The organism is Hydrogenophaga sp. A37, assembly GCF_002001205.1.
Taxonomy (GTDB): Bacteria; Pseudomonadota; Gammaproteobacteria; order Burkholderiales; family Burkholderiaceae_C; genus Hydrogenophaga.
On the sequence record NZ_MUNZ01000097.1, the window covers coordinates 1 to 46,155 of the forward strand.

Below are 46,155 nucleotides of genomic sequence, written 5' to 3' on the forward strand. Positions count from 1 at the left end.
ACGCATCGACCACTTCGTCACCGCTCACAACGAAAACTGCCAGCCGTGCAGGTGGACCGCCACTGCCGATTCCATCCTTGAAAAGCTGCATCGACTTTGTTCACGTATCAGCGGGACAGGACACTAGGGCAATGGCAGGGCCTGCATCAGGCTCGTGGCCGTCACATCTGCAGGGTGCTCTCCAGCTTCGATGGACTGGGTGATATCCGGTGCTAGCAAGGCCAGATGCAGCAAGTGGGTGACGTAACCCGGGCTGACGTTCTCCTCCTTGGCGATGTCTCCAATGCCTTGGCCCAGTCGAGTCAGGCGCTCCAGCCAGTCGCGTGACTTGTTGATCAACTGGATCAATGTCTGATCGGGTTCTGGCGCACGGACCGCACCCGCTCCTCTGATGATCAGCCGAACGGCCATCCCGCAGCGTTTGCGTTGTGCGGCCACTTCAAACTGTGCTGTCTCGGGACCAGTTCCTGCCTTGACCATGGCACAGCCGACCAGGTCGACTGTGACCCGGACTGCACTGGAGCCGACTTCCACCGAGTCGATGCAGCGCCCCAGGTGTCTGTTCCTGGTCGCTCTTGGCCAGAGCTTGGGCCACCTTCTGCCCCGCCGCAATGACCTCTTCGGCGGCTTTGGCGTTGCTCCAGCCCATCGCATCCACCACCTGCTTGGGGTCAAATGCCCAGTTCATCACCGCCTTGATCACCAGCTGTTCAATTTCGTGGGCCGGCAACCGGAGTGGGTCACAAGGAGAGTCTGCCGGCGTGACGTAGTAGCGGTAGCGCTTGTTCCCCTTGCGCGCATGAGAAGGGATCAGCCGCCGGCCCGTTTCATCAAAGAGCTTGCCACTGAGCTGACTCGGATTCGCCGCATGGGACTGGCTCTTGTGACCGCTGCGTTGGGCCTCCAGCTTCGCTTGCACGGCATCCCACAAAACGCCAACTCGGAACTTGGGCGCCCTGGCGTTTTATTTTCAGGCGATGGTCAGTCGCATGCGTGCTCGCCAAGTTCAGATCTTTCATTCAAATAAGAGCGCCTATCGAATTCGAGTGCTCCGTTTTGCGCTCTGTGGACTTTCAGAGAAGAAGCATGCGGGAGTTCACTCCGAGCCGTCGTGACGCTCAATATCAGCAGCCATGACGAAACAAGTTTCCCCGTCCTCCGCGCGCGCGCTCAAGCGCCTGGGCTTCCACATTTCACTGTCCAGGCGCCGACGACGCTGGAGCCAGAAAGACATGGCGGAACAGATCGGCGCTTCGGTGAGCACCGTGCGACGCCTGGAGGCGGGGGACCCGGGTATCGCCTTGCAGCATCTGGTCAGCGTGTTGTCCGCGTTTGGCGAGCTGGATCAGCTCAATACCTTGCTCGACACCCGTCGAGACGCCGTATGCCTACTGCTGCAAGACGGGGAACTGCCTGGGCGCATCCGGGCCCGTTCATCAAATGTGCGCTGAAGCTATGAACGCATCGACCAGCGCCCAACAGAACTCGGCACGATCCGTCTCATCCGTCGCCTTCGGTCCGCGAACGGAGCATCTCCTGGACATCATGTTGGGAAATGCCGAGCTGCCCGTGGGCGTGCTGCACCATTTCAGAGATGGGCCCACCGAGTGCTCGCAGTTCACCTTGGATCGCCGCTGGCTGAACCATGCTCGACATTTCAAACTGTCCCCAGATCTGCGCCAACACGGCCTGGGCCAGTGGCGCAAGGCCCTGGGTGGAGGGGGAACCCCGTTCTTTGCGGCACTGGCGGACACACAACCCGATGGGTTCGCACGGTCGGTCCTTGATCCGGCACTGGGCGATTTATTCATCCCAAGCCATCAGATGGCGGAACTTGAGTCCAGCGCGCTGATGTCCCTGTGCGCGGTTCACGACCTCTGCCGGCTCGGTGCGCTGCGCATCCGTCCCAGGAATGCTGAATGGATGTCCTCCAGGAAGCTCATCGATCTGCCGACCCATGTGGATCTGAATGCGATGCTCGAAGCCACCTCAGCCTTTGAACGAGGCCATGCCGATCAGCGGCAGCGCCAACTCCTGCTCAGCAGCGCCACCGCACTGGGGGGATCCCGGCCCAAAATTTGTTTTGTGCAAGAAGACAAAACACTGGCCGTGGCCAGGTTCCCCAGCGTGTTCGATGAGTATCCCGTCACCAAAGCCGAAGCGCTCGGATCCATGCTGGCCAAGGCAGCAGGCATCGACGTGGTGGAAGTGCAGCTCATAACCCACCGCCATGGTTCGGCGCTGATCGTCCAGCGATTGGATCGAGGGGAGGAGGGTGGTCGTTTGGCTTACCTGTCCGCCAGGAGCCTGTTGCTCGCGGAAGAGGGCGATGAGGTGAGCTGCCTGGAACTGCTGAACGGCATGCGCAAATGCTGCAAAGATTTCGACGCAGATGCGCGCCAGCTCTGGCGCCGCTTGATGTTCAGACTCTTGATCAACAACGTTGATGCAAGGCTCCACAAGATCGGATTTCTGTACAGCAGCCAGGATCGCTGGCGATTGGCGCCGGCGATCAACCTGACACCGTCGCTGAAACCCAGGCGACCTTCAACCGCACCCCAGATCACAGAACTGGGTCCCAAGTGCGACGTGGACACCTTGCTCGGGCTGTCTGCCGCGTTTGCACTTCCCCGTACCGAGGCGCTCGGCGTCCTGGCCACCCTGGTCGACGAGATCGGTCGCTGGAGGACGGTGGCATCACAGTTCGCCGTGGGCATGAAGCCAGCTGAAATGGATTTGCTGGAAGGTGCCATGAACAACCAGCACATGCAGCAGGCCCTGGCGATGGTGAGTACCTTCCGTGCAAAGCCCTGAACAGGGCGAGGTGGACCGCAGCTCTGTATAAGTTATGGACGAACCATCGCGGGGCCATGCGTTCGCATCTGACGCGTTGACGAACTTGAACGTTCAGATCTGAGCCATCCACCGCGTCCGCCATCTACAGTGGATCTGTTGGAAGGGGCGATGAACAACCCGTATGTTCGGCAGCCTCGTGAGAGGAGGGGGCTGTCGGGCATGACCGCTGAACCGGGAAGCCCTGCATGGGTATACCCATAACCATAATGTGAATCCCACTCAGGGCCATCGTTGGACCATCCGGTGTCTTGCTGATGTGCATGACACGCAGTTTTCTTTGAGCGCGGCTTTTGCACAGCTGAGCCGTGGGGGCCTTGAGGGAGCGGCATGGCAACCGGAAGGGCGCGGAAGGGCGGGATCGAACACCCCGGTGCTCAAGCGACCTTGTTAATCCGCATGAACCCCTCGCCAAGGCCCCTGTTCGGGGCTTGGGGCGATCATCACGGCAGCGTCAGGGGTCGCGCCGGCCTGGGGCGCATCAGGGCGCCCAAAAGGCCCGGTTCCCGCCTGTCCTTGGCCTTCCGCATGGCTGATGCATCTGTGCCGGGGGCTTGAGGGATGCTCCGTATAACCATTGCCGCAAAAATGTTGAGGCGAGCGGGCCAGCCAAGAGATTCACCAAGCAGGCCAAGTGCCCCCGCAGCGTGTGCCCGTTCACCATGACCACCAAGGGGCGTGTGGCAGGGGAGAGCGCCGATCAGACAGGGGGGCTTGCAGGGTCAGAGGCCCGAAACCCCCTTTTTTTGCGCCGGCGGGCGCGCGTTCTTTCTTTTAATGCTGTAACGCACTCACGCCGTGCAGTGTGCGGAATTTTCCGGAGCGCGAAAAGCCCAGAAAACGGACCTTCGGTAGACGGGTTTTGAGGTAATACAGGTTTGCAGCGGACTGCGTCCACCGCCAGTAAGACAAGGCTCCCACGCAAGTGGGAGCCTTTTGTCTTTCTGGGTCCAGTGTTTTCGCGGGTTGGCGGGCGGTGGCCGATGCTCTGTGGATTCTCTCAAGGCGCCGTTTATGGCCGATGCAGCGGGCCATTCTCTAAAGCCGGTTTTTGGCAGTGAGGCTTTTGGCCAAGCTTCAGGCCAATTCAATCAGCGCGGGCCTTTGATCAGCATGCTGCCTTGTGATCTCACCAGACCCATGGCAGGTAAGGGTGACCAGACGTTGTTGAGGTGGGGTAGGGCAGTGCGGTTCGCAGCGGGAGCGTGATTCCGCCGGCGAGCTCCGAAGCGGCCTGTCAGCGCGGTTTTGTGGCCTCGCCACTCATACATGACAAGTGACGGCGATTTCGCGGTTCGAGAGCGCATCCTGTAGTGCCCTGAACTCGATGGGAGACTATCTTGGGTGTCCCGTGTCTGGATGCAGCACATCGATGCGACAACCGGAGAAAGGCCGCCGCGTCCGGTGTTCCTGATCAAGAAGGTGCCGTATGAAATGATGCTGCATGCCATTGAGTTCCGAAGACCTCCAACAAATCGCCGCGCGCACCCTGGCGCACTACGAACAGCACGCCCAAAGCTACTGGGAGGGCACACGCGATCACGACGTCAGCCAGAACATCGCGGCGCTGCTGAAACACATACCCGGACCACCGCCCTTTGACCTGCTGGATTTCGGCTGTGGTCCCGGGCGCGACCTGCATACCTTCAAAGCGCTGGGCCACCGCGCCGTGGGCCTGGAGGGTGCGCCCAGCGCGGCGGCGCTCGCGCGCGTCCACAGCGGCTGCGAGGTGCTGGAGCAGAGCTTCCTGCAGCTCGAACTGCCGGAGCAGCGCTACGACGGTGTTTTTGCAAATGCCGTGCTGTTCCATGTGCCCTCTCAGGTGCTGTCGCAGGTGCTGCAACAACTGCGGGCCTGTCTTCGGCCGGGCGGCGTGCTGTTCAGCTCCAACCCGCGCGGCGATGGCCAAGAAGGCTGGAACGGTGAGCGCTACGGCGCATTTCACGACTGGCCAACCTGGCGTGCCTTGATGACCGCCGCCGGCTTCGATGAGTTGGAGCACTTCTACCGTCCGACAGGTCTACCGATCGAGCAACAGCCATGGCTGGCGAGCGTGTGGCGCAAGCGCTGAGCCCTGGCTCCAAGGCACTGCGCATCTGCTGGTCTGCGCATGTGCAGCCTATGACTGTTCTACGCTTGATTGGGCTCGGCAGTCGGATGCCCGGGGTGAGTCGGCACGCGATAGTTGTGGTCCACGATACTGGATCCTTCGATCCGGTGAATGACCAGTGACCGCTGCCGGGCTTGACAGCGCTAGCAGACTCGGCCAGAAACTGAATGGCCGCAGTCGAGGTCAGCTCCGAAGCGTGTGCAGTCGGTGGGTACTGCCAGGCGTGCTCACGCTGACTGCCACGAAGCGGCTGTTGGGTTCGACGACCGGCGCTGACCCGAATGGCGGCTATACGATGTGCTGCGGTCAATAGGGCTACAGCGACCAGGCTGGCGCCAGGCCACCGACCGCGGCCGCTGCGCCGTCGGCCACCGGTATCGACGCGCGCATGCTCCTCCGCGCAGTTGAAGGCGCGCATCGTATCGAACGCCGCTTCTTTCTTCTCTGCGGACAGGTCGTCTATACCCTCGGCCTGCCGGCCGCCGCGCCAGTTGGCCAACGGTTTGCCGGTGGCGTCCAGCGCCACGATCTGCCCACGCAGACCCAGGCGCTGATCAGAGGCCTCCAGCAAGGCCAATGCGGTGCGGCGGTATGCGTTCCAAGCAAGGTAGAGGGTCGGACCGCTGCGCTTGAGGCCATAACGCGTCAATTCCTGCAGCAGCAATTCGGTATGGCTGCCGGGCTTCAGGACTCCGCCTTAGAGCAGGCGCCTGTCACACACGTAGGCCACGCGGGCAATCTCGGCCAGCGCCAGTTGCAAGGGCGTCTGAAGCAGACCCAGCGCGCCCAGGTCCTCACTGTCCAAGACCGACAGCGCGATGGCGCAACCGGACGAGGCGCCGTCAGGCATCTTGGGGGCACCTCCTGAATGTGGCGGTCATTCTCGGGTGCCGGTGGGTCCGCCGTCTACCGTGGCGGCGCGGCCTGAGACAGGGCGGCTAGCGCTGCCACCCGCTGCGCTGCCGGCAGAAAGGCGTGCTGCGCCGCCTGCTGTGCCATGGCCATCAGATCGGCGGCAGTCAGGGGTGTGTGGCGCAGCAGCTGCGCCGCTTCCTGGCTGTGGCCGATGCGGCTGATCAGTCGGTTGTCCGTGTGGTAACTCAGCGAGAGGCCGGCGCGCCAGAGGTCGGTGATCGGGTGGGTGGCGATGCTGCGGGCCGCGCCGGTGTGCACATTGCTGGTGGCGCACACCTCCAGGTGCAGACCACGCTCGATGGCTTCGTCCAGCAAGTGGCGGCGCCCAGTATCGCGCAGCGCGTCCACCAGGTGGATGCCGTGACCGATGCGCGTGGCGCCCAAGCGCGCGGCTTCCAGCACCCTTTCCGCCCCATCGGCCTCCCCCGCGTGCAGGGTGATGCCCAGGCCGGCATCGCGCACCAGCGCCAGCGCCTGGGCATGCTCGCCGGGGGGGTGCCCGCGTTCGGCGCCGGCCAGGTCGAAGCCGACCACACCCTGGCCTTGGTAGCGCACCGCCAGTCGGGCGGCGCGCAGGGTTTCCGAAGGCGACAGGTGCCGCATCGCGCAGACGATCAGGCCCGAGCGCTGGTTCAGGGGCAGGGCAGGGCTGTCGGCCAGGCCTTGCAGCAGCGCTTCCACGGCGGCTTCGCCGTTGATGCCATGGGCTTCAAACAACAGCGGCGCGATGCGGAACTCGGCCAGCACGGCGCCATCTGCCGCAGCGTCTTCGGCGGCTTCAAATGCCACGCGACGCATCGCCCGGGTGCTGGCCATGGCCGCCACGGTGAGGGCAAAACCCTCCAGGTACTTCTCCAGGCTACCGGCGTGCGCGTTGTCGTCGAACCAGCGGGCCAGCGCGGCCTCACCTTCCGCAGGGGGCTGCAGACCGCGGTCCTGCAGCAGCTCGCGCAGCGTGTTCAGGCGCAAGCCGCCGTCCAGATGTTCGTGCAGCAGCACCTTGGGCAGGGCGTGGGCTGTGGCCTCTGGGGCGTCGTCGTGCGGCTTCATGACGCCATCGTACGGTTTCAGGCAGGTGTTCCAAACGAGGGCGACTGCGGATAGGTGTCTGGCGCAAGTCTTGCTATTCTCTCTCGCACCCAACAGCGATCTTGCTGGGCAACTCACCGGAGGTTCACCATGCCATTGTTCCGCTCGTTCGTTTCCGCCCTTTCGCCAGCCCGCTCGATCGCCCTTTCCCCGGCGCTGCTGGTCGCCACCTTGACCCTGGCCGCGGCCGGAGTGACCCGTGCCGAACCCGCTGTCATCTTCGACATGGGCGGCAAGTTCGACAAGAGCTTCAACCAGGCCGGCTACGACGGCGCCGAGCGCTGGAAGAAAGAGAGCGGCAAGGCCTACCTGGAGTTTGAAATCTCCAACCCCGCACAGCGCGAGCAGGCCATGCGCCGCATGGCCGAGCGCGGGGCCGACCCGATCGTGGGCATTGGCTTCAGCCAGGGCGGTGCGGTCGAGAAGACGGCCAAGGAGTTTCCCAAGCTGAAGTTCGCCATCATCGACAGCGTGGTCAGCCTGCCCAACGTGCAGAGCATCGTGTTCGCGGAACACGAAGGCAGCTTTCTGGTGGGCATGATGGCCGCCATGGTCAGCAAAAGCGGCAAGGTCGGCTTCATCGGCGGCATGGACATTCCGCTGATCCGCAAGTTCCAGTGCGGCTATGAGCAGGGCGCCAAGTACGCCAACCCCAAGGTCCAGTTCATCGGCAACATGACCGGCACCACCCCCGCCGCCTGGGGCGACCCGGCGCGCGGCGCCGAACTGGCCAAGGCGCAGTTCGCCAGCGGTGTGGACGTGGTGTTTGCCGCTGCCGGCGGCACCGGCACCGGGGTCTACCAGGCCGCCAAGGACGCCGGCAAGCTGGCCATCGGCGTGGACAGCAACCAGAACCACCTGCACCCCGGCACCATGCTCACCAGTATGGTCAAGCGGGTCGATGTGGCGGTCTACAGCGCGTTCAAGGGCATCACCCCCGGCGTCACAGCGCTGGGCCTCAAGGATGGCGGCGTGGACTACGCCATGGACGAGCACAACGCCAAGCTGGTGACGGCCGACATGAAGAAAAAGGTGGACGCCGCCAAGGCCGACATCATCAGCGGCAAGATCAAGGTGGTCGATTACATGACCGCCAACAAGTGCCTCTGAGGCGTTGACTTCTGTCCGCAACGCTGATTCGTGCATGAGCGCCGCACGGCCGTCCCGAAGGCGCTCAGCCCTGCAGTGCGCAGCACGGAGGGTCTTCCAGTGACCACAGCCCCGGCCGTGGCCATGCACCACATTGAAAAGCGCTTCGGCGCGGTGCACGCCAACCGTGACGTGGCGCTGACCGTGGCGGCGGGCACGGTGCACGGCATCGTGGGCGAAAACGGGGCCGGCAAGAGCACGCTCATGTCCATCCTGTACGGCTTTTATGAAGCCGACAGTGGGCAGATAGAGATCGAAGGACAACCGGCCCGCATCCAGGGCTCAGCGCAGGCGATTGCGCTGGGCATCGGCATGGTCCACCAGCACTTCATGCTGGTGGACACCCTCTCGGCGCTGGACAACGTGATGCTGGGCGCCGAGCCCGGCTGGCGGCTCAACCAGGCGCGCGCCCAGGCGCGTCAGCGACTGCAGACGCTCATGCAGGACGCCGGCCTGCAGGTGCAGCTGGACGCACTGGTGCAGGACCTGCCGGTTGGCGAACGCCAGCGGCTGGAGATATTGAAGGCGCTGTACCGGGGCGCACGCATCCTGATCCTGGACGAGCCTACCGCCGTGCTCACCCCGCAGGAGACCGAGCAGCTGTTCGTCACCCTGCGCGGGCTGCGCGAACGGGGCACCACCATTCTGCTGATCACGCACAAGCTCAAGGAAATCATGGCGCTGTGCGATGCCGTCACCGTGATGCGCGCGGGCCAGGTGGTGCTGGACACGCCGATTGCAGAGACCAGCCTGGACGGGCTGGCCATGGCCATGGTGGGCCGCCGCGTGAACCTGGGGCGCGCGGCTGGGGCCGGGTCGGCGCAGGCCGGGCCGGGGCCGGTGCTGATGAGTGCGCGCGGGCTGTGCGCCACCGACAGCCTGGGCGTGCAGCGCCTGCAAGACGTGAGCCTGGAGTTGCGGGCCGGCGAGATCGTGGGCATCGCCGGTGTGTCGGGTAACGGGCAGAGCGAGCTGCTGGATGTGCTCTCGGGCCTGCTCGCGCCCGCGCAGGGTGAACTGCAGGTGGGCCAGCGGCGCTTCACACCGGCACGTTGGATGTCCACCCGGCAGGCGCGCAAACTGGGCGTGGCCCATGTGCCCGAAGACCGGCACCGGTGCGGCCTGGTGCTGCCCTTTGGCGCTTGGGAATCGGCCGTGCTGGGCTACCAGGACCGGCCCCGCTACAACATCCTGGGCTGGATGCGCCAGGCCCACATGCGCCAGGACACCGCCAGCATGATGGAGCGCTACGACGTTCGCCCCCGCAACCCGGCGCTGCGCAGCAGCAAGTTCAGCGGCGGCAACCAGCAGAAGCTGGTGCTGGCGCGCGAGGCGGCCCCGGCGCCTAAGGTGCTGCTGGTGGGTCAGCCCACGCGCGGCGTGGACATCGGCGCCATCGAGTTCATCCACGGCCGCCTGCGCGCCATGCGCGACGCGGGCGGCGCCATTCTGCTGGTGTCGTCCGAGCTGGACGAAATCCTGGCGCTGGCCGACCGCGTGGTGGTGATGAACGCCGGCCGCGTCGCGGGCGAGCTGGCCATTGAAGATTGTTCCGAGCAGGCGTTGGGTCGCCTCATGGGAGGTGCCCATTGAGCCACCCGACCGAACTGCCGCGCTGGATGGACGTGGCCCTGCTGCCCGCGGTCAACCTGGCCATTGCGCTGCTGGTGGCGGGCGGGGTGGTGATGCTGGTGGGCTTCGAGCCGGGGCAGGTCATGTCGCTGCTGGTCAAGGGCGCGTTCGGCTCGAAGATCGGCATCAGCTACACGCTGTACTACGCCACCACCTTTGTCTTCACCGGCCTGGCAGTGGCGGTGGCGTTTCACGGCGGGCTGTTCAACATCGGAGGCGAAGGCCAGGCCATGATGGGCGGGCTGGGCGCGGGCCTGGTGGCGCTGGCATTCGGGCCGCACCTGCCGGCCTGGCTGATGCTGCCGCTGGTGGTGCTGGGCGCGGCGCTGTTCGGCATGGTCTGGGGTGCCATTCCGGGCGCGCTGCAGGCCTGGCGCGGCAGCCACACTGTCATTACCACCATCATGTTCAACTTCATCGCCGCAGCGCTGCTGAGCTACCTGCTGGTCAACCCGCTGCGCGAGCCGGGCAACATGTCGCCCGAAACCGCCCTGTTTGCCGACAGCGCGCGCGTGCCGCGCATGCACGAGGCGCTGGCCTGGCTGGGCATCGAATGGCCGAACACGCCGCTGAACCTGAGCCTGCTGCTGGCCGCCGCTGCCGTGCTTTGCGCCTGGCTGGCGCTGTGGAAAACGCGCGGCGGCTACGCGCTGCGGGCAGTGGGCTTTGCGCCCGACGCGGCGCAGTACGCCGGCATCCGGCCGCGCTGGCTGATTTTCGCTTCCATGGCGGCTTCGGGCGCGCTGGCCGGGCTGGTGGGCGTGAACGAGATCGCCGGTGTGCACGGCCGATTGCTGTTCGACTTTGTCGCCGGCGCCGGCTTTGCCGGCATCGCCGTCAGCCTGATCGGGCGCAACCACCCGCTGGGCATCGTGCTGGCGGCGCTGCTGTTCGGCGCGCTGTACCAGGGCGGCTCTGAAATCTCGTTTGAAGTGTCCGGCTTCAGCCGCGACACGGTGTTCATGCTGCAGGGCCTGATCGTTCTGTTCTCGGGCGCCATGGCGCAGTTGGCGGCGCCCGCGCTGCTGCGGCTGTGGCGTGCCGCAGGGGGTGGCCGGTCCCTTGACGCGAAAGCGGGGCCGTGATGGACGAGCTGATGGTGGGCAGCATTGTGGCCAGCACCTTGCGCGTGAGCGTGCCGTTGATCCTGTGCGCCCTGGCCGGTGTGCTGTGCGAGCGCTCGGGCGTGATCGACCTGGGCCTGGAAGGCAAGATGCTCGCCACCGCCTTTGCCACCGCCGCGGTGGGAGTGACCTCCGGTTCCCTGCCGCTGGCGCTGCTGGCTGCGCTGGCCGTGGGGCTGGCGCTGTCCATGCTGCACGGCTACGCCTGCGTCAGCCAGCGCGGCGACCACGTGGTGCTGGGCATGGCCATCACCATGACCGCCGCTGGCATGACCGTGGTGCTGGGCATCGCCTGGTTCGGCCAGGGTGGCCACACACCGCCCGTGCCCGCTGGCGTGCGGCTCGACCCTTGGTTCACCGGCGCGGGCGAGGCGGTGGCGCAACTGCCCTGGGTGGGCAAGGCACTGTCGCTGGCCCTGTTCGGCCACAACGCCATGGTCTACCTCACGCTGCTGCTGGTGGTGGCCGTGTGGTGGCTGCTGTTTCGCACGCGCTTTGGCCTGCGCTTGCGCGCCACCGGCGAGAACCCCGCCATGGTGGACGCCGCCGGGGTGTCGGTGAAGGTGTTGCGCTACCAGGCGCTGGCCCTCAACGGTGTGCTGGCGTCGCTGGCCGGCGCCTACCTGGTGCTGGCGATGAGCCCCAGCTTCATTCCGAACATGACGGCCGGGCGCGGCTACATGGCGCTGGCGGCCATGATCTTTGGCAAGTGGCGCCCGGTGGGGGCGCTGTGGGCCTGCCTGCTGTTCGGCTTTCTCGATGCGGTGGGCATCCGGCTGCAGGGCGTGGCGCTGGCTGATGCGCTGGGTGGCGGCGCGGTGCCGGTGCAGGCCATCCAGGCGCTGCCGTACGTGATGACCGTGGTGCTGCTGGCGGGATTCATCGGCAAGGCGGTGGCACCGCAGGCTTTGGGGAGGCCCTATGTCAAGGAACGTTGAAGACCCGCGCGACGCACTGATCGCGGCGGCGCGCGCGGTGCGCGAACGCGCCCACGCGCCGTACTCGCGGTTTGCCGTGGGCGCTGCGGTGCTGGACGAACAGGGCCGCATCCACGCGGGCTGCAACGTCGAGAATGCGGCCTACCCGCAGGGGTGGTGCGCCGAGGCCTCGGCCCTGGCCGTCATGGTGGCCGCAGGCGGCCAGCGCGTGCGGGCGGTGGCCGTGGTTGGCGTGGCCGAGCAGCCGGTCACGCCCTGCGGCGGCTGCCGGCAGAAGCTGCGCGAATTCGCGGCCGGCGACTGCACGATCTGGGTGGCCGATCTGTCGGTGCTGCGCGCCACCTTCACGCTGGATGAACTGCTGCCGCAGAGCTTCGGCCCCGAGCACTTGAGGCTGCCATGAGCGCAGCGCAGGGCCGCTCCCAAGCCAGCTCGCACCGGAGCCCGCAGGGTGAGGGTGCTTCAGATAGCCCCCACGCTCCACCGCTGCGCGGGTCGTTGCCCCCCGGGGGACCTGATCCGGCTTGGGGCGGCCCGGCGCCGGATCCAGTGAACGATGCGGTCGCCGCCAGCGCTACCACGCTGCGCCAGCGCCTGGATGGGCGAGCGCCCAAAGTGGCGGTGCTGCTGGGCTCGGGCTGGGGGCCGCTGGCGCAGCAGGTGCAGGACGCGGTGGATGTGCCCTATGCGGACTTGCCGGCCTTCCCGTCGCTGGGCCAGGGCGTGGGTGGCCACGTCGGCCTGCTTAGGGCCGGCCGCCTGGGCGCGGTCGACGTGGTGGTGCTCGCCGGTCGCCAGCATGCCTATGAAACGGGCCAGCCCGACGGCATGAAGGGCGCCATCCGCACGCTGGCGGCCGTTGGCGTACAGGTGCTGGTGCAGACCAACGCCGCCGGCAGTCTGGCGCCCGAGCTGCGGCCGGGCGAGCTGATGCTGATGAGCGACCACCTCAACGTGGTGCAGCGCTCGCCGCTGGTGGGCGAAACCGGCGATCACCGCTTCGTGGACATGTCCAATGCTTACTGCCTGCGCCTGCGCGCGCAGGCGCAGGCCGCCGCGCAGGCCGCCGGCACACCGCTGTGCGAAGGCGTGTACGCCTGGGTGCTGGGCCCGCAGTTCGAGACCCCGGCCGAAATCCGCATGCTGCGCGCCCTGGGCGCGCAGGCCGTGGGCATGAGCACCGTGCCCGAGACCATCGTGGCGCGCCACGCCGGTCTGCGCGTGCTGGCGCTGAGCCTCATCACCAACATGGCCGCCGGCCTGTCCACCGAAACCCTCAGCCATGCGCACACCCTGGCCACCGCCCATGCGGCCAGCGAACGCGCGGTCCGCACCCTGGCCGCCGTGCTGCAGGCGCTGGAGATCTGACCCATGAACCCGACCACGCCCACCCCCGACCACTTGAACACGGCGCGCCAGGCCCTGGCCTGTCTGGACCTCACCAGCCTCGCTGACGGTCACGACCAGGCCGGCGGCGAGCGCGACGTCGAACAGCTGTGTGCGCGCGCCGACGGGCGCTTTGGCCGCACCGCCGCCGTCTGCGTCTGGCCACGCCTGGCGGGCCTGGCGCGCTCCCTGCTGCCGCCGGCCATCCGCGTGGCCGCCGTGGCCAACTTCCCCGACGGCAGCAGCGACATCGCACGCGCCGTGCGCGAGGCCGCCGCCATCGCCAGCGCCGGGGCGCAGGAGGTGGATGTGGTCATTCCCTACCACGACCTGGGGGCGGCGCCCGCGCTGCTGGCGGCGGTGCGGCGCGAGTGCGAGGGCCTCACGCTCAAGGTGATCCTGGAAACCGGCGAGCTGGCCGACAACGCGCTCATCAACCGGGCCGCGCAGATCGCGCTCGACGCCGGCGCCGACTTCCTGAAAACCAGCACCGGCAAACGCCCGGTCAGCGCCACGCCGGCGTCGGCCCGGCTGCTGCTGCAGACCATTGCTGCCGCCAGCCCGGCGCAGCGCGCGCACGTGGGCTTCAAGCCGGCCGGGGGCATCCGCACCGTGACCGATGCAGCCGTCTACTTGGCGCTCACGGCCGAGTGGCTGGGGCCTGATGCCGTGACGCCAGCGCGCTTTCGCATCGGCGCCAGCGGCCTGCTCGACGACATTGAGGCCGTGCTCGCGGGCGCGCCGCGCCCGGCGGCCGGCAGCGCCTACTGAACCCGTCCACACCCCCCACAGGAAGGAGCCCAGCCATGCGCAACCCTCATCGCTTGCTGCAACGTGCCCTGATGCTCGCCGGCGCCGCCGCGCTGCTGGCCGCTTGCGCAGGGCCGGGCAGCACATCCGCGCCCACCGGCGAGCCGGTCCTGCTGCGGCTGATTGCCTTCAACGACCTGCACGGCAACCTCGAATCCACCGGCCTCACATTGCCCTGGCCCGATCCGGCTCAGCCCGGCAAGGCCATCCGGCTGGCGGCTGGCGGCGCGGCCCACCTCTCGGGGACGATCCAGGCGTTGCGCGCGGGCGCGCCGCACAGCCTGGTCATCAGCAGCGGTGACGCCATCGGCGCCACGCCGCTGATCTCCGCGCTGTTCCTGCACGAGAGCACGGTCGACGTGATGAACCGCATCGGCGTGGACCTGGCGATTCCCGGCAACCACGAATTCGACGCTGGCAAAGACGAGCTGCTGCGCGTCATGGGCGGTGGCTGCCGCCCCAACAAGCCCGACGCGTTGACGCAGTCCTGCCCGCTGGGCGAGTCGGGCGATTCCCGGCACCCGGGCGCCCGCTTCCCGCACTTTGTGGCCAACGTGGTCATGGCGGATGGCAAGACGCTGTTCCCGCCCTCGGTGGTCAAAACGGTGGCGGGCGTGCGCGTCGGCTTCATCGGTGCGGTCACTCGGGTCACACCCAGCATCGTGGTGCCCTCGGGCGTGGCGGGTTTGACGTTCACCGACGAGGCCGACGCCATCAACGCCGAAGCCGCGCGCCTGAAAGCGCAGGGCATCCAGGCGCTGGTGGCCGTCATTCACGAAGGCGGCGACACCGGCACGCCTGGCCTGCCGCTGGAATGGAACGACGCCGCCTGCCCCAACCCGCGCGGCGCCATCTTCGACATCGCCAAGCGCCTCTCGCCCGACATCGACGTCATCTTCTCGGCCCACACCCACCAGGGCTACCGCTGCGTGGTGGACGGTCGCCCCATCATGCAGGCCACCGCGCTGGGCCGCGGCGTCAGCGTGGCCGACCTGGTGATCGACCCGCGCAGCGGCGACGTCGACCGCGCCCGCACCACGCACCGCAACCTGCCGGTGTTCAACGAGCGCAGCGATGCGCCGCTGCGTGCCGCCATCACCGCAGCCGAACCCGAGCCTTTTGCCAGCACGCTGCGCGCGGCCAAGCCCGACGCCGCCGTGGCCGAGCGCGTGGCCGCCTACGCACAGGTCGCTGCGCCACGCGCTGCGCGACCGGTGGGTGTCATCGGCGGCGCCTTCGAGCGCGTGGCCAAGAGCGACGCCAGCGCCGGGCGGCTGGTGGCCGACGCGCAATGGCGCGCCACCCGCGACCCCGCCCTGGGCGGCGCGCAGTTTGCGCTCATGAACCCCGGTGGCGTGCGCACCGACCTGCGTTGTGCCCGAGACGCCGCGCCGCCCTGTGCCGTCACTTTTGGCGAGGTGTTCACCATGCAGCCCTTTGGCAACAGCCTGGTGGTGATGACCCTCACCGGCGCCCAGCTCAGGCAGATGCTCGAAGACCAGCAGCGCCCCGGGCGCCCAGCGCCGGTGCTGCTCATTCCCTCGTCCTCCCTCACCTACCGCTGGGTGGCCAGGGCCGACCACGGCCAGCGCGTGCAAGACCTGCGGCTGGCCGGTGCGCCCATTGACCCGGCCGCGGAGGTCCGCTTCACCGTCAACAGCTTCCTGGCCGACGGCGGCGACGGCTTCGTGATGCTGCGCGAAGGCCGCCAGCGGCTGGGCGGCGAGCTCGACATCGACGCCCTGATCGCGCACTTGAAAAGCAGCCCCAGCCCCGACCCGGTGCCGCGCATCACCTGGGTCGATTGAGGCAGGGACCTATGGACATCAGCGCCGCCACCGTCATCGCCGCCAAACGCGACGGCGCGGCGCTGTCGGCGGCTCAGTTGCAGCACTTCGCGCAGGGGCTGGTCGACGGCAGCTGGGCCGACAGCCAGGTCGCGGCGCTGGCCATGGCCATCGTGCTGCGCGGCATGAACACCGACGAAACCGTGGTCCTGACCTCGGCCATGACGCATTCGGGCGAGGTGCTGCAATGGGGCGGCGCGGGCCTGCACGGCCCGGTGCTCGACAAACACTCCACCGGCGGCGTGGGCGACAAAGTCAGCCTCATGCTCGCGCCCACCGTGGCCGCCTGCGGCGGTGTGGTGCCCATGATCAGCGGGCGCGGCCTGGGCCACACCGGCGGCACGCTCGACAAGCTCGAAGCCCTGCCCGGCTACCGCTGCAACGTCGACCACGCCAGCTTGCTGGCCGCGCTGCGCAGCGCGGGCTGCGCCATCGTCGGCGCCAGTGCCCAGGTGGCCCCGGCGGACCGCCGCCTCTATGCGATTCGCGATGTGACTGCCACGGTCGAAAGCGTGCCCCTGATCACCGCCAGCATCCTCAGCAAGAAACTCGCGGCCGGCCTGCAGGGCCTGGTGTTGGACGTGAAGGTCGGCAGCGGCGCCTTCATGGCCAGCTTGCCAGAGGCGCAGACGCTGGCGCAAAGCCTGGTCGCCGTGGCCAACGGCGCCGGCCTGTCCGCGCGCGCCCTTATCACCGACATGAACCAGGTGCTGGGCCACAGCACCGGCAACGCGCTGGAGGTGCAGGAAGCGCTGGACTTCCTCACCGGCCGACGGCAGGAGCCCCGGCTGCTTTCGCTCACGCTGGACCTCGCTGCCCAGCTGCTGCACATGGGCGGCCTCGTGCCCACGCCTGCGCAGGGCCGGCAGCTGGCGCAGCGCGCGCTGGACACTGGCGCCGCAGCCGAACGCTTCGCCCGCATGGTCACCGCGCTCGGCGGCCCGCCCGACGTGTTGCGCGATGCGCAGCTGCCCACCGCGCCGGTGCAGCGGCCCGTGCCCGCGCCGCGCGATGGTGTGCTCAGCCGCACGAACGTGCGCGCGCTCGGCCAGTGCGTGGTGCAACTCGGCGGCGGCCGCAGCCGCCCCGGCGATGCGGTGGACTCGCGCGTGGGCCTGAGCGCCGTGCTGCCACTGCACACGCCGGTGCAGGCCGGTCAGCCGGTGGCCATCGTGCACGCGGCCAGCGAGGCGTCCGCGGAACAGGCCTGCCGCGACGTGCTGGCGGCCTGCGGCTGGGTGGAGCTTGGGGGCGAAGACGCCGCTGCGATCTCGGCCAACCCGGTGCTGCAGCGTCTGGGCGACTGACCGGGCGCAGAGCGCATGAACACCCCGGCCACCCGCACCCGCCACCTGCGCATCACCGGCCGCATGCAAGCGCAGCGCTGCGCGGGAAGCTCGAGGTGCAAGAAGTCCTGCTCCAGAACCTCGCAGCTGCTATGAATGTGCGCCAGCGCCGCCGCGCTGGGCGCGCCCTCCAAGCCCACGGCGTGGTGGCCCAGCGCCTTGAAGGTGTGCAGGGCGCGCCCGGGCCCGCAGCCGACATCCAGCAGGTCAAAGGGCAGCTCGGGCTTACGGCGCTTGCCGTAGCGGGTCCGGTTGAACGAGGTGTTAGGCATCGCTCGCGACTGACCGCTCGCCGCCTTGCGCTGCAAAGTGGTCGCGGACCCACTGCTCACAGACAGTCCATAGAGTTGGCGATCCATGCGCGATGGTTGGGCCATAGCGCTGAAGAACCTGTTCGAGCGTGACCCCGCTTTCAGTCCAGGTGCCGCCGGATGTACTGATATTGGCGAGAAGGGGCTGCACCCTATCAAGGGCTTTGGCGAACCTTGCGTCGTCAGACTCTCCAAGTTCGAACTCTCGCCAAAGTGCCAACAAGTCGGTGCCCGGTTCGCCTGGAATCATGCCAAAGAGGCGCGCTGCAGCACTTGCTTCTAGGGCGGACTGTGCTGCGCTTGAAGAGACGGAATGGATTGGCGTGTCTCCCACGTCGACTTCAACAATGTCGTGTATCAGGAGCATCTTGATCACGCGTGTCAGGTTGACTGGTCTAGCAGCATGCTCGTGAAGGAGCAGGGCGTACATGGCTAGGTGCCAGGAGTGCTCCGCGCTGTTCTCCTTGCGACTACGGTCAAGGAGCGGCGACTGGCGAATCACGGACTTTAGTCGGTCGATCTCGCGAAGAAATGCGAACTGCTGATTCAGGGCATTGTGAGACATGAGAGGAAGCAGCGTGGATTGCGATGCCTAACGAGGTTCTAAAAAGACGTCCGAGGCCACGCTTTTACTCCGATTCGAGGTGTCCTGCCCCTTTGCCGAGACCGCAATCGTTCAATACAGCGCGTACTGAGAGGTCGATTTTCCAGAGCAGTCATGGCAGCAGTCACGCTTTCAGTTCTTTTACAGCCCACACCTGGGGGAATTGGGATGGCCCTCGCCAGCGGCATGACCTGCGAGATCATGGATTTCCCGTCGCTGCTCCGCCACAGTGAAACCATCGCAACAGAAAGGAGCTTCACATGGCAGACCTCAGCAGCCTTCCCCTCGCCGTCGGTCACATGATCGGCCTCGGCGCCCTCGGTTCCTGCATCGGCATCGGCATCATGGCCAGCAAGTACCTGGAGGCCTCGGCGCGGCAGCCCGAAATGATGGAAGCCATGCAACCCAAGGTCTTCCTGCTCGCGGGCCTGCTGGACGGGGCCTTCATCATCTCGGTGGCGCTGGGCGTGTGGTTCGCCCTGGCCGCGCCGTTCGCCGGATGAAGACCCTGCCGGGCACACCGACACGGCGCGTTCTGGTGGCAGGCGCGGGCGGCGCCCTGTTGCATGCGCTGCGCACCTGCGAACCGCATGCCGAGTTCACGGTACTCACGACGCGCCGTTTCGGGGGGATGCCACGCCAGGCGCGCTGGGCCTTGGTGGCGCCGGGCAACGCATGGACCGCTTCGCTGCCGCTCGCAGACCACGCGGTGGTCCAGCTCGGGGCGCTGCGGCGCGCACGCGAAGCGGTGTTCTGGCGCCCGTCGCGCGCCGAGCTCGTGCCCCTGGCAGCGGCCTTGCGCGAGCGGGGTGTGCGCACGCTGGAGGTGTTGCTGGCCGATGGCTCGGCGCTGAGCGCGGTCGAGCACCAGCGGCTTCACACCCTCGGATTCGACCAGGTGACGGAACGTCGACCGGGGACCGCGCCCAGCCGCTCGGCCGGCCCCTGGCCCGAGCGGTTGGCCGCCTGGATGATCGGCACCGTGCTCGCCACGATGCGGCAGGTGGTGGGCTCCAGGCAGTACCGCCCGACATCACAGGTCCCCCGGCGCTGATCGTCAGTCATCGGTGCGCCCGCCACGAGGACGGCGTCGGCACCGCTGCCGGGACGTATCTTGAACGGTACCCGGCAAGCCGCGTCAACGCGCTAACTGGGGGTGTCGCGCCAGCAGCTCCTCCCATTGCTGCGGACTGCGTCCACCGCCAGTAAGACAAGGCTCCCACGCAAGTGGGGCCCTTTTGTCTTTCGGAATCCCGTGTTTTCGCGGGTTGGCGGCCGGTTGCGCTTGATCAACTTAAATTGCTGCGCCTCGGCCCGGATTCAGCCACCTAAGAATTTGTACCTTGAACTCGCAAGGCAGGCAGTCCAATCGTCTCTCAAGTTGTTTCAATGGGAGGGCTGTTCCATCGCGATCCGTGTCGTGATGGCCGATGCGGCATCGGTGATCAGTCTGACCAGGTAGTCCTGTGTGAAAGCGCTGAAGCGCTCGTTGCTGCCCACCAGCGTGACCGCACCCAGGATGCGTGACTTCTCATCAAAGATGGGCGCGGCCAGGCCGGTCTTGCCCGGATCCAGTTCACCCGCGCTGACGCAATAGCCCTGTTTCCGGATGGTCAGCATGGCCTTGGAAAAATCCTTCCAGGTCGGCCCCAGCCGCTGCAGGTCCGGCTCAGCAGCGTTGGTCTCGTAGACGCGTTTGAGCTGTCTGGGCAACAGATACGCCAGGATCACCTTGGACGTGGCGCTGCGGAACAGGGCCATGGGGCGACCCCGGCCGAAGTTCAGGGCTTCGGTTTCGCTGCCGTGCTTCTGCAGGATGTTGATCACGGTGGAGCTGTACAGCTCGCTGATGAGCGCGTGCATGCCGGTTTGCGCGACCAGGTCGTCCACCAGATCGCGGCTGCAGGTGATCAATGGGTCGTACTCGGTCATGTGGCGGTCGAGTTCGATCACCCGCGGACCCACCGCATAGCCCCTGGGCAGTCGAACCAGCAGGCCCACGTCGCTCAGCTCTCGCACGTACCGATAGGCACTGGCCTGCGCATAGCCCAGTTGCGAGCAGATGGTCTCGATGTCGATCACGGGCTGCCCGGGTTTGAACAGATTCAGGATGTCGAGCATGCGGCGGAGGCTGTTCATGGTGGGCGGGTCTGGGGCTGAGAGGGCACGACATCGAAGGCCTCGTGCAACAGCGGATGGAAGGGATGCGGGTGGTGCAAAGGTTACCCGACCCGCGTCGGCATTCTCGCGGGAAGCGGGTCGCCCGGCGACCGTCCGGGGTTTTGTGTCCCCGTCCTGCGCGTATACATCATTACATCTAAAAGATAAATGGGCATCACATAGACATCTGATCGTTGTCAACATTTGCTTATTTATCGTAATTTGATAAAGTAGCAACATGACAAATGACAAAGACATGACCGGTGCGGATGCACTACTCGCCGCCCTCGCCGACGAAGGCGTGCTCGTCTGCTTCGCCAACCCCGGCACCACGGAGCTGGATCTGGTGCGCTCGCTGGAGCGAGAAAACCGGATGCGCTGCGTGGTGGGGTTGCAAGAAAACGTGTGCACCGGCGGCGCCGATGGCTACGGCCGCATGACGGGCCGGCCCGCCGCGACCCTGCTGCACCTGGGCCCCGGTTTTGCCAACGGCATCGCCAACCTGCACAACGCCCGGCGTGCCCACACGCCCATCGTCAACCTCATTGGCGACCACACCAGCTGGCACCTGCCCTTTGATGCGCCGCTGACCTCCGACATCGAATCGCTGGCGCGTCCGGTGTCGGGATGGGTGCACCGCATCGCCGCCGTGGAGCAGAGCGATGCCGCGGGCCGCGAAGCGGTGAAGCAGAGCCTGGCCCGCGGTGGCCAGGGCGCCACCCTGATCTTTCCCGCCGACCACCAGGCCCACACGGGCGGCGAGCAGGTGGCCCTGGTGCAGCCGGCCGCCGTGGCCGCCGCCAGCACCCCGGTCGCGTTCGACACCGCTGCCGCCGTGCAGCGGTTGAAGGCCGCGCACAAGATCGTCTTCCTGATGGGCGGTGGTGGCGAGCAAAGCGGCCTGGGCGTGCGTGCGCAAAAGGCCGTGCAGCGCCTCTGCGCCGCCCTGGGTGCCACGGCCTACGCCGAGACCTTCCCGTCGCGCTCGGAGCGCGGCCAGGGGCTGCCCGCGTTTGACCGCCTGCCTTACTTCCCGGAGCCCGCCCGCGAGGTGCTGGACCCGTCCGATCTGGTGGTGCTGGTGGGCGCCTTGCCGCCGGTGACCTACTTCGGCTACGAAGGCCATCCCAGCCTGCTGGTGCCGGCCGAGCGTTTGCTGACGCTGGCGGCGGTGGGCGACGACGCCGCCACACGCCTGGAGACCATCGCTGAGATGCTGGGCGCGGCCGAGGTGGCGCCACCCCCGGCGGTGCTGAACCCACCCGAAGAAGGGCCGCTCACGCCCGCGCGCATCGCGCTGGCCCTGGCCAATCAGCTGCCCGAGCGCGCCATCGTCTCGGTGGAAGGCGGCACCTGCGGCTACCCGTTCTATGCGGTGTCGGCGGCCGCACGTCCCCACACCACGCTCACCAACACCGGCGGTGCCATCGGCCAGGGCCTGCCCGTGGCCATGGGCGCGGCCATTGCCTGCCCGGACCGCAAGGTGGTGGCGCTGCTGTCGGACGGCAGCACGCAATACACGATCCAGACCCTGTGGTCGCTGGCGCACGAAGAGCTGGACGTGGTGGTGCTGATCGCCGCGAACCACCAGTACGCGATCTTGCGCAACGAGCTGCGCCGCGGTGGCGCCGAGCTGGGCCAGCGTGCTGCCCAGATCACCAGCCTCGACAAACCCCGCATCGACTGGGTGACCCTGGCCCAGTCCTACGGCGTGGCCGGTGGGCGCGCCAGCACCAGCAGCGAACTCACGGCCTTGCTGCAGCAGGCGTTTTCGAAGCGCGGCCCGATGTTGATCGAGATGGCGTTGTAGCGCGGCCGATCACTTGAAGCACTCGAGGTCGGCCAGAAGCCGGCCTTTCCCAAACCCCTGAAGGAGACGCTGTGGATCTGAATCTCAAAGGCAAGGTCGCTGTGGTGACCGGTGGCAGTCTCGGCATCGGCCGGGCTGTGACAGAAGCGCTGGCCCGCGAAGGCGTGCGTGTGGCCATCGTGGCCCGCAGCAAAGGCCCGCTGGAAGAAGCGGCGCGCGAAATCTCGGCCGCCACCGGCGTCGAGATCCTGGCCGCCCCGGCCGACGTGAGCCAGACCGACCAGGTGCAGGCCATGATGGACATGGTGGCCAGCCACTTCGGCCGCATCGACATCCTGGTCAACGGCGCTGCGCACCCGGGCGGTCTGGTGCGCTCGGAGATCGAGAACGCCGACCCCGAGGGCCTGCTCGAAGACATCAACATCAAGGTGGTGGGCTACATGCGCTGCGCCAAGGCGGCCGCCGCCCACATGAAGAAGAACGGCTTCGGCCGGATCATCAACATCGGTGGCCTCACCGGCCGCGGCAGCAAACAGCTCTCGGGCATGCGCAATGTGGCGATCTGCCACCTGACCAAGACCCTCTCTGACCAGTTGGGCCCGTCGGGCATCACCGTCAACGTCGTGCACCCCGGTGTCGTCGAGACCCCGCACATCCATGAGCTTTATGCCAAGGAAGCCAAGCTGCAAGGCCTGACCGCCGAGCAGGTGGAAGCCAACTACGCCAAGGTCACGCCGATCCGCCGCGTGCTGCAACCCAACGAGATCGCCGACGCGATCCTCTTCCTCGCCTCCGAGCGCGCGGCCGCCATCACCGGCGAGTCCATCGCGGTGGATGGCGGCATCACGCGCGGCATCTTCATCTGACACCAACACACAGGAACTGCAACATGAACGGAACCATTCTGGTGGGCACGGCTGGCCAGGGCATTCTGCGCAGCGTGGACGACGGCGCCACCTGGCACCGCCTGGGCTTGAAAGAGGCGATTGAATTTGACGGTGTGGTGCGCAGCCTGGCGGTGGACCCTTCCGATCCTTCGCGCGTGCTGGCAGGGGCCGACGCCGGCATGTGCCTCAGTCTGAACGGTGGCGCGCACTTCAAGCGGGTCGATTCCCCCATGAACCAGCAGACGGTCTGGGCCATCGCGTTCGACCCGAGCAATCCCAAGATGGTCTACGCCGGCACCGGTGCGCCGTCGCGGGCCCGCATGTACCGCTCGAAGGATGGCGGTCTGTCGTGGGACCAGTTGGCCATTGAACTGCCCGAGTTCTGCCAGGGCGTGAACCGCCCGCGCATCCTGACCATCTGCGTCAACCCGGTGCGCAGCGGCGAGGTGTGGTTCGGTGTGGAAGAGGGCGGTGCATGGCGCAGCCCGGACAGTGGCGACACCTGGCAGCGTGTCGACAGCCCCGACAGCACCATCAATAACTCCGACATCCACGCCATCGCGGTGCTGCCGCCGGTGGACGGCCAGCCACAGAAGAACCTGGTGCTGACGGTGAACTCGGTCTACACCAGCACCGACGACGGCCAGACCTGGTCGGGCCAGGCCTCGAAGGAGCGCTTTGACGGCATGTACTACACGCGCACCGTGCAGGTGGTGGACGCCGCCGGCAGCACCCTGCTGCTGGCCATCGGCGACGGCACGCCCGGCATGCGCACCCGCATCTACCGCTCCGAAGACCGCGGCGAGACATGGGCGCCTACGCTGCTGCACACCGCGCCGAACTCGACCGTGTGGGCCTTCGGCGCCCACGCGTCCGACCCCGCGCTGCTGTTCGCCGGCACCAAATACGGCCACCTGCTGCGCTCAATGGACGGCGGCAAGAGCTGGTTCAAGGAGTGGCGCGACTTCAGCGAGATCACCTCGGTCGCCTGGACGCCGTTTGTGGCGCCGGTGAAAGCCCACCCCCAATCCATCAACTGAGGGGCCGGTCATGAGCACGTCATCGATCAACGTCAAGCCGCGCATCCTGCGCACCCATTTGGCGCTCTACGTCAAGGACCCACACGCCAGCGCCAGCTGGTACGAAGACATTCTGGACATGGAGATCACGGCGAGCGAGCCGCGCTGGGTCTTCCTGTCGTTCGGGAAAAAGCACCACGACATCGCCCTCATCAAGGCCGACCCGGCCATGCTGCGCGCCATGCAGATCGGCGACATCAACATGCAGCACTACGGTCTGGAGATCGACGGCGGCTTGGACGACCTGCGCCGCCTGTACGGCATGTTGCTGGCCAAGAACGTGCCCGTGGTCAAGCTCACCGACCACAAGGTGGGCTACGGCCTGTACTTCACCGACCCCGACGGCCACCGCTTCGAGTTCTTCCTCGAAACCGTGCACGACGACGAAGAAGGCAAGCGGGTGCTGGGCCACTACAACGCGCCCAGCGACCCGTTCGACCTGCAGCCCCTCTGATCCCTTTCCTCCCCAGAAGACCCCATCATGAAGTCCCCCAATTTCGGCATCTTTCACATCCGCAAGTGGTTCCTGCAGGTCGAGGACAACCTGGCGGGTGAGACCGGCGCGCCCGCGGACGGCGAGCCGCTGCGAAAGATCGTCATCGCCGCCTGCATCCACAACCCCTGCGCCGGCCGCTACGAGCAAGACCTGAGCGCCTGGATCGAAGGCTCGCCCGAGTTGGGCCGCGAGTTCGGCCGCCGCATTCAGGAAGCCGCTGGCAACCAGAAGATCGAAAGCTACGGCAAGGCCATCCTGGTCGGCATGGACGGTGAGTACGAACACGGCAACGCGCTGCTCACCAACCCGGCGGCCGATCCCATCCGCGCGACGCTCGGCGGCGGCAAATCGTGGGTGCCGTCCACGGGCAAGCGCGGCGTTCCGGGAACCATTCTCGACATCCCGCTGGCCCACAAGGACGCCCTCTACGTGCGCTCCCACTACGACTCGGTGAGCGTCAGCTTCAACGACGCCCCCAACCGCGACGAGGTGCTGGTGTGCTGGGCCTTCGCCACGCGCGGGCGCCTCAATGCGCGCCTGGGCGGCCTCAAGGCCGCCGACGTCAAAGGCCTGGACGGTCTGGTCTGAGCGCCACGATGGAACGCAGCGACCACCATGTGACCAGCGCCGGCCTGCGCCTGCACGTGACGCAGTGGGGCGCACCAACGGCCCGCCCGGTGGTGATGCTGCACGGCATCCGCGGCTACGCCGAAACCTTCGCCGGCATCGCGGCGGCCCTGCAGCCCGACTGCCGGGTCATCGCCTTCGACCAGCGCGGGCGTGGCACGTCGGACTGGGACCCGCAGCAGGGCTACTACACCGGCGCCTACGTGAACGATCTGGCGGCGGTGGTGGATGCCCTGGACCTGGACCGTTTTGATCTGCTGGGCCATTCCATGGGCGGCATCAACGCCATCGTCTACGCCGCGCGTTTCCCCGAGCGGGTGAACCGCCTGCTGGTGGAAGACGCGGGGCCAGGTGCCTTCGAGGCCAGCCCGGGCGCCATCCGCATCCGCCGCGAACTGGCCACCACACCCAGCCACTTCGCCACCTGGGACGACGCCCGCGCCTTCATGCGGGTGCTGCGCCCCAGCGTGACGGAAGAAGCGCGGGAGCAGCGCCTGCAGAGCATGCTGCGCCCGGCCGATGGCGGTGGCTTCACCTGGCGGTACGACCACGTGGGCATCGCCGCCACTCGCCTGAACCCCGACCCGGCCCGGGTGGTGGACCTGCGGCCGCACGTGGCAGCGCTGGCCTGCGAGACCCTGGTGGTGCGGGGTGGAAAGTCCGACTACCTGCAGCCCGAGATGGTCGAGGACATGCAGCGCCTGAACCCCCGCATCCGCAGCACCGTGGTGCCCGATGCCGGTCACTACATCCACGACGACCAACCCGCGCTGTTCCACCAGCTGGTGCGCGACTTCCTGGTCCCCATTCACTGACACCATGCTCCACGAACTCAGAACCTACACCCTGGTGCCCGGCGGCGTGCGCGAGTACCTGCGCCTCTACAACGAAGCCGGCCGCGCCGTGCAGACCGAGCTGCTGGGCCGCCTGGTCACGCTCATGCAGCCCGAGAGCGGTGACCTCAACCAGCTGATCTACATCTGGGCCTTCGACGACTTTGAAGACCGCCGCCAGCGCCGCGCCGGGTTGATGGCCGACGAACGCTTCGCAGCGTTTCGCAAATCGGTGCGCCATCTGCTGGTCCGGCAGGAAAGCCAGCTGCTGACGCCGGCTTGAAGGTGAAACACCCCTGCAGCGCTTCGCGCTACCCCCAAGGGGGCGGCACTGGCCGTCCGGCAAAGCCGGCCCGGCGGTGCCCTGGGCTGCACCGCGTCATGCACAGGTGCGCTGCTCCGGAGCCATGGAAACCGACAACCCTTACTGAGAGACAAAGCCATGAAGCCCACCATTGACACCGAAGTGCTGGTCGTCGGCGCAGGCCCGGTCGGCGTGTCCATCGCCAACCTGCTTGGCCACTACGGCGTGAAGACGCTGATGGTGGACCGCAGCCCCCAGGTGCTGGACTACCCACGCGCCGTGGGGCTGGACGATGAGGCCCTGCGCACCTTCCAGGCGGTCGGTCTGGCCGAAGCCATGTTGCAGGACATGATCCAGAACGTGCCCATGCGCATGTACACGGCCGACAAGCGCTGCTTCGCCGAGATCCTGCCCAGCACGCGGGAGTTCGGCTGGTTCCGTCGCAACCTGTTCTCGCAACCCTTGGGTGAAGTGACGCTGCGCAAGGGCCTGGAGCGCTACCCCCACGTCACCACGCGGCTTGGTGTGGCCCTGCAATCCATCGAGCAGGACGCCGAAGGCGTGACGGCGCTCCTCCAGGCCGACAACGGCGAAGCGATCTCCGTTCGCGCACGCTACCTGGTGGGCGCCGACGGCGCACGCAGCACCGTGCGCGAAGGCGCGCTGAAGACGCCCTATGAAGGCCAGACGCACCCCAACAAGTGGGTGGTGATCGAGTGCGATCAGGACCCGCTGGACGCCCCCTACACGGCGCTGCACTGCGAGCCGCGCCGTCCCTACGTCTGCCTGCGCCTGCCCTATGGTCTGCGGCGCTGGGAGTTCATGCTGTTCCCGGGCGAGGACGGTGAGCTGATGCTTGCACCCGACAAGGTGCAGGAACTGCTGCGCAACCACGTTCCAGACCCCGAGCGCCTGAACGTGATCCGGGCGCGCGTGTACACGCACAACTCGCGCGTGGCCAAGTCGTTCGTGGGCGGGCGGGTCTGCATCGCCGGCGATGCCGCCCACATCACCCCGCCGTGGATCGGGCAGGGCCTGAACGCCGGTCTGCGCGATGCGTTCAACCTGTCCTGGAAGCTGGCCTGGATCGTTCAGGGCCGGATGAAGCCCGAGCTGCTCCAGAGCTACCACGACGAGCGCCACGCGCACACCAAGGCCATGATCGATCTGGCCGATCTGTTCGGTGCGGTGCTGTCGCAGCGCAACCGTTTTGTGGCCTGGATGCGGGACCGGTTCTTCCTCTCCATCCGCAACGTGCCCAAGTTCCGGGACTACGTGTTGCAAATGAAGTTCAAGCCCATGCCCCGGTTCTCGACCGGTGTGGTGCTCAACAGCGGCAACACCACCCAGGACGAACTGGTGGGACGCATGTTCATCCAGCCCAATGTCGAGCGCGTGGTGGGTCACTGCGAGAAGCTCGACAACGTGATCGGTGGTCAGTTCGCGCTGCTCTCTTGGCGCTGCGATCCCTTGGCGCAGGCACCCGCCGCGCTCGTGAGCCAGCTTCAGACCCTCGGTTGTGTTCGCCTGGTGGGTGTGCGCGCCCGCAGCGGTTCGAGCGAACCGGGCGTGTCCGCCGCCTGCCCGGCGGTGACGGTCATCCAGGACATGGAGAACGACCTGCAGCTGTGGTTTCAGAAAAAGAACGTCGACTGGGTCCTGCTGCGGCCGGACCGCTTCGTGGCCGCCGCCGGCCTGGCCCCCGACGCGCCCGCACAGCTCCAGAAGTTCTGCGACGCCGTGTTGCCCACCACCGCACCTGCCCCGCGCCATGCACCAGCGGATGCGAGCGCCGAAGCACCGATGGCGGTGTGAGTCGCCCCCTCTCCATCAACCAACCCAAAGGACGATCCCCATGAACTCCCTCCAATCGTGTGTGCTGGGCAGCGTGATGCTGGCGGTGGGCCTGGGCGCGGCCCATGCGCAAACCTGGTCTGCCACCACGGTGCGCATCGTCGTGCCCTATCCCGCCGGCACGGAGCCCGACGTCCTGGCCCGCGACCTCGGCAACGCCTTGTCCAAACAGACCGGCAAGACCTTTGTGGTGGACAACAAGCCGGGCGCCAACTCGATCATCGGCACCGACGTGGTGGCCAAGGCCGAGCCCGATGGCGCCACGCTGCTCATGGTGGACCGGCTGGCCCTGGTGACCAACCCCATGCTGTATTCGAAGCTGCCGTACCAGTGGGAAGAGGCCGTCAAGCCCGTGACCGATCTGGCCCGTGTGAACCTGATGATCGGCGTGCGTTCGGGACTGCCCGTCAAGACCTTCACCGAGCTGGTGTCCTACGCCAAGGCCCACCCGGGCAAGCTCAATGCGGGCACCGGCGGCAACGGCCATGTGACGCACATCGGCATGGAAATGCTGTCCAAGGCGCACGGCTACACCCAGACCTACGTGCCGTACAAGGGCATCGGGCCGGCCATCACCGGCCTGGCCTCGGGCGAGGTGGATGTGGTCATCGCGGGCGGCATGGCGCTGGCGGCGCAGGCCAAGTCCGAGCGCGTGCGCCTGCTCGCCATCGGCGACGAGCAGCGCGCGGGCTTCGCGCCCGAAGTACCCACCCTCACCGAGGCCGGCGGCAAGGCCGGTTCGATTCCGTCGACCGTGTTCGCGCTGTTTGCGCCTGGCAAGGTGCCTGACGCCGTCATCACCCAGATTCACCAGGCGGTGACCCAGGCCGTGGCGAACTCGCCGATGAAGGCCAACTACGCCGCGCGCGGGCTGGAGATCGGCACCTCCAAGCCGGCCGACACCTTGACTTCCATGAAGCAGGAAACGGTGAAGTACGAAAAGATCATCCGCGAAGCGGGCATCAAGATCGAATGACGACTCACCTGCCGGCACCCGTCTTCGAGTGCCGGTTTCTGTTGCGAACGAAAGACCCCATGTACCCCACGCTCACCCTCTACATCGACGGCCAGTTCATGGAGGCCGGTGCCCGCCAGACACTGGCGGTGACCGACCCCGCAACGCTGGAACGCCTGGGCGATCTGCCCTGCGCCACCGTGCAGGACCTGGACTCGGCCCTGTCGGCCGCCGAGCGGGCTTTTGTGCAGTGGCGAAACGCCTCGCCCATGGACCGCTCGGCCGTGCTGCGCAAGACCGCCGAGCTGCTGCGCAGCCGGGTCGAGGTCATCGCCCACGGCATCACGCGGGACAACGGCAAGCCCCTGGCCGATGCGCGGGCCGAGGTGCTCAACAGCGCTGAACACGTCGAATGGCACGCCGAAGAATGCCGCCGCATCTACGGCCGTGTGGTGCCTTCGCGCGACCCGCGCGTGCGCCAGATGGTGATCCGCGAGCCGGTGGGCGTGTGCGTCGCGTTCAGCCCCTGGAATTTCCCGCTCAGTCAGGCCATCAAGAAGGTGTCCGCGGCCATCGGGGCGGGCTGCACGCTCATCCTCAAGGGGCCGGAGGAGTCGCCCAGCGCCATCGTCGAAATGGCGCGCGCCTTCCACGACGCCGGTCTGCCGCCGGGCGTGTTCAACGTGGTGTTTGGCCATCCCGCCGAGATATCGAAGCACCTGATCGAGTCGCCCGTGGTGCGCCAGGTGTCCTTCACCGGCTCGGTGCCCGTGGGCAAGCAGTTGGCCGCGCTGGCCGGCCAGCACATGAAGCGGGTCTGCATGGAGCTCGGTGGTCATTCGCCGGTGCTGGTGTTCGACGATGCCGACGTGGACGCGGCGGCCGCGCTGTTGGCGCGCATGAAGACGCGCAACGCAGGGCAGGTGTGTGTCTCGCCTTCGCGCCTGTTTGTGCAGGCCGGTGTATACGACCGTTTTGTGGCACGTTTCGTGGACACCATCGAGTCGGTACAGGTGGGCAACGGCCTGGAGCCCCAATCGCAGATGGGGCCGCTGATCCACGACCGCCGCCTGCAGGCCGTGCGCGAACTGGTGGACGACGCCACACGCGCCGGCGGGCGGCTGCTCACCGGTGGCGCGCGAATGGGCGACGGCGGTCACTTCTTTTTGCCCACTGTCATTGCCGACGTGCCCGCTCACGCGCGGATCATGAGCGAGGAGCCTTTTGGCCCGGTCGCGTCGGTGGTGAAGTTCGACAGCACCGAGCTGGCGCTGCGGCTGGCCAACAGCGTGCCCTATGGCCTGGCGTCCTACGTGTTCACCGAGTCGCACAAGACCGCCACCCAGGTCATGAACGGGCTGGAGGTGGGCATGGTCAACATCAACCACTCCGGCATGGCGCACCCTGAGCTGCCCTTTGGTGGCGTCAAGGACAGCGGCATCGGCAGCGAAGGCGGCACCGAGACCTTCGACGGCTTTCTGGTGACCAAGATGGTCACGCAGATCTGATCTTTCTTCTTTGTTTACCCGGTTCCTCCATGCTTCAACTCAAAGATCCCTCCCTGCTGCCTGGCCGGTGTCTCGTCGACGGCCAGTGGGTGTCGGGCACGGCGTTCATCGAGGTTACCAACCCGGCCACCGGCGCCGTGATCGCCTCGGTGCCGCGCCTGGGCGCCGCTGAAACACGCCTGGCCATCGAGGGCGCCAACCGCGCCTGGCCAGCCTGGCGCGCGCGCACCGCCAAGGAGCGCTCAGCGGTCCTGGCGCAGTGGTACGCGCTGATCATGGCCAACCAGGACGACCTGGCCCTCATCATGACCAGCGAACAGGGCAAACCGCTGGCCGAAGCGCGCGGTGAAATCGCCTACGCGGCGTCCTTCATCCAGTGGTTTTCGGAAGAAGCCAAGCGCGTGTACGGCGACACCATTCCCGCGCCGGTGGCCTCGCAGCGCATCGTGGTCACCAAAGAGCCCATTGGTGTCTGCGCCGCCATCACGCCCTGGAACTTCCCGGCCGCCATGATCACGCGCAAGGCCGGCCCGGCGCTGGCCGCAGGCTGCACCATGGTGGTGAAGCCCGCGAGCCAGACGCCCCTGACCGCGCTGGCGCTGGCTGTGCTGGCCGAGCGGGCCGGTGTGCCTGCGGGCGTGTTGTCGGTGGTCACCGGTTCGGCGCGCGATGTGGGCGACGAGCTGGCCGACAACCCGCTGGTGCGCAAGCTTTCGTTCACCGGCTCCACCGAGGTCGGTCGCTCGCTGATGGCGCGCACCGCCGCCACCGTGAAGAAGGTGTCGATGGAGCTGGGCGGCAACGCGCCCTTCATCGTCTTCGAGGACGCCGATCTGGACGCCGCCGTCGAAGGCGCCATCGTGTCCAAGTACCGCAACGCCGGCCAGACCTGCGTCTGCGCCAACCGCCTGTACGTGCACAGCAAGGTGTACGACGCTTTTGCTGCCAAGCTGGCCTTGGCGGTGGCCCAGCTCAAGGTGGGGTCGGGTGTCGATGCAGACGTCCGCATCGGTCCGCTGATCGATGACAAGGCCGTTCAGAAGGTGGAGCAGCACATCGCGGACGCGGTGTCCAAGGGCGCGAAGCTGCTCACCGGCGGACAGCGCCACGGGCTGGGCCAGAGCTTCTTCGAGCCCACGATCCTGAGCGACGTGACGCAGGACATGCTGGTCGCCCGCGAAGAGACCTTCGGCCCGCTGGCGCCGCTGTTCCGTTTCGAGACCGAAGACGAGGTGGTGGCCATGGCCAACGACACCGAGTTCGGCCTCGCGAGCTATTTCTATGCGCGCGACCTCGGCCGCGTCTGGCGCGTGGCCGAGCGCCTGGAGTACGGCATGGTCGGTGTCAACACCGGCCTGATCTCCAACGAGGTGGCGCCCTTTGGCGGCGTCAAACAGTCGGGCATCGGCCGCGAAGGTTCGCACCTCGGCATGGACGACTACCTGGTGGTCAAGTACATCAACATGGCCGGCATCTGAGCAACAGCGACGGCGCCTGAAGTGGCCGCGCCACTGATCCATACAACGACAGGAGACAACGCATGAACACCCCGATTCCGCAACTGAACAACTTCATCAACGGCCAACACCAGCCGGCCCGCTCGGGCGCCACCTTCGAGAAGCTGGCACCCGCCACGGGCAAGGTCTGCGCGAGGGTCAGCGCTTCCGCCGCCGACGACGTGAACGATGCCGTGTCTGCGGCCAAGCAGGCGCTACGAGGCCCCTGGGCGGCGCTGCCCGGCAGCGAGCGGGGCCGTTGCCTGGCGCGCCTGGCCGACCTGCTCGAAGCGCAGGCCGAGGCCTTCGTGACCACGCTGACCACCGAGCAGGGCCGCCCCCATTTCGACATGCGCGTGATGGACCTGCCGATGTCGGTCGACACGCTGCGTTACTTCGCCGGCTGGGCCGACAAGCTCGAAGGGCGCACCGTGCCCACCGCGGGTTTCATGGGGCGCCAGATGCTGCACTACACGCGCCTGGAGCCTGTGGGTGTGGCGGCGCTGATCGTGCCCTGGAACGCGCCCTTGATGATCGCGATCTGGAAGCTCGCCCCGGCACTGGCGGCGGGCTGCACCGTGGTGATCAAAACCTCGGAAGACGCGCCGATGGCGGTGGGCCAGCTCGGCGCGCTCGTGGCCGAAGCGGGCTTTCCGCCCGGCGTGGTCAACATCGTGCACGGCATGGGCCCCGAAGCTGGTGCGGCGCTGACCGCCCACCCCGACGTGAGCAAGATCAGCTTCACCGGCAGCACCGGCGTGGGCCGCATCATCGCCCAGCAGGCCGCGGCGTCGTTCAAGCGCGTCACGCTCGAGCTCGGCGGCAAGGCCGCCCAGATCCTGCTGCAGGACGCGAACCTGGACGAAGCGATTCCCGGCGTGGCCATGGGCCTGTTCGTGAACCAGGGGCAGACCTGCGCGGCCGGCTCGCGCATCCTGGTGCACCGCTCGCTCGTGCCGCAGGTGGAGCAGGCGCTGGCGGCCGCTGCGGCGTCGATGAAGCTCGGTGGGCCGGATGTGAAAGGCGCGCAGATGGGCGCGCTGATCAGCGCGCGCCACCGGGAGCGTGTGCAAGCCAGCATTGGCACAGCACTGGCCGAAGGCGCCCGGCGCTTGTGTGGCGCCGAGGGCGACACACCCGCGAACGGCTTCTTCATGCGCCCGACGGTCTTCACCGACGTGACGGCCGATATGCAGATTGCCCAGGAAGAAATCTTCGGGCCGGTGGGCGCCATCATTCCGTTCGACACCGAAGCCGAAGCCGTCGCCCTGGCCAACGACAGCCGCTACGGGCTCTCGGCCAGCGTCTGGACGCGCGACGTGTCCGCCGCGCACCGCGTGGCCGCGCAGCTCGAAGTGGGCGCGGTGGCCATCAACTGCTGGAGCCCGCTGGACGCGCGCCTGCCCTGGGGCGGCACCAAAGACAGCGGCATCGGGCGCGATCTCTCGCGCAAGGCGCTGGACGCCTACCTCGAAGAAAAAGTGGTTTCGCTCGCGCTGTAAGCCGCTTTCTCATGAATGTTGAAGTGCGTTCTTTCAACGACGTGCACCAGCACGCACGTGCCATCCCGGGTTGGTCTCAACACTACGACCAGCTTTCGCCGGGATCGCTCAACAGCAGCCTGCGTCAGGTGTCCACCCAGACCTTCCAGATGTTCCATGAGGTGCTGAACCGGCAGGTGGTGCAGCGGGGGCAGTGCCCCCCTCGACGCTTGTGCCTGGCGGTGTCGGACATGGCGCTGGAAGCCTCCAGTGCTGGGCGCTCCAAGCCGCCTTTGTCGCGCGTGGTGCTGCTGCGCAACAGCGAGGAGTTCATGCTGCACGCGCCACAAGGTTTGAGCCTGGTGGCGGCCAATGTGGACTTCGACCGCTTCATCGAGATGGCGGAACTGCATCTCTTGCCCCATCAGACCGCACTGGCCAGAGGCGCAGCGGCCTTGGCAGTGAACGAAGCGACGGCAACGCGGCTCAAAGACACCCTTTACCTGATCCTCCTTCAGACCCGCCAGCAGCCAGCCAACAACGCACCGACGGCGACCCTGGACAAGGTGATGGACGAGATGCTGCTCAACGCCTTCCTGGACCTGTTTGCCGCGGTCGGGGACCCGCGCACACAGACGCGTTGTGGCTCGTCAGTGAGCAGCTACATGGTCAGGCGCAGCCGCGAACTGGTGGAGGGCAACGTCTGCAGTCCCCTGAGCATCCTGGACCTCTGTGCACAGCTTCGGGTCAGCCGTCGCACGCTGCAGGCCAGCTTCCAGCGCGTGGCAGGCATCGGTCCCCTGGAGTACCTGCGCAACCTGCGGCTCAATGCCGTGCGCCGCCGTCTGGGCACGACAGCGGCGCATGAGTTGCAGGTGGGTGACGCGGCGGCCGAGATGGGCTTCTTCCACCTCAGCCATTTCGCGCGCCACTACCGCGAGCTGTTTGGCGAGCTGCCATCCGACACCCTGCGTGCGGATGGCCGGCCCACGGTGGCGCATGCAGGCCACCGCGGGACGCTCAGAAGCTCTTGAGCAGGCCGACCACCAGGCGGGTTTTGCCCGCCGGGCCGGTCTTGGCGGTCTCGGCACCGCTGATGCGGCCGGAGGCCATCAGGCCGCCGCCCAGGTCGTAGACCAGACCCAGGTGAGCGTCTTTCGCGCTGTCCATGTTGTGGCGGTTGCGGAATCCCACGCCAGCTTCCAGGGTCAGCTTCTCGCTCAGAGGTTGCGCCAGCGAGAGCGCCAGGCGGGCCGTCTTGTTGCCGTTGCCAAAGCCATGGCCGTACTGGGCCGAGAAGATGCCGTGGCCCAGGCGCAGGTACCACTCGTTGGCGTTCCAGCTGCTGTCCTTGGGGTACACGAAGCGGATGGCGCCGATGTCGTAGCGCCAGCCCTGGCCGAATTCGCCACGGTAGCCGCCGTACAGGTCAATCTCCAGGTCGGCCTTGCCCTGCGCGCCGAACTGGCCGGTCGAGTTCCAGTTGCCGACATAGAGGCCGTTGCCGAAGTCATGGTCGACGCCGCCTTGCAGGGCCGGGCGGACGTTCTTGGGTGCGCGCACGTCCTGGTCGATGCCGTTGTACTTGTACAGCGATGTCAGACCCACATTGAAGGACAGACCTTCGGCGGCAACGGGGGCGGCGATGGATGCCAGCGCGAGGACGGCAGCGAGGGGACGGATGAATGGGTTCATGTTGTCTCTTTCTGGGGAGTGGTGGGATGTTCCCCGCGCCTTGCGCAGACCACCGGCACGGGGCGGACCGGATTCTGGGCCGAGGGTCGGCAATCGATGAGCCTGAAATGGCAGGGCTTGTCGGTCAGGGCCGCGCTCAGTAGCGCAGACGGCCACCGAAGGTCACGATGCCGATGTCCAGGAAGTCCAGGCCGACGTGATCGGTTTTGGAGAACGTGGCCTTGAGGCCGCCGAGGTCGAACGGACTGCGTTGCTCCAGCGCATCTCGCAGCCCCGCGGCCGTCACCGGTCGGGCGGTCTGCCGCAGGGCTTCCACCAGAAGCCGTGCGGCCAGGAAGCCTTCCAGGGACAGGGTGCCGAGCCGTGTGTCCTTGGGCGCGTACTGCTTCATCTGGGTCTGGTAGTCGCGCACAGCGGGCAGGGTGCCGCCGAACGGGTTGGGCACGACCTGGGTCACCGTCATGCCCCGCGAGGCCGCTTCGCCGGCGTGGTCGAACAGCCGTCCCGATTCGTTGTAGGACGCGCCGTACACCGGCGTGAAGAGGCCTTTCGCGCGGAGCGTCTTGAGCAGCTTCGCGGTTTCTTCCACCGGCAGCATGGACACGATCGCCTCGGCGCGCATCTGCGCCACCTGTTCGAACGGCTTGTCCAACTGGCCGCTGCTGGCCGCGACCGCTGCACGACCGACCACCTCGATCGCGGGGGTCCGCGCGGCGGACTGCTCGAAGTACTTCACCTCGCCCAGGGTGGCGGGGTCATCCCAGTGGATCAGGGCCACCTTGCGCAGCCCGACGGTGCGCAGCTGCTGGGCGAGCTTCTCGTACTCGCTGTTTTCGCCCTGGGTGAGGTGAAAGACGTGCGACCGGGTCGGGGAGCGCAGCTGCACGGCGGCGGGCGAGGTGCCCAGCAGGGGAATGCCGATGCGGCCGAAGGTGTTGGCTTCGAGGGTGGCCACAATCGTCTCGGGACCGATCAGGTACAGGAAGGCCACCGGGTTCAGGGTGGCGGCGGCCTGTTCGATCTGTTTCAGGGCCTGCGCCGGGTTGGCGGCGTCGTCCAGCGACACCAGGCGCACGGTGTCGCCCCGGATGCCTCCGGTGGCGTTGACGTGCGCCAGGTGGGCCAGCATGCCGGTGCGCAACTCGTTGGTGTAATGCGCCAGCTCGCCTTTCTGCGGTGCCACCTGCACCACCACCAGCTCGACGGCGCCGGCGCCCCGGGTCATCAGGGCGCCGGCCAGCAGGCACAGGGGCAGCACCAGGCGGGTGGTCCTCCCTGTTGATCTGCAGAGAGGCAAAACATTCGTGTCGTGGCGCAACGTGGATCTCCTGGGTGCTCTTGGTACGGGGCATGCTAGGGGTGGCCCGCGATCGCCTGTAGCCCGAATCGGCAGCTTGGTGGCCGGGGTGCGTCGCCGCTGCAGGGCGCGCAAAAAAACTTGCCGATCCGGGCTAACCACCGCAGCATCAGCGCCCCTAGAGTCGCGACAGTCGCGGACGTTCCGCGATCCCCCATGTGCCGGCGCGGGGCTTTGTTATCGGCAGCAGACAGGCAGTGAAAACAACATGGCAGTCGTCCACCAACCGTCAGAGCAGGAGAGTCCTGCGTATCCCCCCCACGGCGGGCCTCACGAGCTCCGCAAGAACTCACTGGGTCTCATCTCGGTGACGTTCATGGTCATTTCGGCGGCCGCCCCGCTCACCGGGGTTGCCGGGGCCGTGCCCATCGCCTTCCTGCTCGGCAACGGCACGGGCGTGCCCGCGACCTTCCTCTTCATGACCCTGATCATGTTGGCCTTCTCCGTCGGCTACGTGGCGATGTCCCGCCACGTGCGCAACGCCGGAGCCTTCTATGCCTATGCGGCCCGGGGCCTGGGCGGCTGCTGGGGCGGCGCCACGGCGATGGTTGCACTGGTGGCCTACAACGCCCTGCAGTTCGGACTCATCGGTCTGCTGGGTGGCGTCTCCGCGGGCGTGTTCGGCGGCTTCGGCCTGGACATGCCCTGGTGGGTCTACAGCCTGGTGGCCGTGCTGCTGGTCGGCATCTTGGGCTACCGGCAGGTCGATCTGTCGGCCAAGGTGCTGGTGCTGCTGGTGCTGCTGGAGTACCTGATCGTGCTGCTGGTGGACTTTGCCATCCTGGGCTCGGGTGGTGCCAGCGGGCTGTCGATGAACCTGTTCGACATGTCCGCCATCAGCTCGGGCTCGTTCACCGTGGCGGTGCTGTTCTGCCTCGGTTCGTTCATGGGTTTCGAGGCCACCACCATCTATGCCGAAGAGGCCCGCGACCCGGACGTGACGATTCCGCGCGCCACCTACCTCTCCGTGCTGCTGATCGGCATCTTCTTCGTGTTCACCACCTGGCTGATGGTCGCCGGGGTGGGTGCGGCCGAACTGATCCCGACGCTCCAGGGCCTGCAGGACCCGACCAGCTTCTTCTTTGAACTGGCAGGCCGCTATGTCGGTGGGCCGGTGCCCGCCATCGCCGGGGTGCTGCTGGTGTCCAGCCTGTTCGCGGCGCTGTCGGCCTTCCACAACTACATCGCCCGCTACAGCTACGTCGCCGGGCGCGAGGGTCTGCTGCCCGCAGCCTTTGGCCGCACCCACTCGACACACCAGAGCCCGCACGTCGGCTCGGTGGCCCAGAGCATCGGTGCGCTGATCGTGCTGGCGGTGTTTGCCGGCCTGGGCCTCGACCCGGTGCTCAACATGTTCACCTGGATCTCGCAGATCGGTGTGCTGGGGGTGCTCGGCATGATGTCGATCACGTCGCTGGCGGTGGTGGCCTTTTTCCGTCGGCACGCTGAAGCCTCGCTGTTCACCGCCTGGGTCATGCCGGTGATGTCCGGCCTGATCATGGCCGTGCTGTTCGTCTACATCTTCTTCAACTTCGGCGACCTGACGGGGACGCAGGGGGGCACTCTCGGGATCGTCCTGCCTTCACTGATCCCGCTCGCCGCCGTGGTGGGCTGGCTGCTGGCCAGCCGCCTGCGGGCCGCCAATCCGAAAGCGTTTGCCGTGATGGGTGCCAGCCGCACCTGAAGCGCTGGCCCGTCGTGGCCCAGCCCACGCATCCAAGGTTCCAGGGGGAGAGATCCCCCTGGTTTTTTTTGTCTGTGTCTCAGCGGCTGATGCCGCCTCATCTCATCAGACGATGGTGGATTTGTCCCGATCTTTCTACATTGGAATGCCTAGCACGGCATCGAGAAAAGCGCACTGATTGATGTCAAAAACTCTTCCATCCACACCACCTGAACAAGACCATGAGACCAGAAAGCGCGGACCGATTCCTCACCATTGCGGTTGTCGACACCAACGGCCTGCTGCGGGGCCAGAAGGTGGCCGCCAGCGAGCTGCCCGGCATCCTGGCCAGCGGCATGGGCATGTCGCCGGCCCAGCTGGCGCTCGACCCCACCGACGTGTTCCTGAGTATGCCCGGCGTCACCGACGGCACGGGTGACTTCCACGACAGCGCCCTGATCGTGGACACCGGCAGTCGGCGCGCGATTCCCTGGGAAGTGCCCTCCGACCAGGGGCTCTACCTGGCCGAGTTCTCGGGCGACGCACAGGCCTTCTGCCCCCGCAGCGTGCTGCGCAAGGTGCTTGAGCGCGCCGCGGCCATGGACGTCTTTCCCAAGCTCGGCTACGAGCTGGAGTTCACGCTGTTCAACGAGACCGCCGAGTCCCTGCAGGCCAAGCAGTTCGACCAGCTGCGCACCGCCACCGCCCACGCCAGCCACGACCTGGTGATCTACCAGGCCGCGCAGTCAGAGTTCTACAACGGCGTGGCCGATTTCTGCGAGCCGTTGGGCATTCAACTGGCCAAGATGCACGAAGAGATTGGTGGCGGCTTCATGGAAGCCTGCATCGCCGCCAACACGGCCATGGCCGCCGCCGACCAGGCGGTGCTGTTGAAGAACTTCCTGCGCGTGTTCGCCATGCGCCGCGGCCAGACCATCAGCTTCATGCCGCGCTGGTCGGAGCAGGCCGACAGCCAGTCCAGCCACATTCACATCTCGCTGCTGGACGGCGCCGGAAAACCCTGCTTCTGGAACGCGGACGCCGATCACCACATGTCCAAGCGCTTCCGCCACTTCATCGCCGGCGTGCAGCGCTACCTGCCCGATTTCATGCTGATCTTCGCGCCGACGGTGAACAGCTGGCGCCGTTTCGCCGAAGGCACGTTCGCGCCGCCGGCCTTCACATGGGGCATCGAGAACCGCACCACCTGCCTGCGCGTGGTGGGGCACAGCCCGTCATCGATCCGGGTGGAGAACCGCCTGCCGTGTGCCGACGCCAACCACTACCTGACCGCCGCTGCCAGCATCGCGGCGGGTCTGGCGGGCATGGAGGCCGAGCTGGAGCCCAGTGCCGCCACGGTAGGCAACGGCTACCTGCCCGACGCTCGCCACGGCCCGCCATTGCACAAGAACATGCAGGCCGCGATCGCGGCGCTGCGCGGCTCGGCCTGTGCCAAGGACTGGCTGGGCGAGCGGTTTGTCGAGACCTTCAGCGCCACCCGCGAGGCGCAGTGCAAGTCGTTCGTCGGCAAGTCGCTGATCGACGAACGCCGCCGTTTCTTTGAACTCGGGTGAGGCGGCCATGCTGATCGGCATCCTCGAATGCGGCCAGACCAGTCCCGACTGGATCGAAGAACACGGTGAGATGGCCGCACCGTTTCCACCCTTCCTGCGCGGCGCCGATGCGGCGCTGGAATTCAGGGTCTACAAGGCGCACCGCAATCAACTGCCCGCGCACGCGCACGAGTGCGACGCCTGGCTGGTCACCGGCAGTCCGGCCAGCGTGCACGAGCGTCTTCCCTGGCAGCCCGCGCTGGCGCAGTTTCTGATCGGCGCGGCGCGGCAGCGGCCCGTGGTGGGCATCTGCTACGGCCACCAGCTGCTGCACGACGCGCTCGGTGGCGTGGTGCAGCGTTCCGGCAAGGGCTGGGGTGTGGGCGTGCAGGACTATCCGCTGCAAGCGGTCCCGGATTGGGCGCCCGCCGGGCTACTGGACGGCGAGGCCTTTCACCTGATCGCCCTGCACCAGGACCAGGTGACCACGCCGGCCCCGGGCACCCGCATCCTCGCCGGCAACAGCTTCTGCCCGGTGGGCATCACCACCATTGGCGAGAACGTGTTGACCATCCAGGCCCACCCCGAGATGACCACCCGCCTGGCGCGCGCCATCTACGAATCGCAGCGCCCGCAGCAGGGCGACGCAGTGACAGACGCCGCCGTTCAGAGCCTGCAGACCCGCATCGACAGCCGGCCCGCGGCGCACTGGGTGCTGGCCTTTGTGCGCCACCGCCTCGCCAGCCTCGCGTCCAACGCCCACCCCGCATCCTGAAGGGAACCCCCATGACCTCACTCACGATCAACCGACCGACCACCCAGGTCGACCTCACCGACCCAGGCGTCTGGCACCAGGCCGTTCCCGCCGAGGAGTTCACGCGCCTGCGCCGCGAATCGCCCGTGGCTTGGAATGAACGCACCGACGGCCACAAGGGCTTCTGGGCCGTGACCCGCTACGACGACATCGTCGCGGTGTCGGGCAACACCGGCGTGTTCTCTTCCCGCAACGGCGTGATCAGCCTGGACGACTTTGACGATCAGCAGAACGACGCGCGCCGCACGCTGCTGGAGATGGACGCGCCCCAGCACCCCAAGATGCGCATGGTCACCGTGCCGGGCTTCATGCCGCGGGCGGTGGCGGCGCTGGAGGCTTCGGTGCGTTGCACCACCACGCGCCTGCTCGATGCGGTCCTGCAGTCACCGGAGGTGGACGTGGTGGAGGTGCTGGCCAAACAGCTGCCGATCTTCACGCTGTGCCGCCTGCTCGGCATCCCTGAAGACCGCCGTGACGACATGATCCGCTGGAGCGACCAGCTGGTGGGCTCGGACGACCCCGACTTCATCGACCCGGCCGTGGCCGCGGTCCCGGAGGCCGAGCGGCGCCTGCTGCCGTTCGGGCACCCGGCCTCGCTGCAGGCTTTCGAGCTGGGCCTGCAACTGGCGCAGGAGCGGCGGCACCAGGGCACGGACGACATCGTCACGCGGCTTGCGCTGGGCACCTGCGACGGCCGGCCGCTGTCCGACGCCGAGTTCTGCAACTACTTCCTGATGCTGGTGGTGGCCGGCAACGAAACCACGCGGCACTCCATTTCCCACGGCATCAAGGCCTTCTGCGACTTTCCGGACCAGTGGGCGCGCTTCCGCTCGGGCGGGGTCGATGCGCGGGTGGCTGCCGACGAGATCTTCCGTTGGGCCAGCCCGGTGCATTTCGTGCGCCGCATCGCCACCGCCGACACGGAGCTGGCGGGCGCGCAGATCGCCCGCGGCGACAAGGTGGCCATGTACTACGCCTCGGGCAACCGGGACGAGGCGCACTTCGATGCGCCGCACAGCTTCCGGATCGACCGCACACCCAACCAGCACATGGCCTTCGGTCGTGGCGGGCCGCACTTCTGCCTGGGCACGCACGTGGCCAAGCTGCAGGTGAGCGTGCTGCTGGAAGAGATGGCGAAACGGGTGGCGTCCATGTCGCTCACCGGGCCGGCCGACCGCCTGCGCAGCAACCACGTGCACGGCATCAAGCGCCTGCCGGTCGCCTTCACATCCGCCTGAGGCCACCATGCGCACACCTCATGCCGTCATTCTGGGAGCCGGACACGCCGCGGCGCAGCTGGCGACCAGCCTGCGCCAGCAAGGCTGGCAGGGCGACATCACCCTGGTGGGCGAAGAGCCGGTGCTGCCCTACCAGCGCCCGCCGCTGTCCAAGGCCTACCTGGCGGGCCAGATGAGCCCCGAACAGATGCTGATCAAGAACGCCGCGGCCTACGAGAAGGCGGGCGTGAGACTGCGCCTGGGCGTGCGGGCCCTGCGCATCGACCGGGCACAACAGCAGGTGCGCCTGAGCACCGGCGAGGTGCTGGACTACAGCGCCCTGGCCCTTACGCTGGGCGCGCGCGTGCGAGAGCTCTCGGCGCCGGGCGCCCAGCTGCCGGGGGTCTTCCACCTGCGCACCATCGCCGACCTGGACCGCATCAAGGCCCATGCCGCCGCGGGGGGGTGCCGGCGCGCGGTGATCGTGGGCGGGGGCTACATCGGGCTCGAAACCGCTGCCGGGCTGCGCCATCTGGGCCTGTCGGTGAGCCTGCTCGAAGCCATGCCAAGGTTGCTGCAGCGCGTCACCAGCGCCGAGGTCTCGGACTTCTACCACCGCGTGCACACCGAAGAGGGGGTGGACATCCGTTGCGACAAGAGCGTGCAGCGCATCCTCGGCGAAACCGCGGTCACGGCGGTGCAGTGCGAGGACGGCGAGACCTTGCCGGCCGATCTGGTGATCGTCGGCATCGGCGTGCTGCCCAATCTGGAGCTGGCCGATGCGGCGGGGCTGGTCGTTGGCCACGGTATCCGCGTCAACGCATTCGCCCAGACCAGCGATCCGCAGATCGTTGCGGCCGGCGACTGCACCGAGTTCTTCAGCGAAGCCCATGGCCGATTGCTGCGGCTGGAGTCGGTGCCGCACGCCATGGCCCAGGCCAGTTGCGCCGCGGCCACGCTGTGCGGCAAGCCCGTGCCCTACCAGGCGCAGCCGTGGTTCTGGTCCGACCAGTACGACCTCAAGCTGCAGATGGCCGGACTCTCGCAAGGCCACGAGCAGGCCGTGGTCCGCGGCGACAGCCGCCAGGGCCGCAGCTTTTCGGTGTTCTACCTTGCGGGCGGTCGCGTGTTGGCCGTCGACTGCGTCAACCGACCCAAAGACTTCATGCTGGGCAAGAAGCTGATGGCTGCCTCCGCAGAGGTGTCTCCTGATGCGCTGGCCGACGAATCGCAGGAGCTCGGCCGCTGGCTCTCAACAACCGAAACACACACACCATGATCAACATCACTTTCATCGACCACCTGCAGCAGGCCACCCGTGTGCAGGCCGACGTCGGCGCCTCCCTGATGCAGGCGGCCGTGGACAACAACATGGCCGGCGTGGTCGGGGAGTGCGGGGGCTTCGGTTCCTGCGCCACCTGCGTCTGCCAGGTCGACGCGTCCTGGGTGGACCGGCTCCCGCCGCCCGAAGCCATGGAGAGCGCGATGCTGGAGTCTGTGGCGGCCGACCTCCCGAACAGCCGCCTGTGTTGTCAAATCACCTTGAATGCGGATCTGGCGGGCCTGACGGTGCACCTGCCCGAGAGCCAGTACTGAGCGGCTGGGGGCCTGGCGATCACAGCCAGCGGTGGCGACAGATCCGTGCGCAGACACACCACTGATCGGGCAGGATGATGGCGACCTCGGATGTCTCGGACGATTTCAAGCGGGCCCTGTTTGCCCTGGTTCACCGGCTGATGCCGGTGGACGGCATCCGGTTTTTCATCTACGTGCCCTGGGCGCAGCTGCAGCAGGACAGCGCGTCACACGCGCACCTGGACACCATGCTGCGCCAGTACGCCGAGACCTACTGGGCACTGGACCCGATGCACCCCTCGCGCTTCGAGGACCAGGACACGGTGGTGGTGTCCAACACCATGCTGATGTCCGACGCTGAATGGCGCCAGAGCGAAATCTTCACCGGCTTCTACCAGCCCAACGGCCACTTCCACAACTGCGACGTGTTCTTCAAGCAGCAGGGCCGCATCGTGGCAGTGCTGTCGCTGGTGCGGCGCGATCCGGCGAAGCCGTTCACCCCGGCCGAGGTGGCGAGCCTCAACCAGGTCCAGCCGTTTGTGGAGTACAGCCTGGGCGCCATCCACGTTGCCAGCCGCGTCATCAGCCGGACCAGCCTGTCGGCGCGCTTTCACCTGACGGCCCGGGAGCTGGACGTGGTGGAGATTGCCGTCACCGGCATCAGCAACAAGGCGCTGTGCAGGCACCTGGGCATCTCGCTGCCCACGCTGCGCAGCCATGTGCAGAACATCTACACCAAGGTCGGGGTTCGATCAAATTCGGAGCTGATCGCCACGCTGGCGCCCATCCAGTTCAGCTAGGGTCTGTTCACACTTCTGGCGCTGTGCCAGGGATTTTGCTGTAGTCGTAGAACATATCGCCGCGAATCCAGCCAGCAGCCTCATACACGGATTGCGCGGCCCGATTGGTTTTTGCGGTTCGCAAATCCATGCGCAGAGCACCGTTCTCGGCTGCATGGCGCTCTGCCGCTGCCAGCAGCGCACCACCTGCGCCGCATTTGCGCGCCTCGGGCTGAACGAACATGTCATACAACACGAGGATGGGTCCAGCGAAGACGGAGCAGAAGCTGGGATAGAGCTGGCAGAACCCAATGGTTGCCAAATCGTTGTGTGCAACAAGGATCACCGATTCCCGGTTTGTCAGCCGTGCTCGGATGTACCCTGTCGCGCACTGGAGGTCTGGCTTCATCCCATAGAACTGCCGATAGGCGTCGAACATGGTGCCCACAGCATCAATGTCTTCAAGCTGACCGTATCGGGTTTGAATGTTGTTCATGGGGGCTTCTTTTTTGAGTTGTGTGGCCAATTACAGTGAACGGATTCAATTGGCAACGAAGCAGAGCGGTTGTGGCTGGCGCACCATGCCCATGCGAAGCGACCGAGGAATCACATCGATGAGTTCTCGGCCACGACGCGTTCCGCTCACACGATGGCCAGAACGTCTTCCACTGGGCGGCGTGGCTTGCGCGGCCAGTTGCCTGGCGCGGGACGGCCGATCGCCACCAGCATGACGGGGAGTTCGGTCGCTCCGATGCCGAACTCGGCGCTGACGGCCGCTGCGTCGAATCCGCCCATCGGGGCGCTGGCCAGTCCCAGGGCCTGCGCGGCCGTCATCAGGGTCATGGCCGCCAGCGCGCCCGAGCGGATCGCCTCGTCGCGCTGCTTCACCGGCTTGTCGTGCATGCCCCGGTGGGTGTCGTTCGCCCACGCCTCCAGATCCTCCGGCCCCATGTGGCCTGCATCGACCAGGGGCTGGAGGTTGGCTCGGATGCGCTCATGACCGTTGAGGGTTCCGATGACGATGACCGTCACGGCGGCGTCGGCCACCTGCTGCTGGCCATAGGCCAACTGGCACAACTTTTCCTTGCCCGCGGCTGACTTGACCGCAATGAAGCGCCAGTTCTGCAGGTGGTAGGCACTGGGCGCTTCGCAGGCGTAGGCGATGAGGTCGGCGACCAGGTCGTCGTCGATCTCGAAGGCTGGGTTGAAGTGGCTGGTGGAGACGCGCGCGCGGATCAGTTTCAGCGCTTCGGTGCAGGGGTCGAGTGGGAGGGGCATGCTCATCTCACAGCATCCGCTTCAGCACATCGTTGTCGGGGTTGCTGTCGAAGAAGCGGTGCTTGATGACTCCGGCCAGGTGCAGCACCACCACCGCGAGCAGGGTGTAGGCCAGGATGGCGTGCAGCCAGTCGGCGGCTTCGTAGACAGCCTCGTTTTTCGGGAACAGCTCCGGCACGTGGATACCGAAGAAGGTGACGCCGTCGCTGTACTCGAAGGTGCTCGACAGGGTGTAGCCCGTGATGGGGAGCATCACGATAAGGGCGTAGATGGCCCAGTGGGCCGCGTGGGCCAGCTTGCGGTCGAAGGCGGGCAGGGTCGCTGGCAGCTCGGGCGGCACGTAGCGCAGCCGGTTGCTCAGGCGGATGAAGATGAAGAGGAAGGCCAGCAGGCCGAAGGACTTGTGCCACCAGTACAGCTGACTGGCGAGGGGCTCTCGGGTCTCGTCGTAGGGCGTCATGTACCAACCGCCAAAGATCTGGCCGAGGATGAGGATGGCCATCAGCCAGTGGAGCACACGCATGCTCGTGGGGTACTTGTCGTGATTGTTCATGTTCAGTTCTCCTGCGGTCGGTGGTGGGGTGGTCGGTGGGTGGAAGGTGAGAGAAAGCGGGTCAGGG

Annotated in this window: 45 protein-coding genes and 1 pseudogene; 35 read left to right on the forward strand and 11 right to left on the reverse strand. The window is 67.0% G+C overall.

Annotated features, from left to right (window positions below; translation table 11 throughout):
- Nucleotides 1–127: pseudogene (locus B0E41_RS26560) on the forward strand (IS630 family transposase); the annotation flags it as partial.
- Here the strand turns inward: B0E41_RS26560 and B0E41_RS10615 are convergent.
- Entirely contained in the window at nt 124–348 is a 225-nt protein-coding gene (locus B0E41_RS10615) for a hypothetical protein (RefSeq protein ID WP_143433779.1), read from the reverse strand. The pseudogene B0E41_RS26560 and the gene B0E41_RS10615 overlap by 4 nt on opposite strands.
- Before the next feature lie 91 nt (nt 349–439).
- Nucleotides 440–919: a zinc ribbon domain-containing protein gene (locus B0E41_RS10620; protein WP_143433780.1), complete on the reverse strand. Its 480-nt coding sequence runs from the start codon at nt 917–919 to the stop codon at nt 440–442.
- Nucleotides 920–1,133: 214 nt separating this feature from the next.
- Between B0E41_RS10620 and B0E41_RS10625 the strand changes: the two genes are divergently transcribed.
- From B0E41_RS10625 to B0E41_RS10635, 3 genes are all read left to right on the forward strand, one after another.
- Nucleotides 1,134–1,451, forward strand: coding sequence for a helix-turn-helix transcriptional regulator (locus tag B0E41_RS10625; RefSeq protein WP_077331072.1), 318 nt, complete (start codon nt 1,134–1,136; stop codon nt 1,449–1,451).
- Nucleotides 1,452–1,455: 4 nt separating this feature from the next.
- Nucleotides 1,456–2,814 carry a HipA domain-containing protein gene (locus B0E41_RS10630; RefSeq protein ID WP_171984731.1) on the forward strand — a complete coding sequence of 453 codons (1,359 nt, stop codon included), beginning with the start codon at nt 1,456–1,458 and terminating at the stop codon, nt 2,812–2,814.
- A gap of 1,483 nt (nt 2,815–4,297) precedes the next feature.
- Nucleotides 4,298–4,924: a class I SAM-dependent methyltransferase gene (locus tag B0E41_RS10635; protein ID WP_077331076.1), complete on the forward strand. Its 627-nt coding sequence runs from the start codon at nt 4,298–4,300 to the stop codon at nt 4,922–4,924.
- 736 nt (nt 4,925–5,660) lie between these two features.
- On the opposite strand, the gene B0E41_RS27110 is transcribed toward B0E41_RS10635, so the two are convergent.
- Together B0E41_RS27110 and B0E41_RS10640 are read right to left on the reverse strand one after the other, a co-directional pair.
- The gene (locus B0E41_RS27110; RefSeq protein ID WP_171984732.1) at nt 5,661–5,813 is read right to left on the reverse strand and encodes a hypothetical protein; all 153 of its coding nucleotides are present in this window, start codon (nt 5,811–5,813) and stop codon (nt 5,661–5,663) included.
- Between the two features lie 56 nt (nt 5,814–5,869).
- Nucleotides 5,870–6,928, reverse strand: a complete 1,059-nt coding sequence (locus tag B0E41_RS10640; RefSeq protein ID WP_077331078.1) for an adenosine deaminase — start codon at nt 6,926–6,928, stop codon at nt 5,870–5,872.
- A 129-nt stretch (nt 6,929–7,057) separates the two neighbouring features.
- Between B0E41_RS10640 and B0E41_RS10645 the strand changes: the two genes are divergently transcribed.
- The 9 genes from B0E41_RS10645 (at nt 7,058) to B0E41_RS10685 (ending at nt 17,160) form a co-directional block, all read left to right on the forward strand.
- The gene (locus B0E41_RS10645) at nt 7,058–8,077 is read left to right on the forward strand and encodes a BMP family ABC transporter substrate-binding protein (RefSeq protein WP_077331079.1); all 1,020 of its coding nucleotides are present in this window, start codon (nt 7,058–7,060) and stop codon (nt 8,075–8,077) included.
- Nucleotides 8,078–8,176: 99 nt separating this feature from the next.
- Nucleotides 8,177–9,709: an ABC transporter ATP-binding protein gene (locus B0E41_RS10650; RefSeq protein WP_077331082.1), complete on the forward strand. Its 1,533-nt coding sequence runs from the start codon at nt 8,177–8,179 to the stop codon at nt 9,707–9,709.
- Complete coding sequence (locus B0E41_RS10655) at nt 9,706–10,833, forward strand: ABC transporter permease (RefSeq protein ID WP_077331083.1); 1,128 nt, start codon at nt 9,706–9,708, stop codon at nt 10,831–10,833. Before B0E41_RS10650 ends, B0E41_RS10655 begins: the two co-directional genes overlap by 4 nt.
- Nucleotides 10,833–11,810, forward strand: a complete 978-nt coding sequence (locus tag B0E41_RS10660; protein ID WP_077331084.1) for an ABC transporter permease — start codon at nt 10,833–10,835, stop codon at nt 11,808–11,810. Before B0E41_RS10655 ends, B0E41_RS10660 begins: the two co-directional genes overlap by 1 nt.
- Nucleotides 11,794–12,213 carry a cytidine deaminase gene (locus B0E41_RS10665; RefSeq protein ID WP_077331085.1) on the forward strand — a complete coding sequence of 140 codons (420 nt, stop codon included), beginning with the start codon at nt 11,794–11,796 and terminating at the stop codon, nt 12,211–12,213. Before B0E41_RS10660 ends, B0E41_RS10665 begins: the two co-directional genes overlap by 17 nt.
- 146 nt (nt 12,214–12,359) lie before the next feature.
- On the forward strand, nt 12,360–13,178 hold the full coding sequence (locus B0E41_RS10670; RefSeq protein ID WP_077331086.1) for a purine-nucleoside phosphorylase: 819 nt from the start codon (nt 12,360–12,362) through the stop codon (nt 13,176–13,178).
- Between the two features lie 3 nt (nt 13,179–13,181).
- Nucleotides 13,182–13,967 carry a deoxyribose-phosphate aldolase gene (gene deoC / locus B0E41_RS10675; protein WP_077331087.1) on the forward strand — a complete coding sequence of 262 codons (786 nt, stop codon included), beginning with the start codon at nt 13,182–13,184 and terminating at the stop codon, nt 13,965–13,967.
- Between the two features lie 35 nt (nt 13,968–14,002).
- Nucleotides 14,003–15,814, forward strand: a complete 1,812-nt coding sequence (locus B0E41_RS10680) for a 5'-nucleotidase C-terminal domain-containing protein (RefSeq protein WP_077331089.1) — start codon at nt 14,003–14,005, stop codon at nt 15,812–15,814.
- 11 nt (nt 15,815–15,825) lie between these two features.
- On the forward strand, nt 15,826–17,160 hold the full coding sequence (locus tag B0E41_RS10685; RefSeq protein ID WP_077331091.1) for a thymidine phosphorylase: 1,335 nt from the start codon (nt 15,826–15,828) through the stop codon (nt 17,158–17,160).
- A 303-nt stretch (nt 17,161–17,463) separates the two neighbouring features.
- Here the strand turns inward: B0E41_RS10685 and B0E41_RS10690 are convergent, their stop codons facing one another.
- Nucleotides 17,464–18,075 (reverse strand): HD domain-containing protein, encoded by a 612-nt coding sequence (locus B0E41_RS10690; RefSeq protein WP_077331093.1) that lies wholly within the window; start codon nt 18,073–18,075, stop codon nt 17,464–17,466.
- Between the two features lie 299 nt (nt 18,076–18,374).
- On the opposite strand from B0E41_RS10690, the gene atpE reads away from it, so the two are divergent.
- Nucleotides 18,375–18,617 (forward strand): F0F1 ATP synthase subunit C, encoded by a 243-nt coding sequence (gene atpE / locus B0E41_RS10695; RefSeq protein WP_077331095.1) that lies wholly within the window; start codon nt 18,375–18,377, stop codon nt 18,615–18,617.
- Nucleotides 18,614–19,168 (forward strand): hypothetical protein, encoded by a 555-nt coding sequence (locus tag B0E41_RS10700; protein WP_077331097.1) that lies wholly within the window; start codon nt 18,614–18,616, stop codon nt 19,166–19,168. The genes atpE and B0E41_RS10700 overlap by 4 nt, the downstream gene beginning before the upstream one ends.
- A gap of 332 nt (nt 19,169–19,500) precedes the next feature.
- Here the strand turns inward: B0E41_RS10700 and B0E41_RS10705 are convergent, their stop codons facing one another.
- The gene (locus tag B0E41_RS10705) at nt 19,501–20,253 is read right to left on the reverse strand and encodes an IclR family transcriptional regulator C-terminal domain-containing protein (RefSeq protein WP_077331098.1); all 753 of its coding nucleotides are present in this window, start codon (nt 20,251–20,253) and stop codon (nt 19,501–19,503) included.
- 259 nt (nt 20,254–20,512) lie between these two features.
- Here B0E41_RS10705 and B0E41_RS10710 point away from each other — a divergent pair, with 259 nt between their 5' ends.
- From B0E41_RS10710 to B0E41_RS10770, 13 genes are all read left to right on the forward strand, one after another.
- Nucleotides 20,513–22,084 carry an acetolactate synthase large subunit gene (locus B0E41_RS10710; RefSeq protein WP_077331100.1) on the forward strand — a complete coding sequence of 524 codons (1,572 nt, stop codon included), beginning with the start codon at nt 20,513–20,515 and terminating at the stop codon, nt 22,082–22,084.
- A 71-nt stretch (nt 22,085–22,155) separates the two neighbouring features.
- Nucleotides 22,156–22,950, forward strand: a complete 795-nt coding sequence (locus tag B0E41_RS10715; protein WP_077331101.1) for an SDR family oxidoreductase — start codon at nt 22,156–22,158, stop codon at nt 22,948–22,950.
- A gap of 23 nt (nt 22,951–22,973) precedes the next feature.
- Nucleotides 22,974–24,011 carry a sialidase family protein gene (locus B0E41_RS10720; RefSeq protein WP_077331102.1) on the forward strand — a complete coding sequence of 346 codons (1,038 nt, stop codon included), beginning with the start codon at nt 22,974–22,976 and terminating at the stop codon, nt 24,009–24,011.
- 10 nt (nt 24,012–24,021) lie between these two features.
- On the forward strand, nt 24,022–24,504 hold the full coding sequence (locus B0E41_RS10725) for a VOC family protein (RefSeq protein WP_077331104.1): 483 nt from the start codon (nt 24,022–24,024) through the stop codon (nt 24,502–24,504).
- Between the two features lie 27 nt (nt 24,505–24,531).
- Nucleotides 24,532–25,134, forward strand: coding sequence for an amino acid synthesis family protein (locus tag B0E41_RS10730; RefSeq protein WP_077331106.1), 603 nt, complete (start codon nt 24,532–24,534; stop codon nt 25,132–25,134).
- 8 nt (nt 25,135–25,142) lie between these two features.
- Complete coding sequence (locus B0E41_RS10735) at nt 25,143–25,988, forward strand: alpha/beta hydrolase (RefSeq protein ID WP_077331108.1); 846 nt, start codon at nt 25,143–25,145, stop codon at nt 25,986–25,988.
- 4 nt (nt 25,989–25,992) lie between these two features.
- The gene (locus B0E41_RS10740; RefSeq protein ID WP_077331110.1) at nt 25,993–26,289 is read left to right on the forward strand and encodes an NIPSNAP family protein; all 297 of its coding nucleotides are present in this window, start codon (nt 25,993–25,995) and stop codon (nt 26,287–26,289) included.
- A 159-nt stretch (nt 26,290–26,448) separates the two neighbouring features.
- Nucleotides 26,449–28,125: a bifunctional 3-(3-hydroxy-phenyl)propionate/3-hydroxycinnamic acid hydroxylase gene (locus B0E41_RS10745; protein ID WP_077331112.1), complete on the forward strand. Its 1,677-nt coding sequence runs from the start codon at nt 26,449–26,451 to the stop codon at nt 28,123–28,125.
- Nucleotides 28,126–28,165: 40 nt separating this feature from the next.
- Nucleotides 28,166–29,140: a tripartite tricarboxylate transporter substrate binding protein gene (locus B0E41_RS10750; RefSeq protein WP_077331114.1), complete on the forward strand. Its 975-nt coding sequence runs from the start codon at nt 28,166–28,168 to the stop codon at nt 29,138–29,140.
- Between the two features lie 59 nt (nt 29,141–29,199).
- Nucleotides 29,200–30,627, forward strand: coding sequence for an NAD-dependent succinate-semialdehyde dehydrogenase (locus B0E41_RS10755; protein ID WP_077331116.1), 1,428 nt, complete (start codon nt 29,200–29,202; stop codon nt 30,625–30,627).
- 29 nt (nt 30,628–30,656) lie between these two features.
- Nucleotides 30,657–32,105 carry an NAD-dependent succinate-semialdehyde dehydrogenase gene (locus B0E41_RS10760; RefSeq protein ID WP_077331118.1) on the forward strand — a complete coding sequence of 483 codons (1,449 nt, stop codon included), beginning with the start codon at nt 30,657–30,659 and terminating at the stop codon, nt 32,103–32,105.
- Nucleotides 32,106–32,167: 62 nt separating this feature from the next.
- Nucleotides 32,168–33,625, forward strand: a complete 1,458-nt coding sequence (locus tag B0E41_RS10765) for an aldehyde dehydrogenase family protein (RefSeq protein WP_077331120.1) — start codon at nt 32,168–32,170, stop codon at nt 33,623–33,625.
- Between the two features lie 11 nt (nt 33,626–33,636).
- Nucleotides 33,637–34,638, forward strand: a complete 1,002-nt coding sequence (locus B0E41_RS10770) for a helix-turn-helix domain-containing protein (protein WP_077331122.1) — start codon at nt 33,637–33,639, stop codon at nt 34,636–34,638.
- Here B0E41_RS10770 and B0E41_RS10775 read toward each other — a convergent pair.
- Together B0E41_RS10775 and B0E41_RS10780 are read right to left on the reverse strand one after the other, a co-directional pair.
- Nucleotides 34,625–35,299, reverse strand: a complete 675-nt coding sequence (locus B0E41_RS10775; RefSeq protein WP_077331124.1) for a TorF family putative porin — start codon at nt 35,297–35,299, stop codon at nt 34,625–34,627. The genes B0E41_RS10770 and B0E41_RS10775 overlap by 14 nt on opposite strands.
- A gap of 136 nt (nt 35,300–35,435) precedes the next feature.
- Nucleotides 35,436–36,557, reverse strand: a complete 1,122-nt coding sequence (locus B0E41_RS10780; protein ID WP_077331125.1) for an ABC transporter substrate-binding protein — start codon at nt 36,555–36,557, stop codon at nt 35,436–35,438.
- Nucleotides 36,558–36,864: 307 nt separating this feature from the next.
- Between B0E41_RS10780 and B0E41_RS10785 the strand changes: the two genes are divergently transcribed.
- The 7 genes from B0E41_RS10785 (at nt 36,865) to B0E41_RS10815 (ending at nt 44,278) form a co-directional block, all read left to right on the forward strand.
- Entirely contained in the window at nt 36,865–38,340 is a 1,476-nt protein-coding gene (locus tag B0E41_RS10785; RefSeq protein ID WP_077331127.1) for an APC family permease, read from the forward strand.
- A gap of 221 nt (nt 38,341–38,561) precedes the next feature.
- Nucleotides 38,562–39,893 carry a glutamine synthetase family protein gene (locus B0E41_RS10790; RefSeq protein ID WP_077331129.1) on the forward strand — a complete coding sequence of 444 codons (1,332 nt, stop codon included), beginning with the start codon at nt 38,562–38,564 and terminating at the stop codon, nt 39,891–39,893.
- Between the two features lie 7 nt (nt 39,894–39,900).
- Nucleotides 39,901–40,647 (forward strand): gamma-glutamyl-gamma-aminobutyrate hydrolase family protein, encoded by a 747-nt coding sequence (locus B0E41_RS10795; RefSeq protein WP_077331131.1) that lies wholly within the window; start codon nt 39,901–39,903, stop codon nt 40,645–40,647.
- Nucleotides 40,648–40,658: 11 nt separating this feature from the next.
- Nucleotides 40,659–41,924, forward strand: coding sequence for a cytochrome P450 (locus B0E41_RS10800; RefSeq protein ID WP_077331133.1), 1,266 nt, complete (start codon nt 40,659–40,661; stop codon nt 41,922–41,924).
- Nucleotides 41,925–41,931: 7 nt separating this feature from the next.
- Entirely contained in the window at nt 41,932–43,182 is a 1,251-nt protein-coding gene (locus B0E41_RS10805) for an FAD-dependent oxidoreductase (protein WP_077331135.1), read from the forward strand.
- Nucleotides 43,179–43,499 carry a 2Fe-2S iron-sulfur cluster-binding protein gene (locus B0E41_RS10810; protein ID WP_077331137.1) on the forward strand — a complete coding sequence of 107 codons (321 nt, stop codon included), beginning with the start codon at nt 43,179–43,181 and terminating at the stop codon, nt 43,497–43,499. Before B0E41_RS10805 ends, B0E41_RS10810 begins: the two co-directional genes overlap by 4 nt.
- A 77-nt stretch (nt 43,500–43,576) precedes the next feature.
- Nucleotides 43,577–44,278 carry a helix-turn-helix transcriptional regulator gene (locus tag B0E41_RS10815; protein WP_171984733.1) on the forward strand — a complete coding sequence of 234 codons (702 nt, stop codon included), beginning with the start codon at nt 43,577–43,579 and terminating at the stop codon, nt 44,276–44,278.
- A 7-nt stretch (nt 44,279–44,285) separates the two neighbouring features.
- Here B0E41_RS10815 and B0E41_RS10820 read toward each other — a convergent pair whose 3' ends face one another.
- The 3 genes from B0E41_RS10820 to B0E41_RS10830 form a co-directional block, all read right to left on the reverse strand.
- Nucleotides 44,286–44,753: a GNAT family N-acetyltransferase gene (locus B0E41_RS10820; protein ID WP_077331143.1), complete on the reverse strand. Its 468-nt coding sequence runs from the start codon at nt 44,751–44,753 to the stop codon at nt 44,286–44,288.
- Between the two features lie 146 nt (nt 44,754–44,899).
- On the reverse strand, nt 44,900–45,541 hold the full coding sequence (locus tag B0E41_RS10825) for a nitroreductase family protein (protein WP_253194772.1): 642 nt from the start codon (nt 45,539–45,541) through the stop codon (nt 44,900–44,902).
- Nucleotide 45,542: 1 nt separating this feature from the next.
- Nucleotides 45,543–46,088 carry a cytochrome b gene (locus tag B0E41_RS10830; protein ID WP_077331141.1) on the reverse strand — a complete coding sequence of 182 codons (546 nt, stop codon included), beginning with the start codon at nt 46,086–46,088 and terminating at the stop codon, nt 45,543–45,545.
- Nucleotides 46,089–46,155: the final 67 nt, after the last annotated feature.

Excerpts from the sequence above, each read along its gene's own strand:
- B0E41_RS10725 (WP_077331104.1), top strand. The coding sequence starts at position 24,022 with ATGAGCACGTCATCGATCAACGTCAAGCCGCGCATCCTGCGCACCCAT.
- B0E41_RS10765 (WP_077331120.1), top strand. The coding sequence starts at position 32,168 with ATGAACACCCCGATTCCGCAACTGAACAACTTCATCAACGGCCAACAC.
- B0E41_RS10665 (WP_077331085.1), top strand. The coding sequence starts at position 11,794 with ATGTCAAGGAACGTTGAAGACCCGCGCGACGCACTGATCGCGGCGGCG.
- B0E41_RS10750 (WP_077331114.1), top strand. The coding sequence starts at position 28,166 with ATGAACTCCCTCCAATCGTGTGTGCTGGGCAGCGTGATGCTGGCGGTG.
- B0E41_RS10740 (WP_077331110.1), top strand. The coding sequence starts at position 25,993 with ATGCTCCACGAACTCAGAACCTACACCCTGGTGCCCGGCGGCGTGCGC.
- B0E41_RS27110 (WP_171984732.1), bottom strand. The coding sequence starts at position 5,813 with ATGCCTGACGGCGCCTCGTCCGGTTGCGCCATCGCGCTGTCGGTCTTG.
- B0E41_RS10685 (WP_077331091.1), top strand. The coding sequence starts at position 15,826 with ATGGACATCAGCGCCGCCACCGTCATCGCCGCCAAACGCGACGGCGCG.
- B0E41_RS10830 (WP_077331141.1), bottom strand. The coding sequence starts at position 46,088 with ATGAACAATCACGACAAGTACCCCACGAGCATGCGTGTGCTCCACTGG.
- deoC (WP_077331087.1), top strand. The coding sequence starts at position 13,182 with ATGAACCCGACCACGCCCACCCCCGACCACTTGAACACGGCGCGCCAG.
- B0E41_RS10635 (WP_077331076.1), top strand. The coding sequence starts at position 4,298 with ATGCCATTGAGTTCCGAAGACCTCCAACAAATCGCCGCGCGCACCCTG.
- B0E41_RS10625 (WP_077331072.1), top strand. The coding sequence starts at position 1,134 with ATGACGAAACAAGTTTCCCCGTCCTCCGCGCGCGCGCTCAAGCGCCTG.
- B0E41_RS10680 (WP_077331089.1), top strand. The coding sequence starts at position 14,003 with ATGCGCAACCCTCATCGCTTGCTGCAACGTGCCCTGATGCTCGCCGGC.
- B0E41_RS10705 (WP_077331098.1), bottom strand. The coding sequence starts at position 20,253 with ATGAACAGCCTCCGCCGCATGCTCGACATCCTGAATCTGTTCAAACCC.
- B0E41_RS10815 (WP_171984733.1), top strand. The coding sequence starts at position 43,577 with ATGGCGACCTCGGATGTCTCGGACGATTTCAAGCGGGCCCTGTTTGCC.
- B0E41_RS10645 (WP_077331079.1), top strand. The coding sequence starts at position 7,058 with ATGCCATTGTTCCGCTCGTTCGTTTCCGCCCTTTCGCCAGCCCGCTCG.
- B0E41_RS10720 (WP_077331102.1), top strand. The coding sequence starts at position 22,974 with ATGAACGGAACCATTCTGGTGGGCACGGCTGGCCAGGGCATTCTGCGC.
- B0E41_RS10790 (WP_077331129.1), top strand. The coding sequence starts at position 38,562 with ATGAGACCAGAAAGCGCGGACCGATTCCTCACCATTGCGGTTGTCGAC.
- B0E41_RS10730 (WP_077331106.1), top strand. The coding sequence starts at position 24,532 with ATGAAGTCCCCCAATTTCGGCATCTTTCACATCCGCAAGTGGTTCCTG.
- B0E41_RS10760 (WP_077331118.1), top strand. The coding sequence starts at position 30,657 with ATGCTTCAACTCAAAGATCCCTCCCTGCTGCCTGGCCGGTGTCTCGTC.
- B0E41_RS10660 (WP_077331084.1), top strand. The coding sequence starts at position 10,833 with ATGGACGAGCTGATGGTGGGCAGCATTGTGGCCAGCACCTTGCGCGTG.
- B0E41_RS10755 (WP_077331116.1), top strand. The coding sequence starts at position 29,200 with ATGTACCCCACGCTCACCCTCTACATCGACGGCCAGTTCATGGAGGCC.
- B0E41_RS10690 (WP_077331093.1), bottom strand. The coding sequence starts at position 18,075 with ATGTCTCACAATGCCCTGAATCAGCAGTTCGCATTTCTTCGCGAGATC.
- B0E41_RS10630 (WP_171984731.1), top strand. The coding sequence starts at position 1,456 with ATGAACGCATCGACCAGCGCCCAACAGAACTCGGCACGATCCGTCTCA.
- B0E41_RS10745 (WP_077331112.1), top strand. The coding sequence starts at position 26,449 with ATGAAGCCCACCATTGACACCGAAGTGCTGGTCGTCGGCGCAGGCCCG.
- B0E41_RS10805 (WP_077331135.1), top strand. The coding sequence starts at position 41,932 with ATGCGCACACCTCATGCCGTCATTCTGGGAGCCGGACACGCCGCGGCG.
- B0E41_RS10775 (WP_077331124.1), bottom strand. The coding sequence starts at position 35,299 with ATGAACCCATTCATCCGTCCCCTCGCTGCCGTCCTCGCGCTGGCATCC.
- B0E41_RS10735 (WP_077331108.1), top strand. The coding sequence starts at position 25,143 with ATGGAACGCAGCGACCACCATGTGACCAGCGCCGGCCTGCGCCTGCAC.
- B0E41_RS10785 (WP_077331127.1), top strand. The coding sequence starts at position 36,865 with ATGGCAGTCGTCCACCAACCGTCAGAGCAGGAGAGTCCTGCGTATCCC.
- B0E41_RS10825 (WP_253194772.1), bottom strand. The coding sequence starts at position 45,541 with ATGAGCATGCCCCTCCCACTCGACCCCTGCACCGAAGCGCTGAAACTG.
- B0E41_RS10770 (WP_077331122.1), top strand. The coding sequence starts at position 33,637 with ATGAATGTTGAAGTGCGTTCTTTCAACGACGTGCACCAGCACGCACGT.
- B0E41_RS10700 (WP_077331097.1), top strand. The coding sequence starts at position 18,614 with ATGAAGACCCTGCCGGGCACACCGACACGGCGCGTTCTGGTGGCAGGC.
- B0E41_RS10810 (WP_077331137.1), top strand. The coding sequence starts at position 43,179 with ATGATCAACATCACTTTCATCGACCACCTGCAGCAGGCCACCCGTGTG.
- B0E41_RS10795 (WP_077331131.1), top strand. The coding sequence starts at position 39,901 with ATGCTGATCGGCATCCTCGAATGCGGCCAGACCAGTCCCGACTGGATC.
- B0E41_RS10640 (WP_077331078.1), bottom strand. The coding sequence starts at position 6,928 with ATGAAGCCGCACGACGACGCCCCAGAGGCCACAGCCCACGCCCTGCCC.
- atpE (WP_077331095.1), top strand. The coding sequence starts at position 18,375 with ATGGCAGACCTCAGCAGCCTTCCCCTCGCCGTCGGTCACATGATCGGC.
- B0E41_RS10800 (WP_077331133.1), top strand. The coding sequence starts at position 40,659 with ATGACCTCACTCACGATCAACCGACCGACCACCCAGGTCGACCTCACC.
- B0E41_RS10820 (WP_077331143.1), bottom strand. The coding sequence starts at position 44,753 with ATGAACAACATTCAAACCCGATACGGTCAGCTTGAAGACATTGATGCT.
- B0E41_RS10710 (WP_077331100.1), top strand. The coding sequence starts at position 20,513 with ATGACAAATGACAAAGACATGACCGGTGCGGATGCACTACTCGCCGCC.